Here is a 57,671-nt window from a genome sequence, read left to right as displayed (position 1 = left end):
CCCGAAGAATCCGAATGGACCGGAGAGCGACCGTTTCGTTCTTTCCAAGGGACACGCGGCACCGCTGCTTTATGCCGCACTGGCGGAAGCGGGCGTGTTTCCCGATTCGCGCGTGATGACGCTGCGGCAATTTTCAAGCGAACTGGAAGGCCATCCGACGCCGCGGATTCCGGGCGTTGACGCCGCAACAGGCTCGCTGGGCCAGGGGCTCTCGGTCGGCGCAGGTCTGGCGATTGGCGCAAGGATGGATAAGCTTGACACGCGCGTCTACGTCCTGCTGGGCGACGGCGAGCTGGCGGAAGGAAGCGTATGGGAAGGCGCGGCATTCGCAGGACACTACGCGATCGATCATTTGATTGCCATTGCGGACATCAATGCCCTGGGCCAGAGCGATCGGACGATGTACAAGCACGACACGGAAATCTATCGCAGAAAATTCGAATCTGAAGGCTGGGACGCCCAAGTGATCAACGGACATGACATCGCCGCGATTCTGGCTGCTCTGGATCGCGCGAAAGCGGCGAAAGGCCGCCCGCAGGCAATCATTGCGCGCACGCTCAAAGGTCATGGCGTCAGCTTCCTAGCTGACAAAGACGGCTGGCATGGCAAGGCGCTTTCGAAGGAGCAGCTTGCGAAGGCCATCGAAGAAATGGGCGGGCCAATTGACGTGTCCGCCGATTCCGGCCGCTCCTACGAGAGAACCAATTTGCCCCAGCCGCCGGATTTCGCCGAACTGCCTGCGCCGAGCTACAAGTCGGATGATTTGGTGGCGACGCGCGAAGCATACGGAGCCGCCCTGAAGCGAATTGGAGCGATCAATCCACACGTGGTGGCTGTGGATGGCGATGTAAAGAACTCCACTTTCGCCGAGATTTTTGGCAACGCGTATCCGGAGCGTTTCTATCAGGGGTACATCGCGGAACAAAATATGGTCAGCGTTGGCGTGGGCCTGGCGGCGCGCGGCAAAGTGCCATTCCTTTCATCCTTTGCGTGTTTCCTCGCGCGCGCGTACGACCAGGTGCGCATGGCGGCAATCAGCCGCAGTCCCATCAAACTTTGCGGATCGCACTGCGGCGTTTCGATTGGCGAAGATGGGCCGTCGCAGATGGCGCTGGAAGACATCGCCGCATTCCGGGCAATTCACAGCTCCGTGGTTTTATATCCTTCAGATGCGTATTCGGCGGAACGGCTTACGGAAGAAGCCGCGCGTCTTCCGGGAATTACCTACATTCGCACATCGCGGCCGAAGACGGCCTTGCTCTATTCCGCGGCGGACAAGTTCCCTGTGCCGGGATTCAAGGTCTTGCGGCAAAGCGAAAACGATCGTGCTTTGGTGATTGGGGCAGGGATTACCGTTCATGAAGCGTTGAAGGCGTGTGAGGAACTGAAGAATCATGGCGTGAGCATTCGTGTTTTGGATTTGTATTGCGTCAAGCCGATTGATGGAAAAGAAATTGCCAGGCAATTGAATGCCGCAGGCGGCTGCCTTGTCACCGTGGAGGATCATTATCCGGAGGGCGGTTTGGGAGAAGCAGTGATTCCGGCATTAGTGGAGGCCGGAACAGCACCCAAGAAATATACGAAACTTGCCGTAAATGGAATGCCGCACTCAGGCAAACCCGAAGAGCTGATCGATGCGTTCGGCATATCGGCGCGACATATAACCGAGGCGATTCTGGGTCAGTCCTGATGCGGGTGGCAGAGAACGCAAAGCGAAATCGCCTTGGGTGAACCCAGCTCAAGAAACTAATGCCGTGGCTGTGCCATAGCGGTGCACCTATTTCCCATTCGGGCCAAATCCGAACTAGCGCCTCGTTAGGCCTCCGCAAGTACAAGAGCCTTCAGCGGCGATTCATTTTCCTTTGGCATGCAATGTGCGACGCATCAAGACATGGCTCCACGTGTCCCTACCCCTCAGCCTTCCTCAGATGACCTGCGGCCTCGTCTAACTCCGAAACCAACGTTGATGCAGAGCCGGTTCATCCTGATGGAAGGCGCTGCCGTCATTCTCGCACTGATTCTCATGACTGCTGTTATGGGGGCGACAATATTAATGAGGTCCGCGGTAGGCTCTACTCTCACAACGCTTCACCGGCGGATCGAGCTTCACTCTAAATACCGGGCGGCGTTCGATCTAACGATCCTAAGCTTTTGGCGTTGTTATGGCACATGTACGCCAGATTTGCTCGTCGAATACCGAAATTCTGCCATCGAGCTTCGCACCATAGAAAAACAATTGGAAGATCCATCTTCGCCAGCGGAAAGCCAGCAAGAAGCGAAAACGATTGCACCGTGGCAAAACCGCCTATTGCGGATCACGGATCACCTCGCGTCGATACAAAACGTTTCGAAAGCGGACGACGCTGCCTCCGAACAGATTCCAATCGAGGAGGGGAATATCCAAGATGCCCTTCGCCTGATTCAGGAAAAGCAATTCGAGGACTTGACGAATGCTACGAGCCGCATGGACCACTACAACGAGCTAGTACGCACATTCGTGCTGATTCTTGGTTTTTTCCCTGTGCTGATTCTTTTGTATTTTCACCATGTGCGGCGCCGGCACATTTGGAACCCCCTCGACCAATTGCGGCGCATGGTGATGGAAGTAAAAAGCGGAAATCTGGACGTCAAAGGCGAGGTGCCAGACACCATCGAGCTTGGGTCGGTGACCACGGCGTTCTTGTCCATGGCCGCGGAGCTTCGCGACATGCGCGACTCACTGGAAGAAAAAGTCCGCCATCGCGCGACGCAGCTCGAAGCGGCCCACAAAGATCTTTTGCGGGCGGCAAAGCTGGCCTCGCTGGGACAATTGGTCTCCGGCGTTGCGCACGAGATCAATAACCCGCTGACCTCCATTCTAGGGTTCAGTGAGGTAGTCCTATCGCACCCCAAGCTCGAATCTGCAACGCGCGAGCATGTCCAGACCATTCGCGTCGAAGCGCTGAGATTGCGGCGCGTAGTCGCGAGCCTGAATCAATTTTCCCGCCGTGCGCCGCAAAAGCTGCACCGTATGGACCTACGGGTCATTCCGGATCGTCTGCTCGAGGTGCGTTCTTATCAGCTGGCCGCGAATAACGTCCAGATTCGCTATACGCGTGGGGAAAATCCAATCTGGATTAATGGCGATGCGGATTCCCTGCTGCAGGTGATGTTGCAACTGGCCTTGAATGCGGAACAAGCGATTCGAGACTCACGGGAGCGAGGCGAGATTTGCCTGGAGTGCGGGATCGTTTGCGGCAAGGCGCGAATCTCCTTGGAGGATGACGGATGCGGCATGCCCGCAGAAATTCGCGATCATATTTTCGATCCATTTTTTACGAGTCGACAAAGCGGAAAAGGAACAGGGCTCGGGCTGAGCATTTGCCACGGCATCGTTGAACAACATCAGGGAGAAATCACTGTCGAAAGCGAACCGGGCAAGGGCACAAAAATGTGCGTGCTGCTGCCGCTTCTCGGTGACGGACAGGCAGCGGTCTCCGAGGAGAAAAACTGGCAGAGAGAGGAAAAGCTGGTGGCCGCGGACCCGGGCGCATCGCAGCGATTTCTTGTGATTGACGATGAGTCTGACATTCTCAATTTGGTTTCGACGGTCCTCGGCAAATCCGGAGCGACGGTCGTCACGTTGCAAGATTCCACGCAACTGGAGAAGCACTTGGAGGGCGTCGACTTTGATGCTGTTCTGTGCGACTTGAAGATGCCGGGGCTCGACGGCCTTTCCGTGCTGCGCAAACTCCGCGAGAGAAGGCCTGAGCTTGCGCGGCGGTTTTTGCTCATGACCGGCAACCTGGCGGATTCAGACAAAGCCCAGGTCGAACTCGAGGGTGTCCCGATCCTTCCGAAGCCATTTACGCTGGCGCGCCTGCGGGAGATACTCGGTCAGCTCGCGATTTATAGCAACTGAGCGATGCGGACTTTGCCTGGGGGCAAGCACAAAGCGTGTAAATCGCAAGACGGTATGCTATGTTTCGAGGCTCGCACCGGAAGAATTATTGCCGGCGCGCGAAAATATGACCGAAAAACTCGTGTTCGTTGGAGCCTTGCCGGAAGTCGTGGTCGTCGAGAGCGGCGACCAGGTCGCATGGTTTGCGGCTGGCGGAAAACTGCGCGTGGAATTCGATCCGCAGCGATGCCCCTTTTCTTCGAACGTCTTCGAGGCGCCCGCCGGGATGCGATTGATGAGCGGGGCGCCTCGCGCGGGGATTGTCGCAGGATCCTACAAATATCAACTATCCATCAATGACCATGTGGTCGCGCACGGCGAAGTGATTATCCGTTCGAAATAGCCAAGGGAGCGGACGGACACCCGAAGGCTCAAATCCTGCGCGAAAACTGCGCGGCTAGACGGTCGTCAACGCACCAGGATCAGTCGCTTGCCAGGGCCGTTCTGCCCGAACTGATGGACTCCGCCAGTATGTGGCGCGCCTGTGCCAAACGAAATGCCGAGACCGGCCGGCGGGCCGGGACCACGAAACTCGCAGCGCGGCGCGGAAAATCGCGGCGGCGGTCAAAATGCAAGCCAAGCTCGGCGAGCATTTCGCCCGTGAGCTTGGGGTCGTCACTGCGCTCGACGCCCCAAAACCAAAGGCGATCCTCGTTCTTCTGCAAGAGCTGAAGGGCCTCTTCCAGCTTCTTCATCGCAACGTCAAACGACGACACAAGAAAGAAGACAGGCAAAGACCACGTTTCGCGCCCAAAGGCGGCCTGAATGCGAACGGAATATCTTCCGTTCTGATTGACTTCTATGCAGCAACGGTACTCGTTGCGGTGAATGATCGTCTTTTGATTCTGGCTCATAATGGTCCTCAGTTCTGGGGAAGCCGTCTGATCGTTTGATTCTCTAGTCTTGAATGTCACTTTTTGTAACCGAAGGAGAGACCTGATGACTCGTCGGAATCGGCAACTCTCATCATTCCATCCGTAGGTCGTACAAACGGGCAGGACGAGGTATCTCGGTCGACCGCGCCCCGTTGGCTACAGGGCCTTGCGCTGCAGAAGAAATATGCTAGACGACGGGAATGGGGGAAGCAAGCACAAAATCACAGCGAGGGCTCCGATTATAAAGCTAATAATTTGTTATAGTTAGCTAGATGCTGGAGTTGTGAGAACCTTCAAATTTGCTTCGTTGAAGACGAGCTTTCCTTGCTCTTGATAGCGCTTCATTAGAGCATCGTGGAAGGCCTCGAAGGCGACATTTTGCTTATCGGTGAGAATTTGCTGCTCGAGATCGGCCTTGGCCTTCGCAAAATCGTCGGGATTCACCTCTTGCTTCGACTTTACTTGATACACGATCCAGTTTCCTGCAACCTGCACAGGCTCGCTGGATTGACCCACGGACATACTAAACGCCGTTTCTAGGTCCTTCGCGGGTCCGAGATCCGTGACCTGGCTCGTGCGCGTGATGGGATCGGTGGTCTTGACGTCGAAACCAAGCGATTTGGCAACTTTGTCGAGCGGCTCGCCCGCTTTGACGCGCTTGGCCAGGTCCGTGGCCTTCTGTAAGGCAAGGTCTTGAGCCTTTTCCTGCCGGTAGTCGGCGAGTACGCGATCGTGAACCTCAGCCAGCGTCCCCTGATGCGCGGAGACAGTCTTATCGACCGTGATGATGACATAGCCACGATCAATCGAAATCGGCTGGCTCAATTCCCCCTGATGCAATGAGAACAGGGCTTCCTTGAGGTCTTGCGAATTGCCTAAATCGCCGACGGAACCATTCAGGTCCGCAAGCGGCGTTTCACCCGTTTCGAGATTAAATTCTTTTGCAATGGCGTCGATCGGCTGATGATTGGATTGCCGGATGGCTGCGGCCATCTTGTCGGAGATGGCCGTTTCCTCGTCGTTCACTTTCTCTTGCGTCAGGGTCTGGATAATGGAATCGCGGACCTCGGCAAGAGCTTTGGTATGCGCGTCTTCGCGATCGACGACCTTTATAATGTCAAAGCTATAGGGCGTCTGGACGACATCTGAAACGCCCCCCTTCTGCAGACCGAAAGCGGCCTTCTCGAAGGCAGGCGCGGTCTGGCCGGCGACGATCCAGCCAATGTCTCCGCCCTTGGCTTTGCTGTTCGTATCTTCCGAGTACTTTTTGGCAAGATCCTCGAAATTCGTGCCGTGCTTCGCTTGATCGTCAATCTTTTGTGCTTGCTGCTTGGCGAGCGCGACTTCGGCGTCCGTCTTGCCGAGAGTATTAAAGCTGATGTGCTCGACGTGAATACGATTTTCAACTTTGTATTCGCCGATATTCTGCTGGTAGTAGGTCTGGATGTCCGCGTCGCTAATTTTAATGGATTGCTTCAATTGGTTCAGATCGAGAAGGGCATACTTGGCAGAGCGCCGTTCAGGCACCTGGTATTTGGATTGATTCTTGGCAAAGTAAGCTGAGAGCTCGGCATCGGTAGGACTAATTGCGGATTCGAGCGCTGATGGTTGGATCTCGGCATACTCGAGCTGAACCTTTTCATTGAGCCAGCGATAGCGCTCCTGCAATTCCCCGGGAGAAACGGTTATGCCATCTGTAACCAAATCCTTGAACTTCTCCATGAGCAGCGCCGTGCGCACGTAATCCTCGAATTGCGGCACGGACATGCCCGTGCGCATTTGCACTTCCTGCGCATAGCGGTCGGCGCCGACCCAAGTGTCGCCGATAAAGGCCGTGGGAAGAAGCTGTTTGATGCGCTGGGTGATCTCGTCATTGGTAACCTGGATGCCCAAGCGGTCGGCTTCCATGGCCAGGACGCGCTTGAAAATCATCTGGTCCAGCACCTGGCGCAGATAAATCCCCTGAAGAACCGGAGGCACGTTCTGACCACGCGTCTGCTGGGCAAATTCCTGCTGAACGTCAACGGCGGTTATGTTTTCTCCGCCGATGGTGGCCACGGCATCAGGGCTGCCGACTGTGCCGAGAGGCGAAGTGGGAGCGAGAGTGATGACCATCGCGCCGCAAATCAAGAGCAAAACTCCGCCCAGGACGATTTTGACTGCTGTCTTGCTCTGGCTCAGATTCTTCAGCACTGACTGTCATCTCCCACAACAAATCAAACAATTATAGAAGAGGCTGGCAAATCCCTCAACTTGAATCGCGTGTGGCGGATCCGTGAACGCCGGGCAAGCAGACGCCTGGCCAGAACTTGGCGGAGAAAAATGGCAGAGGGAAGCTCTGCAACGTCCATACCATATATGGTGTTCTTTCTTCTTGACACACAAGTCCGGTGCGCGCAGAATCCACGGCGATTCTTCGATGGCGCGACCGACGCGTGTGGTCCGTGGGGGAATCGCGGCGCCGGACGCTTTGACTTCGAGATCGGGGGAGAGTCAAATGGCGTATTTGCCCGGCCGCACGGTACAGTGCGTAAACCCGGAGTGCGCAGCGCGCGGGCACTGGCTGCGCGTCGATCTGGCGTTTGCGGAGCGATGTTCGAATTGCGGTTCACCGCTGCGAAACGTGCCTCCGCCATTGACACCGCACCTGCGCATGCGGCCGAGACTGCAATTGAGCTACCGGCCGCGGGCGCGCTGAGAGATTTTCGTGGAAAGTTTGGTTGCGGCGAACGTCCCCGCAGCCGCAGGTACGAGAAGCTCTGTCACATGAATCTGTGGAAGGCCCCGAGAAATCGGGGCCTTACCTGCTTTGGATGTCGTCCTGGCCGATACCGCGAATTTTGAGCCGCCACGCGATCAACATGCACTAAAGAAAATAAAGAGGCGGCCGGTGGGGGTGCCGGCCGCCGTGGGCATGGGGTGATGGAGGTGCAGACAATTTCGAAACCCAAATGACGCGGGGGGCGCATCGCAGGGCCTCGAACAGTTGTGATTCTGCCTTGACGTCCCGGGAGCGTCGATAGACCAGAAGGTTCAATCGGTTCTGGTACCAACGTACCGGTCGTTTTCCGTCGCTCATCCTCCAGATAATTCGCGGTTTGACGCTCTTGCTATTCGCCGCGCCTTCTTTGCGGTTGCACCGTTTCAATCGTGATGTGCGGGACGCCCGCATTGTTCAGAGCCTTGTTCAAGTTCGCGAGGTCCGTATTCACGAGACCATGAACAACGTCCATCGCCTGGCTCAGCCCCTGCGTGACGGCGGCGGCCTCATCTTTTTCCGGCTGTGTCGGCGCAGCGGAATAGCCTTCGAGCTGGAACATCAGCCGACCAATGCGCATCGGGAGAGGCGGAGCCGTATAGTGCAAAGGACCGCCGGCGCTGCCGAATCCCGCCGCAGAAATGAATTTGTCGCTGATATCGTTGACCTTCTTGGAAAGCGCTTCCGCTTGCTTCTGGATGTCGTCCGGAATCTTCGGAGCGCCGGGCTTTTTCCAGGCAGCCAGCGTGTCGGTGAGGGACTTCTTCAGGCCCGCGACAGTTTTTTGACCTTCATCCGCGGTCTTGTAGAGAGCGTAGAGCTGCATGACCAAGTCATGGCGCGCAGCGCGATCTGCGTCGCTGATCTGAATGCGGGGATCTTCCATAACCCGCACGGTTTGTGTCTGAGAATCGTCCCCGAGGGAAACCTTTACTGTGTAAGTTCCAGGGTCGACCATGGGGCCGCGTGGCCCGCCGGCGAAGAAACCCTGCGACTGCGCGGCAAGCTGCTCGGGAGTCGGTTTCACCGGCGGATCGTAGGCCAAATCCCAATTGACGCGATTGATGCCCGCCTCCGCCTTTGTATCGTCGATCTCGCGAATCTCTTTGCCGAAAGAATCGAGCACGGTGATTTTTAGGTTTGTTCCCTTCGCGGGCTTCGCCTTCAGGTAAAAGTCGATGAGCGCGCCATCCGGAGGGTTCGGTCCGAGGAAGACCTGCTGCGCCTCGAACCAGCGATTCTGATAGATATGCCAGGCGATGGTGTTGCGAACAGGAAAGAGATGCAGATTTTCCCCGAGTACTTGCGAGTTCAGTTTCTGCAGCGGGGTCATGTCGTCGAGAATGTAAATCGAACGGCCATGCGTCGCGAGGATAAGATCGTTTTCGCGAGGCTGGACTTGAATATCATCCACGGGCACAGTGGGCAGGCCCATGCCAATCTTGTTCCAGTGTTCGCCGCCATCCACGGAGAAATACGCGCCGAACTCCATTCCGGCGAAGAGAACGTTGGGATCGCTCGGATGCTCGCGAATCACGTGCAGAGTACCCGTGTCCTCCGGGATGCCGGAGGAAATGGACTTCCAGGATTCGCCGTAATTCGTGGTCTTGAAGAGATAGACGTGAAAATCGTTCTTGCGATGCCCATCGAAGGCTACATAAGCCGTGCCTTCATTGAATTTCGAGGCCACGACACGCCCAACGTAGGTGCCTTGAGGCACGCCGGGGACGCGGCTCGCTATGTTTTTCCAATTCTGTCCGCCGTCGCGTGAAACTTGCAGATTGCCATCGTCGGTGCCAACCCAGAGAACAGAGGCGTTCACCGGCGATTCATCGAGCGTGGTGATTGTGGGATACCATTCGACGCCGTCGTAGAGCGAAAGCGTGTCTTTCGTCGGAAGCTGACCCAGAATCGGCAGCGTGTTGCGGTCCACGCCGGTGGTTAAGTCGCCGCCGAGCTTCGTCCAACTGTTGCCGCGATCGGTGGACTTGAAGAGAAAATTCCCGCCGTAATAAATCGTGTTGTGGTCGTGCATGGAAATGAGCAGAGGTGAATTCCAGTTGAAGCGATACGGCGGGTCGCCTTCCTTCGGCACTGGTCGAATGTTTAGCGCTTCGTTGGTGCGAAGATCACGGCGCTGGACATTGCCATCCTGTGATTCGGTATAAACTGTCTGCGGGTCCTCAGCATCCGGCTTCACATAAAAACCGTCACCACCGCCAACCATGAACCAGTCACTATTGGGAATGCCTCCGGCAAACCACGTGCGACTCGGACCACACCATTCGGCGTTGTCCTGATAACCGGCGCAGACGTGATACGGCTGCTGATTGTCGTAGCCCACTTCATACGCCTGGCCGAGTGGCATAACGTTCAGGTGATCCCAGTCGCGCCCGGCGTCGCGGCTTTCGTAAATTCCACCGTCGCAGCCGACCAGCATGTAACTCGAATCTTCCGGGTCAATCCAGATGGCGTGAAAATCGCTGTGCACGTCCTTGACGCGCTGCGTGGTGAAGCTCTTTCCGCCATCCTCGGAGTAGGAAATCTCGACGCCACCCATCCAGATGCGCAGGTCGTTATTAGGATCGACGCGAATCTGGCTGAAATATGACGGGCGCGGGTCGTCAGAACTCATTTTCGTCCACGTCGCGCCTTTATCCTCGCTGCGGAAGACGCCGCCATTGGCGTTTTGAATCAGAGCGTAGACGATATTGGGATTCTTGCGGTAAACGGCGAGGCCGATCCTGCCGTCATCGCCAGTCGGCAGACCATTGGTCAGCTTGGTCCAGGTCGCGCCGGAATCGGTGGTCTTGTAGACTCCACTTCCCGGGCCGCCTCCATTGAATCCCCAAGTTGTGCGGCGGCGCTCGTAAGCAGCGGCATAGAGAGTCGTGGGGCTCTGTGGATCGATGGCCACGTCGGTGACGCCGGTGTCCACATTGAGGTAAAGAACTTTGTTCCAGGTCTTGCCGCCGTCCGTGGTCTTGAAAAGCCCGCGCTCCTCATTCGAGCCCCAGAGATGGCCGACGGCGGCCACGTACACGACATCGGCGTTCGCGGGGTCAATTACGATGCGGCCAATTGCCTGAGTGTCGTCGAGACCCATGTGTGTCCAGGTGCTACCGCCATCGGTCGACTTGTAAACGCCGTCGCCCCAGGATGCGCTCTGCCGATTGTTGGCCTCGCCTGTTCCTACCCAGACGGTGGAGGGGTTCGAAGGCGCAACGGCGAGCGCGCCAATCGAGGGATTCGGTTCGTTGTTCCACGTGGAACTCCACGTCGCTCCGCCGTCGGTGGATTTCCAAACACCGCCCGCCGCGGCGCCGAGATAAATTGTCTCGGGATCAGTGGGGTCCACGGCGAGATCGTCAATCCGGCCACCCATAATTGCTGGACCGATGGCGCGCATTTTCAGGCCCGCGGTTGCGGACTCCACCGTCTGCGGTGCGGCTTGACCCTGTGCATTCGCTACTGGCAGACAAATCCATACGAACGCCAGCAGCAACGCGGCGGAAAAAAACGGAGCAAAACGAATGGAACGAACGTGGAATCGCTTCATCGAACTCACCCTCCCGAATTCCTCGCTGATTGGGCCCGCGAAAAACGGCGGACACCACACCAGAGGCTATCACAGCACGCACTCACACGCCGCTACAGACGGCCACGAAAGCCGGCGCGTTTCAGAGGAGATTTTTGAGGAGAGATTTAGGCAGGCCTCGCTTGTTGAAGCCGCGTCGGCGGAGTGATAGCCTCGTCCCAGCCAGCAAGCGGAATACTGCGCGACGTTCGGCGCAGCGAAGATTTCTTGTGAGCTCCTCTGCAACAAAACTCGAACGCGCCACCGCCGAGCAAGCCATCCGGGAGATTGTCGAGCAGCTTCTGGGAGAACTCGGTAATCCAGGAGCGCTTGAAGAGTTTGCCCGCAAGGAGTCTGGAGCCCATCTCGAACGCGACTTAGGACTGGGCAGCCTGGAGCGCGTCGAACTGATGCTGCGGCTCGACAAATACTTTTCCGTACACCTCCCGGAAACGGTGGTCGCGGAGGCAGACACGGTTTCGGATCTGGCTCAAGCTGTGCTGCAGCAAACCGGCCGCGCACAAAGTGACAGCCATTATGATGCCGTCAGCGCGGCGCCGAACGTCGTGCGGCAAGCTGGCTGCCAAGGAATCGCTGAAGAGTTGCGCGAAAAACTTGCCCGCGCGGAAACGCTGACGGAAATCATCGGCATCCGCGGTCGCGCAGATGCCGATGCAGCGCATATTTACCTCTGCGAAGAAGACGGCGGCGCGCGCACGATTACCTGCGGTGAGCTCTTCACGCGCGCTACGGCCGTTGCCGCGGAGCTAACTCGCCGCGGAATTGCTCCGGGTCAGACGGTCGCCATCATGCTGCCGACCTCGGCGGAGTTCTTCTGGACGTTCGCCGGCACTCTGCTTGCCGGGGCGATTCCCGTGCCAATTTACCCACCATTTCGCGCCGATCGCATTGAAGAATATGCAGCGCGGCAGGCGGCAATTCTGCGAAATGCCGAGGCGAGGCTGCTCGTCACGTTTCGGCGGGCAGAGAGCGTGGCGAAGCTGCTCGAACCGCAAGTGAAATCGCTGCGCGCAGTGGTGACGGCCGAGCGCCTGGCTTCATCCGGTGGCCCTGTCGCCCCGCCCGAATCGGAGACTCGCCCCGTGGAGATAGCGTCACACCGTGCCCGCGCCGATGAGATTGCACTGCTGCAATACACGTCTGGTTCTACAGGCAATCCGAAGGGTGTTGTCCTGACGCACGTGAATCTGCTTGCGAATATTCGTTCTATGCGGGAAGCCGTCCACATCCACGAGGATGATGTGGCCGTGAGCTGGCTGCCGCTCTACCACGATATGGGACTGATCGGCGCGTGGTTTGTCCCGCTGGCGACCAGGATTCCCGTTGCCATACTTTCGCCTCTTGCGTTTCTGAGCCGGCCGGAGCGATGGCTCTGGGCGATCCACAATCATCGAGGCACGCTAAGTCCCGCGCCAAATTTCGCGTATGAGCTTTGCGTGCGAAAAATTGCAGAGACAGATATCAAAGGACTGGATTTGAGCTCCTGGCGCGCGGCGCTGAATGGCGCCGAGCCTGTTCGCGCCGAAACAATCGATCGCTTTGTCGAGAAATTCTCGCCGTATGGATTTCGTCGCGAGGCTCTATTGCCGGTGTATGGCCTCGCCGAGGCCTCGCTTGGCGTGGCAGCGCCGGCAGTGGGCAGCGGAGCGCGAGTGGACCAGATCAATCGAACGCGATTTGAGAATGAGGGACGCGCAATTTCGGTGGCGGATGATACGGCGAGTGTCATCGAATTTGTCTCCGCCGGCAAACCCTTGCCGCAAATGGAAGTGCGCATTGTGAACGCTGCAGGGCAAGACGCCGGCGAGAGGGTTGAAGGCCGGTTGTTTTTTCGCGGGCCTTCGGCTACCTCCGGCTATTACAGAAATCCTGAAGCAACGCGCGAACTGGTGCGCGAAGATGGCTGGCTCGATTCCGGCGACCTCGCCTACCTTGCCGATGACGAGGTTTACATCACGGGCCGCGCCAAAGACATCATCATCAAGGGCGGACATAACCTTTATCCCCAGGAGATCGAAGAAATCGCCGGACGCGTCAAGGGTGTTCGCACCGGATGCGTGGTCGCGTTCGGCGTACCCGACAAAACGAGCGGCACCGAACGACTTGCCGTCGCGGCCGAAGCGCGCGACCTAAGGGAGCAGGAACGAATTGCGCAAGACATTACGCGGGAAGTCAGCGAGGCGCTGGGGCTTCCGCCCGATATCGTTGTGATTATTCCCGCCCATTCCATCCCAAAGACCTCGAGCGGAAAGCTCCGCCGCAGCGAGACGCGCAAGCTGTATCTCGAGGGAAAGCTCACTAAGGCGCCGGCGCCCGCGTGGTTGCAAATCGGCAAACTGCTGGCGCATGGCGCCTTCCCGCGAGCCGTTTCCGCGGCGAAGAAGGTAGGCCGCCGCGGCACTGAAATTCTCTATGGCGTTTACGCGCTCGCCCTTTTTGGCATCGCAACATTCCTGGTCTGGGCATTTTTGATTCCGACGCGGAGCCGCAATTTCTCCGCAGGAGTCGTTCATAGAGCGTCGCGCATTCTGCTTCGGCTCGCGGCGATTCGCGTTCAGATCGAAGGATCAAAAGTGCTCAGCGAATGGACGCACTCTGCGCCGTGGATTTTTGCACCCAATCATTCGAGCTATCTGGATATTCTGACGCTGCTCGCGATTCTCCCCGCTCGTGCGCGCTACGTGGCCAAGGGAGAAATCGCGTCTATGCCGCTTGTCAATTTAATTGCCAGACGCAGCGGACATTTTGCCTTTGAGCGCGCAAGCGCCCAGGCGCGCATCGCGCAGGCGGAGGAAGTGAACGAAGCGCTGCGCCAGGGCGACTCCGTGGTCATCTATCCCGAAGGAACATTTACCGAGATTCCCGGCATCCGGCCCTTTCAACTGGGAGCCTTCAAAGCCGCGGTGGACACGGGACGGCCAATCTGCCCGATTGCGCTGCGCGGCGCACGCGAACTGCTGCGCGACAAAACATATCTGCCGAAGCCCGGACGCGTCACCATAACCTTCGGACCGCTCATTTATCCTCGCGCAGGAGAAAGCGACTGGCACGAAATCGTCCGCTTGCGTGATGAAACGCGTGAAGTCATCGCCCAAGGCGCAGGCGAATCGCTCCTCTGAGTAACCTGTTGCACCTGCTCACGCTATCTTCGATTTCTACATCGAGAACTCCGTCCTGATCGGTTGCACGTCTGCGCACATGCGCAAGCAAGGCCGCTCTTGCGCTGGAATTCTGCGTTAGTCTGATTCTGGGGTCAGAACCGCAGGCGAATCCGCCGCGCGCATCCACGCGAAAAAGAGCCATTCCTTGCCTGGCTGTGACTCGCGCACAACGGAGGCAAGCACAATGCGCAAGATTGCTCTCATCTTTGGGTTATTTTTGGCGGCGCCACTGGCAACACAGGCTCAGAGAATTGACGTGTTCACGGGCTACTCTTTACTACGCGTTGACGAAAATCCCTCTAATATTTCCATGAATGGGTGGGAAGGTTCCGTCGAATACAAATTCAGCGATTATTTGGGAGTCAAAGCGGACTTCAGCGCGAATTACGGCACGATCCTCGGAACAAAAAACATGAATATTCATGGATATTATGTGGGGCCGGAGCTGCGCTTGAAGAAACGCATTTCCCCATTCGTGCATGTCCTGCTTGGCGACACGCGACTCAGCATTCCCGGAGAAATTGGCAATCACTTCAGTGTGGTGCTTGGCGGCGGCGCGGACCTCCGCATAAACGACTTGCTCTCGATCCGCCTGATTCAGGCGGATATTCCCACGGGAAATCTGGTATCCACGTCAGTCGATGGACGAATCTCCACAGGACTCGTTTTTCACTTTTAAGCCTCGAAGCGACGAAGGTTAGTCGCGGCGCGCTACCACGACAGCATGGTTTCCACCGGCGCGGAATAGTCCACTCCATCCACTTCGAATCCGAAGAGCGAGCGGAAGTTTCTTTGAAATCCGGCAAAATCGCTCAGTTCGCGCAAATTCTCCGTCGTCACTCTCGGCCATAGCGAACTGACTTCCGTCTGCACGTCGGGGCGCATCTCGCGGTCGTCCAGGCGAATGCGATCCTCGCCGTCGTACTTAGGAGTCGCATCTTCCGCGAGAAAATCGAAATAGAGGCGGCGCATCTGCTCGAGTGCGCCTTCGTCAAGTTCCTTCTGCTTCATCACGCGAAAAAGCAAACTCATGTAAAGCGGAACGACGGGAATCGCAGCGGAAGCCTGAGTGACAATCGCTTTGTTCACGGCAATGCGCGCCTCGCCGCCCAGCTGGTTTCGCAAACGTGAGTCCAGTTCGTGCGCGACGCGTTCAAGGTCTTTCTTCGCTCGCCCGATTGTGCCGTCGCGATAAATCGGCCAGGTCATTTGCGGCCCGATGTAGGAATACGCCAGTGTGCGAGTGCGCTCGCCAAGCAGTTCATGCTCCATGAGCATGTCGATCCACATCTTCCAATCTTCGCCGCCCATCACCGCAACTGTGTCGGCAATTTCCTGCTCCGTCGCAGGCGGGATCTTCACTTCGCTGACCTTTTCAGAATCTAGCTCTACCGTTTTATTCGAAAATGCTTGGGCGATCGGCTTCAGAACCGAGCTATACGACGCGCCCGTACGCGGATGAATGCGCTTCGGCGCAGCCAGACTGTAAATAATCAAGTCGAATTTTTGTATGTCCCTGCGCGCAATGTCGCCGACTGCACGCTTTGCCTCATCCGAAAAAGCGTCGGCGTTCACGCTGGCGGCGAAAAGCCCGTCTTTGCGGGCCATTTCATGAAAAGCGGCTGTGTTGTAAAAGCCGGCTGTCGCCGTCTTGTTTCCTTCCGGCGCACGCTCAAGGCAAACACCCAAAGTCTTTGCTCCGAACCCCCACGCGGCAGCGATACGCGAGGCTAGCCCGTAGCCCGTCGAGGCACCGATGACAAGCACATTTTGAGGCCCGCGCCGCGGAGGCCGCCCCTGAGAACCGATTGCCGCGATTTGCCGATCGACATTGCGGCGACAGCCCTCCGGATGCGCATTCACGCAGATGAAGCCGCGGGAGCGTCGCTGGACAACTTGCTGAGGCATGCCATTCCTTTCCGAAGCTGAACGCTTAAGTCAGCAGCAAGCAAAACCCATTCGGCGACGCACTGTCAAGTTTCAGGAAAACGGCTTGCCGTGGTGTACCCGCGATACGCGCCAATTCATCTAACTAAATAAAGACAGAGGAGGCACTATGCGCCGCATCATCTTGTTCGCCACTGTGGTTCTCCTGAGCGCTCTCGCTCCAGCCGCTTTGAACGCGCAGGCGCAAAAACGGCCCGAATTCGAACCGCCGCAGATTCTCATGACTGCGGATGTGGTGTATCCGATCACGAGCGTTTCCTGGGGCACCGTCGTGCTCGAAGTGAATATCAGCGCGAACGGAAACGTCGAGTCCGTGAAAGTGATTCGTGGAATTCCGTCGCTCACGGAAACGGCTCTCACGGCGGTCAAGAAATGGAAGTTCCGTCCGGCGAAATTCGATGGCCGTGCAGTTCCGTCGAAGCTTCCCGTGGCGTTCGCGTTTGTTCCGCCGAATGTCGGACCACGGCCTTAAACGTCCGTTTCCTCCGAGGACATCGCCCGGATGAACTCCTGCATTTCTGTGTTGACACGCCCTTCCTGCTCTCGTATAAATATGCATGAGCATGCATATTCAAACAGCTGGCCAAATGGCGATGAGTACGCACAAGCGATTCCGCCAGGGGCAGATTCTGAAGCTCGTCGGCGCGGAGCCGGTGGCCAACCAAGACGACCTGCGCCGCAAGCTCAATCAGATGGGCATGCGCGTGACGCAGGCTACGCTTTCGCGCGATTTGCGCGAGCTGCGGCTGGTAAAAACCGCGGAAGGTTACCGTCCCTTGAGCGCCGCCGCGGAAGAATCTGCGCCTGTGCCGCAGCTTGCGCGGGCGCTGCGGGATTTTCTCCTCGACGTGCGACCGGCGCAGAACATGCTTGTTCTGAAAACTCCGCCCGGCGGCGCGCAGCCTCTTGCCGCTGCCGTGGATGGCGAGCACTGGAAGGAAGTCGCCGGCACGCTCGCGGGTGACGATACGGTTCTGATCATCACGCCTTCGCGCACGGCGCGCGCGGCAATCCAAAAGCGTATGGAGGAATTGTTCCGATGAATGACCCCTCGCGGGTCGCAGTGGTCGGAGCAACCGGCTACGCTGGATTCGAACTGGCGCGACTTCTGCTGCGGCATCCGAAAATCGAAAAGCCGACCTTTTATCTTCGCGGCGATGGCGCGACGGCGCGCTGCCTTACGGAGATTTTCCCGCAATTGCGCGGATGGGGCGAGGCTTCGTGCCGCCCGCTATCAGTGGACGCCATTGTGAAGAGCGGTACGGCGACCGTGTTTCTCGCCACGCCTCACGAGGCTTCGCTCGAGCTTGTTCCCGAACTTGTGAGCGCGGGCGTCCGCGTTGTCGATCTGAGTGGCGCATTCCGCTTTCGCGAAGCGCAGATTTTCTCGCGTTGGTACAAGCTACCTGCGCCAGATGGTGCGGCATTGAATCAGGCTGTCTATGGGCTGCCGGAGCTTTATGCCAGTCACCTCCCGGGCGCGAAGTTGGTTGCGAATCCGGGCTGCTATCCAACGTCCGTGATTTTGGGCCTGCGGCCGCTGGCCGAAGCGAATTGGACTCACGCTGGCCGCGGCGTCGTATGCGACTGCAAATCCGGGGTCAGCGGCACGGGCAAAGAGCCGAAGCGCGATACGCATTTCGTCGAAGTGAATGAAAATTTCCGCGCCTATGGCGTCTTCACGCATCGCCACACGCCGGAAGTGATCGAGCATTCCGGCATTCCGGGCGAGCAGCTGATTTTCACCACGCATCTGCTTCCTCTCGAGCGCGGAATTCTCTCGACGCTGTACGTCTGGCTCAACGAGCCGCGGCGCGCGGATGAAGTCGAAGCTCTCTACCGCAAGTTCTATGCCGGGCGGCCGATGGTTCGCGTCTGGGCGGCAGGAAAACTGCCGGAATTGCAGCACGTCTCGCGGACGAATTTCTGCGACATCGGTTTCGTGCTCGATGAATCGGGCGAGCGCCTGGTGGTCGTTGCGTGCCTGGACAATCTCGGCAAAGGCGCGGCGGGGCAGGCGGTACAAAATTTTAATCTCATGCATGACCACTCTGAATCGCTGGGGCTGATATGAGACTTGTGATCAAGATCGCGGGAGCGCTGCTTGACGACGAAGCGGCGGTGAAGTCGCTGGCGCGGCAGATTGCCGACCTCGCCAAGGCCGGCCACGAATTGCTGGTGATTCATGGCGGCGGCAAGATCTTTACAGCCACACTGGCGCGCATGGGAATCACAAGCCGTTTCGTCGGCGGACTGCGCGTCACGGACCGCGAAACGCGCGATGCCGCGGTGATGGTCTTCGCCGGCCTGCTCAATAAACGCCTGGCGGGAGCTATTTCGCTTGCGGGGCAGACGGCGGTAGGCATTTGCGCCTCTGATGCGGCGTGCTTCACGGCCGAGCCGATGATTCACGAAGGCGATGCGGGCGGCTTGGGCTACGTCGGCTATTTGACCGGCGTGAACGTCGATTTTTTTAGCTCGCTCTGGCGTGCGGCGATCGTTCCTGTAGCGTGCTGCCTCGGCCTGGGCTCGGATGGAGAGCTCTACAACATCAATGCGGACCACATGGCCGCGGCAGCGGCGGAGTATTGCCAGGCGGACCGGCTGATTTACCTCACGGACGTCGCAGGAGTTCTCGACGGCGAAAAAGTGCTGGATAAAGTCACGGCCGGAGATGTCGAAGACTTGATCCGACACAGCAAAGTTTCTGGCGGCATGATTCTGAAGCTTGAAGCGGCAAAAAGAGCGCTTGCAGGCGGAGTGAGCCAGGTGCGCATCGTTGGTGGCACACGCCAGCACGCGCTTCTCTCCGCCACGAAAGGGGCTAAAGGCCCTGGGACACGCATTCTGGGGATGCCTCCTCTCGTGGAAACCAAACTCGCGGCCCGCGCGGCTCGATAGGAAAGACGATGACGCGGAAGACAGCCAAGGCATCTCCAAAAACGCCAAAATTCAACGCGACGCGTGCGCTGCGCCAAGCCGATCAGCATCTCGTCGGCACCTATCGCCGGCCGGAAATCGTATTTGTGCGCGGCAAAGGCTGCTGCCTCTACGATGCGCGCGGCAAGGCCTATCTCGATTTTCTCGGAGGTATTGCGGTCAACGCGCTCGGGTATTCGCATCCGGCGTTGGTGCGTGTGATTCGCCGAGAAGCGGCCCGCGCGATTCATCTTTCGAATTTGTTTCACAATCCTTTTCAGGGGCCACTGGCGAGCAAACTCGCGGAGTGGTCCGGCTTGGATCGTGTTTTCTTTACGAACAGCGGCACGGAGGCCATCGAAGGCGCGCTGAAGCTGGCGCGCGCATACGCAAAGAAAAACGGTGTGGCGGGAGCAAGACCCAAGACGCGGTTTCTGGCGTTGGAGAATTCTTTCCATGGCCGGACGTTCGGAGCCGTTTCCATTACGTATCCGGCGAAATATCGCGAGCCTTTCGAGCCGCTCGTGCCCGGCGCGGAGTTTGTGCGGTTCGACGATTTGGCAGATCTCGAGAGCAAATTCGACGACATGGTTTGTGCCATCGTCATTGAGACGATTCAGGGCGAGGGCGGGATTTATCCGGTCAGCGAAGCTTTTTGGCAGCGCGCCCGCCAGCTCGCGACGCAACAAGGCGCTGTAATGATTGCCGACGAAATTCAATGCGGGCTCGGGCGGACGGGCCTGAAATTCGCATATCAGCGCTTCTCCGCCAAGCCCGACGTCGTGACGGTCGCCAAGCCGCTGGCCGGCGGACTGCCGCTGGGCGCGTTTATCGCAGGCGAAGAATTTGCCGCCGCGCTGACTCCCGGGATTCATGGCACGACATTCGGCGGCGGACCGCTGGTCTGTGCTGCTGCACTGGAATTTCTGGGGGTCATCGAGAAAGAGAAACTGCTCGAAAACATCAGAGCGCGCAGCGAGGAATTGCAGGCCGGCTTCAAGAAACTTCGGTTGCGCTTCGATTTCATTCGCGAAATTCGCGGCGAAGGCCTCATCCTCGGTTTGGATTTGGCCATCGAAGGCGCACCAGTTGCCGAAGAGGCCTTGCGGCGCGGCCTGATCATTAATTGCACGCACGAACACATTCTGCGTTTTCTGCCGCCGTTCAATATCCGCTCGCAGGATGTGCGCGAATTCTTGAAGAAACTGGAAGTGGCGCTCGAAAAAGCTCCAAAGAAGGCATGGAAGCCGGCCGAAACCGGACACACGCAGCAAAATTTCAAATTCGAAGAGGCGGCGCACGCGAAGGCGAGCGCCGCAGCGAGGTAATCATGGCCGTCGCCGCTGCTCCAACCGTTGCGCCTCTAACGCACGATCTTTTGACCGGCTCCGAATGGGTCCCGGCTCAGATTCGCGAACTTTTTCATCTCGCGGCGGACATCAAAGCGCGTCCGGAACGATATCGCAGCGCGCTTGCAGGACGCTTCCTCGCCATGATTTTCGAAAAGCCGTCGCTGCGCACGCGCGTGACGTTTGAAGTCGGCATCGCCAGCATGGGTGGCGGCGCGGTGTTTCTCGATCACACGCAATCGCGCCTCGGTGAACGTGAATCGGTTGCCGACGTTGCGAAAAATCTCGACCGCTGGGTGCAGGGCATCGTCGCGCGGGTCTTCGAACAAAGCGTCCTCGAGGAACTGGCGCAAAATGCTTCGATTCCGGTCATCAACGCGCTTTCCAATCGCTATCATCCCTGCCAGGCGCTCGCTGATTTTTTTACGCTCGAGGAGCGCTTCGGCAGCGCGCGCGGCATGAAGTTCGCCTACGTGGGCGATGGAAATAATGTGTGCCATTCGCTGATGATGCTCGGCGCGCGGCTGGGAGCGCATGTGCGCGTCGCAACGCCGGAGGGCTACGAACCGGATGCGGCCATCGTCGCCGATGCGCGGCGTGCGGCACGCGAAACGCGTGGAAAAATCGAGATCCTTCGCTCGCCGGAGGAGGCCGTCGCCGGCGCACAGGCCATTTATACCGACGTCTGGGCCAGCATGGGCCAGGAGAACGAAGCGGCCGCGCGCGAGAAAGTCTTTGCGCCCTACCAGATAAGCGAATCCCTGATGGAGCACGCTGATCCAAACGCCGTTTTCATGCACTGCCTGCCCGCGCACCGCGGTTCGGAGGTCATGGGGGGCGTCATTGATTCCCCGCGTTCCATCGTCTTTGATCAGTCGGAAAACCGTTTGCACATTCAGAAAGCAATTTTGCTCACCCTGCTTGGCTAAGGAGAAACCGTTGGCGAAAAAAGTTGTCCTGGCATATTCCGGAGGGCTCGATACCTCCATCATCATTCCGTGGCTGAAGGAAAATTATCATTGTGAAGTCGTCGCCATGATCGGCGACCTCGGACAGAAAGAAGATTTGGAAGCGGCACGCCGCAAGGCACTTGCCACCGGCGCAAGCGCGGCTTACGTCGAAGACCTGCGCGAAGAATTCATCACGCGCTACATCTGGCCGACACTGCGCGCCGGCGCGGTCTACGAGCACAAGTATCTGCTGGGCACTTCCTTCGCACGGCCGATCCTAGGACGGCGCCAGGCGGAACTCGCCCGCAAAGTCGGCGCCGACGCCGTGGCCCACGGCTGCACGGGCAAAGGCAACGACCAGGTGCGCTTCGAACTCGCCGTGAAAGCCATCGCGCCGGAAATGAAAATCATTGCGCCATGGCGCGAATGGAAAATCAATTCGCGCGAGGACGCCATCGCCTACGCGCGCGAACACAATATTCCCATCGAGCAAACTACGAAAAACATTTATAGCCGCGACCGCAACATCTGGCATTTGAGCCACGAGGGCGGACGCCTGGAAGATCCCGCGAACGCGCCCGAAGAAGCCATGTGGCAGTGGGTGGTTTCGCCAGCGGCTGCGCCGAACGCGCCTGCGGAAGTCGAAATCGGCTTCGAAAGTGGTGTTCCGGTTTCGGTGAATGGGAAAAAACTCGGCGCGCTGGCCTTGCTCGAAGAGCTAAACGACATCGCCGCGAAAAATGGCGTGGGACGCATGGACATTGTGGAGAATCGCCTGGTGGGCATGAAATCGCGCGGCGCATACGAAACGCCGGCGGGCACTTTGCTCGTCATCGCGCATCGCGAGCTCGAATCCCTTTGTCTCGACCGCGAGACGCTGCATTACCAGCAGCATTTGGCGCTGCGCTATGCCGAAATGGTTTATTACGGAATGTGGTTCACTCCGTTGCGCGAGGCGCTCGACGCATTCTTTGCATCCTCGCAGAGCCGCGTCACGGGCTCGGTTGGGCTGAGCCTGTTCAAGGGCAATGTCGATGTCACGTCGCGCAAGTCGCCCTATTCACTCTATCGCACGAATTTGGCGAGCTTCACAATGACTGGCTACAACCCGAAGGACGCCGAAGGATTCATCAATCTTTTCGCGTTGCCGATCACGGTTCCCATGGAGAGCGAGGCGCGTTGAGCGAAGCGGCACAGAAGAAAATGTGGGGCGGGCGGTTCGACCGCGCTCCAGACCAGGCATTCTACGATTTCGAAGCCTCCTTTCGCTTCGATCGCCGGCTGCTTCCCTTCGAGCTGCAGCTCGACCGCGCCTGGGCGCGCGGCCTGGAAAAAGTCGGCATTCTGAGCGACGATGAAACCAGGCAAATCCTGGCTGCGCTCGACCAGATTGAAAGGCGCTCCCTTGCTGAGCCAAAGTGGCTCGATGCGTCGAACGCGGAAGATGTGCATCATTTCGTTGAATCCACGCTGACGGAAATGCTTGGGCCTCTGGGACAGAAGCTCCACACGGGACGCAGCCGCAACGAAATGGTGGTCACGGAATTTCGCATGTTCGTCAAATTCGCTGCCAGAGAAACGCGCGCCGCAGTGGCCGCGCTCATCGAGGCCTTTCTCGCTCAGGCAGAGGCCAATTTCGGCGTGCCCATGCCCGGCATGACGCATATGCAACTGGCGCAGCCGATTCTGCTTTCGCATTTCCTGCTTGCGCATGCGGAGGGGTTCTTCCACGATCTCAATCGCCTGGCGTTTGCCGTGAACACTTCCGATGCATGCCCGCTCGGCTCGGGCGCGCTGGCGGGCTGCGCTTTCCCGGTGGATCGCCGCGCCATGGCCAATGAGCTGGGATTTGCGCGCGTCACGCGAAACAGTCTCGACTCCGTCAGCCGCCGTGATTTTCCGCTCGACTATCTTTACGCGCTTGTGGTTCTCGCCAGCCATCTTTCGCGCCTCGCGGAAGACATGATTCTTTTCGCGTCGCCCGGTTTCGGCTTCGTCATTTTGCTGGACGAATATTCGACGGGCAGCAGCCTGATGCCGCAGAAGAAAAATCCAGACGCATGGGAGCTGATTCGCGGAAAATCCGGCCGCGTCACGGCAGCGCTCATCGCTTTGCTGGTCACGATGAAAGGATTACCGACGAGCTATCAGCGCGATTTGCAGGAAGACAAAGAGCCATTATTCGGCGCGCACGATGAAGCACTGGCGATGACGCGCATTGCGGCAGGAGCCATCGCCGCGGCAAAATTCGATGCTGCGAAACTCCGCGCCGCAGCCCAGGACCCGGCATTGACGGCGACGGAAGCCGCCGATTACCTCGTCGCGCGGGGAGTTCCATTCCGGCAGGCGCACGAAATCATCGGCAAGCTTGTTCGCGACGCGGAAGGCGATGCGCGGGGTTTCGGCCACTGGCCAGTCGAAAAGCTGAAAAAATATTCGCCGGCTTTCGGCGCGGATTTTGCGCAGGCGCTGACGGTCGATGGCTCGCTGGCGCGCCGCAGCGCCTCAGGAGGGACGGCGCCAAATGCCGTTCGCGCGGCTCTTGACGAAGCGAAAATTCGCCTCGCCGCGCAGGAGAAATTGGTATGAGGTCGCGGCGCGCGCGTCCCGGCGATGCTGCAGCGATTCACGCGCTCATCGCGTACTATGCCGCGCAGGGCATTTTGCTGCCGCGCACGGAAGAAAACGTGCGTGAGCGCGTTTCCAGCTTCCTTGTCCTCGAAGAAAAATCTCAAATCGTCGGCTGCGTGTCACTGGAAAGCTACGGGCCGGATCTCGCGGAAATCCGCTCGCTGGCCGTGAGCCCGGATATTCGCGGGCGGGGCCTCGGCGCGCGTCTTGTGCAGTTCGCCCTTCTGGATGCGCGGCGCAGAAGGATTGCCCGCGTCTTTGCTGTCACGCATGCGCCTGCATTTTTCGAGCATCAAGGTTTCGCAGCCTCCTCGCGCCGGACGCTGCCGGAAAAAATCGAGCGCGACTGTTCGGTTTGCCCAAAGGCTCGTCGTTGCCGTCTGATCGCTGTCATCGCCAATGTTCTGCCCGAGCGCTCCGCATTGTCCATTCTTGATAACGTCGCGTCGCCCGTTCCGGCCGCATGAAATCGCGAATCTCCACGTTGCTCCTGCCTCGCGGCTTCTCGTTTTCCGCTGTCGGCTGCGGACTGAAAAAATCAGGACTTGATCTGGGCCTGATCGTCAGCGAAACGCCAGCCGCGGCCGCTTGCGTGTTTACGACCAACCTCGTCAAGGCCGCACCGGTGGTCGTGTCGCAGGCGCATTTGCGTAAATCGGCTGGCAAGATGCGCGCGATCATAGTCAATTCCGGAAACGCCAATTGCGTCACCGGAACCGCGGGATTGCAAGCTTCGCGCAGGACCGCAGTTGTGACCGCGAAAAGACTCGGGTGCCAGCCGGAACAAATCCTTGTCTGTTCGACAGGCGTGATCGGCTTGCCCATTCGCGTGGAGCGAATCCTCCGGACAATTCCCGTGCTTAGTACAAATCGTTCCGAGCATCCTGCTTCCTTCGCCCTACTTACGCGCGCCATCATGACCACGGACACGCGTCCCAAATGGGCTGCAGCGAATTGCCGAATTGGCGGCAAGACTGTGCGCGTCCTCGGCTGCGCCAAGGGCGCGGGAATGATTCATCCGAATATGGCCACGATGCTTTCCTTCATCGTGACGGACGCTGCTGCGGTGCCTGCTGTTCTCTCTCGCGCGCTGCGCGAAGCCGTCGCGGGAACCTTCAATTCCATCACCGTCGATGGCGATACATCGACAAACGACACGCTCGCGCTGCTTGCCAACGGCGCTTCCGGCGCTCCCGCGATTCGCGCGGGCACTGCCACTTACAAGAAATTTCGTGCAGCGGTCGAATCCGTTTGCCACTCGCTGGCGCTGCAAATCGTCGCGGATGGCGAAGGCGCCCATCGCGTGGTCGAAATCGAGGTTCGCGGCGCGCCATCCGATCGCGTGGCGGATCAGATCGCCCGAACCATCGCTAATTCGCCTCTCGTCAAGACCGCGCTCGCCGGCGGAGATCCAAACTGGGGGCGAATCCTGGCTGCAGCGGGGCGCGCTGGAGTGCATTTCGATCCTCAGCGGGTAGAAGTTCGCATGGCCGGCATCCTGATGTGCCGCAATGGCGTTGCGCATCCGTTTGGCGAACGTGCTGCGCATCGCAAATTGCTCGCGAAGCATGTCCCGATTGTCGTGGATTTGCACGCTGGCCGCGGCCACGCGCGCGTCTGGACGTGCGATTTCACCGGCGACTATGTGCGCATCAACGCCAGTTACCGCAGCTAGAATCCCGCAGGAAAATAGATTGGAATCGCAGCGTGCGGCTTACGCGATTGCCGCATCTTGCTTCAGCTTCTGTGAACGCGGCGGGACTTCCTTGCGTTCCACGCGCCCGGCGGCATAGCGATAATGTTCCAGCATCGCCGAACTCACGCCTTGCTGCACAAGCTGCGGCACGTCAAGTTTCGTTTCCGCGGCATCCAACTCGGCGGCGCTCGCGTGCAGCACAGGGCTGCGCGGCAGGAAAATCGGACAGCAATCGTGGAATGGTTCGGAAGAGATATCGTACGTCCCGATTTTTCGCGCGATCTCCAGGATTTCCATTTTGTCTGTTCCCACCAGCGGGCGAAAAACGGGCAGCTTCGCCGCTGCTTCCACGGCGATCATGTTGCGCAGCGTTTGCGACGCCACCTGCGCCAGACTGTCGCCTGTGATCAGTGCCAGCGCCTGATCGTGCTTCGCCAAGACTTCGGCGATTCGCAGCATCATTCGCCGATAGAGCAGCACGCGGCAATTCTCCGGCGCATAGCGAACAATTTCGCGCTGAATGGCCTCGAACGGCACCCGATAGAGCTTCGCCGTAAATTGCCAAGGCACAAGCTTCTCCACGAGCCCGCGCGCCACGTGCACGGACGATTCGCCGGGCCGCGCGCCCGTTCCGTAAAAATGAGCGAACGAAAGATGCGCGCCGCGCTTCATCATCTGGTATGCAGCCACGGCGGAGTCGAATCCTCCGGAAAGCAGGCACATCATCTTTCCCGCCGTGTTTGCTGGCAGTCCGCCTGGACCGGGAATTTTCCGCGCGTAGACCAGCGCGGGACCCGAGGTGATCTCGATTCGGCAGGTGACGTCTGGATCGTTCAATTTCACGCGCGCACGGCGGCCAGCAGCGGCAAGCTGGTCTTCCACGTAGCGCCCCACAACTCTCTCGATTTCCGAGCTAGGATGGGGAAAGGATTTATCGCTGCGGCGCGCGCGAATGGCGAATGTCGAAAACTGCAGCGGCTCGATTTCCTTCCACGCCGCGCGGCACAGCGCACCGAGGTCCAGTTCGACCGGCTGGGCAACTGCGTAGTAGGCCAAGCCGGTAATTCTCGCCACGCGCGCAAGCACCTCTTCGAGCGACGCCCCTTTCCCGAGGCGCACGACGATGCGGTCGTTCGGCCGTTCCACTTTTTCAATCGGGATTCCTTCCAAACCTGCGCGCACAGCCCGGGAAAGCTGCGAGGCAAAATATCGCCGGTTGCGGCCCTTCAGCCACAGTTCATGATAATGAATGACAACCGCAGGTTGCGTCATGCCCCACAATTCCCTTGCAATGCGTTGGTTTCAGTATACCAGCCACGGCGGCGACCGGTTAGATCCGCGTGCCGTTCGGAGGACAAAATGGCCCAAAATTCGTGTGTCGGAATGGTTCCTAACCATATCGAAACACGACCTCACGCTGAACGACTTTTCTTGACAGCGGGGGTTACAATTCACGGCACTAGCACGCGCAGTCCACAGGACATGAGGACATGGCGCCTGCGACGCTGTATCGAAAAACCGCATCTAAGAACTGCGACGGTAAGGGGGAGGATCCAATGTGGGTCCGCCGAGATTGGGACGATTTTTTCAACCGCATCCGCAAGCGCGGCACGGCGGTGCAGCCGCCTCGGCCCGTGGACCGATCGGCGCGGAATCGCTTGATTCCCGCCGAAGGCTATAGTCTAGCGGAACTTGACGATGCTGGATTGAGCCTGGAACAGGCCGAAGTCCTTGGTTTACCGGTGGATGCCCTCCGTGTAGGTAGCGATCAGGCCAATGTCACCGCACTCCAGATGTTCCTGCGCGCCAGCCGGACCCGCTACTAGGCAGCTTTCTTCTTACGCTCAATATAGGTACCCGTACTCTTGACGTTGTGACCGAAATCGGTAAACTGCCCTTTCGCTCTATGGCGACACAGCTCAATCCGGCAGCGATCCAAGTGGTCCTGGACCACCCTCTGCGCGAGCTCGAATTCCCGCAGCGCGAGGCGGCCTTCTTCTACGGCCTCTTCCTCCGTGGCCATTCCGCCGAAGAGCTTCGCCGCGACATTGAAGTCCCTGCCGCCGTGCTGGCGAAGTGGGATCGTGAGGCCACGCGCCAGCCGGAACAGCGCGTCGTTTTCCAGCGTATGCTCGAATATCGCCGCCACGTGCTGGCGATCTTCGATTCGCTCGTCGGCTTCGACGCCAAAACGCAGCGTCTGCAGTAACTCCCGCTTTATTTCAAATTCCGTTCACACCGGCCAGGATTCCTTGACCCATTTTGGAGGGTCGCATACACTACCTATTTGGGTCATCGAAATTGCAGTGAGCAGAGCGTGCGCTCCTGCGAATAAACTGAGCCAGGCGCGGGAAAGCGCCATGTAAGGAGAGAATCGTTGCCGAAGCGCACTTTTCAACCGCATGTTCGCCGCCGCCACAAGAAGCACGGATTCCGCGCGCGAATGAAAACCAAGAGTGGACAACAAGTTCTTGCCCGACGCAGAAAAAAGGGACGCCACAGCCTTACCCGCGTCTGAGCGCCCGAAAGCCAATCGAGAGAGCGGCGATGCAGTGCCCAAGCGCCTGCGCCGGAATTTGCCGCGCGAATGGCGGCTGGTACGGCGAGCGGAGTACGAAGCTGTTTACCGTGGAGGCCGCCGGCGGTCGAATCAGACCTTTGTGATTTTCGTGCGACCCAATGGGCTCGCGCGCGACCGTTTCGGCATGAGCGTGAAGAAAGCGCTGGGCAATGCCGTGTTGCGCAATCGAATCCGAAGGCGCATTCGAGAGATTTTGCGGTTGCATCGCGAGGAGATGCCCGCCGGGTGGGATATCGTGATTCATCCAAGCAAAACCGTGGCCACGCTGAAGTTCGCGAAAATCGAAGCGGAACTGCTTTCGCTGATTCCTCGCGAGAAGCGAGCGGCAGAGTGAATCCGAAACGCGCCGCGCGGTGGCTCGCGCTCTTTCTCGTGCGCGTATATCAGGTTTTCCTGGGGCCTTTCTTTGGCGGCAACTGCAAGTTCGAACCCTCCTGCTCTCACTACACGCATCAAGCCATCGAGCGATTTGGCGCGGCGCGTGGAATCTGGCTGGGGGCGAAAAGGCTGCTGCGCTGCCGTCCTTTTTCCACTGGCGGATACGATCCGTTGCCGGAAATTTGGCCTGGCGAGAGCCTGAATGAAGATTCGAACCACGCATCCGTAACCGCCCATTCGTTGGAACAGCACACCTCAGGAGTTGCGCGTTGAGCATGAGCGACGAGCAACGAATGGGCCTGGCCATCATTTTGATGGCCGCCGTTTTGATCCTCTGGTCGCGTTTTTTCAAGCCGCCCGTCCCGCAGAAGCCGCCTGAAACCAATCCTCCCACTAATGTGCAGCAGCCAGCGCCCGGACAGCCTTCGCGGCCCGTTATAGCGTCTTCTTCAGCACCGGCTACGCAGCAGACGACAATTCCTGTGCAGCAAGCGAATGGCGAAGAAACTGTCGCCGTCGAGAGCGGACTTTACCGCGTCGAATTGTCGAACGTAGGCGGCGTGGTCCGCAGTTGGAAGCTCAAGAAATACCGCAACAATGAAACTCCACCGAAGCCGCTTGAATTGGTGAATTCCGCGGCGGCAAAGCAGCTCAACGCATGGCCGCTCTCCGTTTGGCTTGACGACCCGAAACTCGACGCGGTGGCAAACTCCGGGTCCTATGTTGTCACGCAGCGTGTCACTGCCCCGGTTTCCGGATCGTCAAAAGCGGCCGTTGAAACACCGGTTCCAAACGGCGCCACACTGCAAGCGCCCGTGGAAATCGTTTTCGAGTGGAGCAATGGCCATCTCCATATCGTGAAGGCATTGAAATTCGCCGCGAATTACGAGGTCGAGCTGGACGTTTCCGCTTCGTTTGACAAGCAACCCATCCCGTTTGGCATTTCCTGGCGCGGCGGATTCGGTGACCAGTCGGTCCCCAATGCGGCCGCGCTCACGCAGGTTTTTTACAGCGAAAATCAGAAAGTCGTGCCGCTGACATACAAGAAACTCGGCGTGAAAGATCATCCCGAAATTCCTGTGCAAGTCTCAGGCTATATGGACGCCGCGGGCATCGAGGATACGTTCTTCACCGCGGCCTTTCTGTCGCCTCAGCCGGGAATCGCTCTGTGGGATTGGACGCAATATCAAAACCTCACGGAAGACGGCAAAACTTCGCAACAGCCTGTCGTGGAAATGGCCGCTGGGCCGCAGGCACCCGGCGCATGGAATACGCGCCTGTACGTCGGCCCGAAGGAATTTTCGCAACTCGACCATCTGAATCCGCCGCTGACAGGTCTGGTGCAATACGGCTATATGAGCTTTATCGCCAAGCCACTGCTGTGGACTCTGAATTGGATTTACAAGTACGTGCCGAACTACGGCTGGGCCATCGTTCTGCTCACCATCGTCATCAACATGGCCCTCTTTCCACTCAAAATAAAGGGCTGGCAATCCACCAAGCGCATGCAGAAAGCCATGCCGCGCATCAAGGCCCTCCAGGAAAAATACAAGAAGTATTCGTTGCGCGATCCACGGCGGCGCGAAATGCAAGAGGAGATGTCCGCGATCTATAAGGAAGAAGGCGCGAATCCGATTTCCGGCTGTTTGCCGCAATTGGTTCAATTCCCGATCTGGTTTGCTCTTTATCGCATGTTGCAGTATTCGATCGAGCTCCGCCACGCGCCCTGGATCGGATGGATTCACGATCTTTCGGCCCGTGATCCTTATTACATTCTGCCAATCCTGATGACTGCGGCGATGTACTTCATGACCAAGATGACGCCAACGCCGACCGTCGATCCTGCACAGCAGAAAATGATGGCGCTGATGCCACTGGCCTTCGGATTTCTCTTCTTTTTTTACTCCAGCGGACTGGTTCTTTATATTTTCACCAGCAGCGTCGTCGGCATCCTGCAGCAATTGTATTTGAACAAAAGCGATCCGCTTCCCTCACGCAGTCCCTTCAAAAATAAGCCGCTCAAAGCGTAGCCCTGCGCGCCCGCGCTATCCGTCTGTTCAATTGCGGGCGCAATCTTTGTGTCTTAGGCCAGTTCGAGAAGATAGCCCGCTTTGCCGACGTTGAAGCAGCGCGTGCGGCCAATCTGGTCACTCTTTCCTGCGCATTCGTGGATGTGTCCGCAGAAAAGCATCTCAGGCTGCTCGCGTTCGATCCATCCGCGCAGCGCCGTGCTTCCAGCATGTTTGCCTGGCGCAAATTCGTCGAGCTTCGAGCCGTGCGGCGGCACATGCGCGACCAGGTAAAGCGGCGTAAGGTCGCGAAACTTTTCGAGTGTCTCGGCGATTTGCTCTTCGGTGTATTCCCCGGGCGTATTGAACGGTGTGATGTTACTATAGCCGAGCCCCGCCCAGTGCATTGGGCCAAGCTGTCGCGCCTTATGGTGAAAATTGACAAGTCCAAAGCGCGCGCAAAATTTCTCGATGTCCTCAGCGTTTTCGTGGTTGCCGGGAATCACCCACACTCGCTCGCCATATTTTTGGAGCAGCGGTCCGCAGCGCTCCAATCCGTGCCCGAATGTAGCCAGATCTCCCGCGACAATGTAAACGTCCGCGGAGTTCGCCAGGCATTTTTCCAGCGCGTTCAAATCACCATGAATGTCGCTGAAAATTTGGATTTTCATTGTGTCTTGTCCGCCTTTGACCCGCCACGTGGAAAGTTTGGCCCGCGCTGAATCCAGCCGTAATGCAGCAATTTACCTTGTGCGTCGAAAATCACTCCAAAGGTGAAAGGCGTCGGCCCGCGCTCACTGCCTTCGAAAAAACGAGGGTCCGCGTATTCAACTATATTCCTGTCGCCGACGGCGAAATAACGAACCACCGGGAAGCGTGCAAACCAAAGATAAGTCTGCACCGGCTCGAGCCGCGCTGCCTCAGCAATGAATTGGTTCGACGGCGAATCAGCGACAAAATGAAAATTCGCATCATGTGAATTCAGCAACGAAAAACTCGATTGATAAACTCCCGTCGGCGTCAGAATCATCCCATTCCAATCCAGCATCGACGGCGGAAGCGGAAGCGCGCCAATCCTTTCGATATCCACATGATGGCTATCGGCAAACGCCCGCACGCGGTCCATCGCGACGTGATGCGCCACGCCGCAGGCAATCACGTAAGCGCATGCGACCGCAAATCCAGCCTGGCACCACCTCGCGCGGCCGATACGGCTTCCCCAGTGTCCGCGCGCCGGCAGAAAGCAGAGCGCCATGAAAATTGCCACCGCAATCGCGACTACCCCCAGTGAAAATGGAAATCCGGCTGCCCCCGCAAGCGCCCATGCGCCGAGCGCCAGAATTGCAAAAAAAACAAACATCGCGCCGCCACGCTTACGGCTTACAGAAGGATCGTCGTGCACCCACGCGATGAGCTGCGGGACAAGCAGAAGCGCGGTGAAAACAAAATCGATGATAAAAAGCCAGTCCCAAGCGACGCGATCCGTTGAAAACGGATTGAGCAAGCGCGTCCCGAAAGACGTAAACCCGTCGAGAATAATGTGGCTCGCGATGCCCGCGGCATAAATCACAAAGAGCATCGCGAAGGATGGGCAGCGTATCTCGCGGCGCGTCCGCTTCGCATACCAGATAACGCCGGCGCGCGTGAGCCATGCGAGCGCCGCGGCGAAAATCGGCAGTCCCACAAACGAATGCGCGAATCCGCGGTGGTACCGTGCAATCGCCAACGGATCGTGCGAAGCAGCATCAACGAAAATGTCGACGTCCGGAAAAACCGCGCCGAGCGTCGCCGCAAAAATCGCCACGCGTGCGTTGCGCTTCGAAAAAAATGATTTGCCGATTAGCGCGCCGGCAATGCCGTGTGTAACAGGATCCATAACCGAATCGAAAATAGTTTACACGAAGTGCCTGCGCGGCATTCGATCGGCCGCGAGATGCCCACGCACGCGCTATACGACTTCGATGAGCGGCGATCGTTTCGCGACGACCTCGCCGATTTCTGCGCCGCGCACGGCGTGGCGTTCGAGCGCTGCACAGGCCGCCGCGGCGTGCTCGCGTCCAATGGCGAAGAGAAACCCACCCGATGTTTGCGGGTCAAACAGCAAAGCACGAATTTCCTCCGACACATTGCCCGCGAAGCCGACGCACGACTCAATGAACTCACGGTTGCTTTTCAGTCCGCCGGCGAAAAAACCGCCGCCTGCCGCCTCGCGTGCACCCGGCAGAAAAGGAATTTTCGCTGAATCGATCCGGAACGATGCATTGCTCCCCGCCGCCATTTCTCTCGCATGGCCAAGCAGCCCGAAGCCGGTAATATCCGTCACGGCATGAACCGCAGAGCCGTCCGCTGTCGTCGCTTCGATTTCGTGCAGTGCATCCGCTGTGCCGCAATTCAGCCGCGCCATCGACGCATTCGCCGCGTCCACAGCCTCCGCTCCTGCCTTCCCAGCCTTGAGCGCCGTAGCGACGACTCCCGTGCCGATCGGCTTCGTCAGAATCAAGACATCACCGGGCCGCGCGCCGACGTTGCGCCAGATTTTCTTCGGATCGATGATTCCCGTCACTGCGTATCCGAATTTCAAATCCTCGTCGCGCACGGAGTGTCCGCCCAGAATCGTGCAGCGCGCTTCATCCATCTTCGATAACCCACCGCGCAAAATCTGTTCCAGCACAGCTGCGTCGCCATCTGGCGGAAATCCCACAATCGAAAGCGCCGAAACTGGCTTGCCGCCCATGGCGTAAATATCGCTCAGTGAATTGGCCGCGGCGATTTGACCGAACGTAAACGGATCGTCGGCGATCGGCGTCAAAAAATCGACGGTTTGAACCAGCGCGAGGTCATCCCTCAGTCGATACACGCCTGCGTCGTCGTTGGTTTCAAAACCAACAAGAAGATTCGCATCAGTCGGCCGTGGTAAGCGGCGCAGCACGGAGTCCAAAAGACCTGGACTCAGCTTGGCCGCTCAACCCGCAGCCTTGGCCGCCGACGTCAATCGCACGGGGTTCGCCAAGGACGCTTTTCTCCTCATTCCAAAAATCGAAAGCGAACAATTATACGCCGCGCCGGCACAAATCAGGCACAAACGCAACGGCCACCATTTATTTGCTATCGCGCGAAGTGTAAAATCATTGTATGACTTCGTCTCGCACGCGAAACACGAAAATGGCAGCTGCTTTTGCACTTTTTGCCGTTGCCGTGTTCCTTCCCGAAGTCGTCTCTGCAGCCTGGCATGTTGCGCATGGAGAGACTGTCACTTTTCGCGGCTGGAAGGTCAATGTTCCCTTTGAATGGTTTGCGCGCAGCCAGGGTGAAGATATGACTGTCGAGCGAATGACGCGGCTTTCCTGGCTGCCGCATCCGGTGGTCGTTTTCGAACCTTCTCACTTTACGCGCCAGTATCATTTTCAGTCCGATGTATACGCAAAGTCCGAAGCCCTGGTAATGAAGGGAAAGGGATACCTGCCCAGCGGTCAGCGAACTCTCGAGATTGCCGGCGCGGACGGGCTGTGCTGGACGTTCGACTCCTCTGCTAGTCCCAATAACGTGTGGATTTCTTGCATCGTTCCGAAGGAGCTGACTTCAGCGGACTACAGCGGGCCAAAAGACTACGCTGCGAGTTTCTTCTCTCTGCTACAGCAGATCAAGCCTGCGAAGCCCTAACAGCGCCGTGCGTCTTTCAGCTTTGTACCGCCGACCGGATGGGAATAGCAATGGTGTGAGCCTCTTCGGCTTGCGTCGCTGCGGAAAGCATGTGGCACTGACCGTCGAGTACACCGCCGGAATGAATCACCAGGCAGGGAGCGTGAATTTCGCCCGTCACTACGCCTTTCGGCTGAATTTCGACGCGCTGCTTCGCGAAAATCTGCCCGTCGAATCGCCCGGCAATCGTCACATCGTTCGCGTGGATCTGGCCTTCAACCTTCGCGTTTTCCCCGAGCAGCAATCCATGCTCGGACGTGATGTCGCCTTTCACTTGCCCGTCGACGCGAAACATTCCGCCGACCCTGAGCTTGCCTTCAAAGCTCACGCTGTGATCAATAAATCCGGCCCATTCGGAAGAGCCGTTGGAACGCCCGCCCAGCCACTTCGAAGCCATCGGATGCCTCCCGCTCAAAGAGGAAACATCCGTAATTATCTCTCAGCAATGAGCCTGTAAATACGGTCCAAATCGGTGTCGTTGTAGTATTCGATAACAAGCTCTCCTGGGCGCAACGCGGTGCGCGGGCGAACGGAAACACGCGTTCCCAGGACGCGCTGCAGCTCCTCAATCGCCGCCCGCGTGTTTGCATCGATCTGCCCGCCCAGCGGCTGAGTCGCGCCACGCTGCCGTCGGCGCGTCGCCAAGCGCTCAATCGCTCGCACGGTCAAATTGCCGCGGGCCGCGCGCTTGGCAGTTTCTAGCCGCAGCCTCGCATCTTCGATCCCCAGCAATGCACGAGCGTGCCCTGCGCTCAACCGGCCGTCCTCCACGAGTTCCCTGACGGGTGCTTCAAGCCGCAGGAGTCGCAGCGCATTCGCCACTGTCACGCGATCCTTCCCCGTTCGCATCGCTGCTTCTTCTTGCGTCAGGTGAAACTCCTGGATCAGCCGGTCATAAGCGGTCGCCTGCTCGATAGGGTTGAGGTCCTCGCGCTGGAGATTTTCAACCAGCGTGATTTCCATCGCCTTCTCATCCGTTACGTCTCGAACCACCGCCGGAACTTTGTGCATTCCGGCAAGTTGCGCGGCGCGCCAGCGCCGCTCGCCCGCGAGAAGCTGGAAACGCGCCCCGTTTCTGCGCACGACAATGGGCTGGATAATTCCAGTCCGCGCAATGGACTGGGCCAATTCATCAAGCGCGGATTGCGAAAAGCGCGTGCGCGGTTGGTATGGGCTCGGCTCAATCACGTCGATGTCGATTTGCAAGACAGAATCGCCATCAGTTCGCTCAGGAACCCGCGCAGGGGCTACCGCCGCTCCAGCCACTGCACTGGTCGCCTGTGCCCCAGTCGTCCCGCCGACCTTGCCAACAGGAGTTGCCGGAGCCCCAGCTTCAGGCTCCCGAATGAGCGCGCTGAGCCCTTTCCCCAGAGCGTTTCTGGTCATTTGTGATAACCTCCTTCGCGAGTTGGATATAACTCTCGGCACCTTTACTATGTATGTCGTAGAATATGATTGGCTTTCCGTAACTTGGTGCTTCAGCTAGCCTTACGTTTCTTGGGATCGCGGTTTCAAATACCTGCGCCCCGAAGAAACTCCTGAGATCCGCAGCAACCTGTTTTGAGAGCGTCGTCCGGTCGTCGTACATCGTCAGAAGAATTCCCTCGACTGCCAGTGCCGGATTGATCGTTCGGCGCAGCCGCATGAGCGTATCGAGCAACTCTGCAACTCCCTCCATAGCATAGTATTCGCATTGGATCGGAACCAATACCGCGTCGCTCGCGGCCAAGGCATTGATGGTCAGGAGGTCGAGCGCCGGGGGACAGTCAATGAGAATGAAATCGTAGCGGTCGCGAATGGATTCCGCAAATCTCTTGAGTCGGAACTCCCTTTCTTCGGAGTTGACGAGTTCCACCGCTGCGCCCGCGAGATTCTTATCCGATGGGATGACATCGAGACCAGAAACCTGTGATGGAATGATGACGCGCTCGGCGGGTTCATCGAGAATGATTGCGTTATAGAGAGTCCGTCGCGTCGGGTCCTTCGGAAATCCCAAACCGCCCGTCGTGTTTGCCTGCGGATCAGAATCTATGACCAGTGTACGCCTCTCTTGCGCGGCGAGCGACGCACTGAGATTTACTGCTGTCGTTGTCTTCCCAACGCCACCCTTCTGATTGGCGATCGCGATAATGCGGCCCACGGCTCAACCTCGCACGTCGTGAGCGAATTTAGCAGAACGATATTTCGCGTTGCAATATGTTTCACGTGGAACAATGCAGTTTGATCAAAACTAAGAGGAGAATCTGGTAGAAATGTTCCACGTGGAACATTCAGTGGGGATTTTTCGGTGTCCCAGCTAGAATCATCCTGTTCGACGTACCAGGAATGAGCGTCGGCTCGCCCCAACTCCACTCAGAGACCGCGAGCAGGTCGCGGCAATCGTCTTTGCCGATCCACAGCAAGATTCGCCCTGCCGCGTCAAGTTTGCTCCTGGACCAGCTCAGGAACTTCGGCGTCACTCCCAAGGCGCGAGATGTGACGCAGGAAAGCGCCCCAGCCTCAATCGAAACGGCCTCAAAACTGGTGGGCTGAATCTCCACATCGCGAAACTCAAGAACGCGAACCACTTCGTGCAGAAAGGCGCACTTCTTTTTATTGGGATCGATAACCGTCACTCTGAGTTCCGGTCTCACGATTTTGAGCGCCAGACCCGGAAAACCAGCTCCCGTACCAACGTCGGCTAGCCGACCTTTTTCTATGGACCACTTTTTCAGGGCAAACAGGCTCTCGCCAAAGTGAAATCTCAGAATCTCATCTTCCGATTTCACGGCCGTAAGAGCGATCTTGCGATTCCAGGCCGTCAATAACTCAATATAGGCGCGGATTTTTGCGGATTCCGACTCGGAGACGGAGGTCCCGTATGGCTCCAAGATTCTGCGCATTTCCTCAAAGTTCATAATCTGCCTAACTCGCGCGATATCATCGCGATAAAGGCTAGCTAACGCTCGACCCGGCCCACATAGAAATCCCCATCCCTCTGGCCACGACAATTCCAGCCGAAATGTCCACGATAAAGTGGACGATGATGCATGGAACCAAACTGTCAGAGAAAATCCGCACGGCGGAAAAGACAATACCAACTATAAATGTAGTTATTAGTCCCCTCTTTCCTTGATACAGATGCGCTACGGCGAAAAATGCAGCTGAAACGATCGCTCCGGCAACCACCGAGTCATGCAGGACGCGCTGAAAGATAGTCTCGACAAAGCCGCGGAAAATAATTTCCTCGCAGATTGCCACCGTGGCCGCCAGAAACACCGCAAGGATGGCTTCGCGGGGCTCGCGGGGCAAGAGTTTTTCCGCAAGCCTCCATATCAAGCCGCGTTTTTCGGGAGGAAAAGAAATAAGCCGGCGAATTCCGTAAATTTGATTGAAGACGAGAGCGATCGAAAGTCCAGCGCTGATCCACAAGGCGCGAAGCGGCTCTGGGAAGGCAAAGCCGAGCGCCAATCGCGAAGTGCCGTGCACATAGCACCGCCAGAGAATCACGGCGGTCAAAGTCCATTGAAATAAGATCGTCGATGCGTAGAGCAAAACGCGTTCGGAGGAGGCCAGTGCTGGCTGGCCCAGCAATTCCCGCACGCGCACAGTGCTGCGCCACGGAACCGCAACACCCAGAACGCCGAGAATGAGAACGTAATCCCAGTGCATTGGAGCGGCGCGCTATTATGCCGTTTTTCGCCTGCGCGGGCGATGGGAAACGCAGTGTTGACACGCCGCAGACGCGCGCTTTATCGTGGCTTGCTGACTTTAAGCGAATGAAGATTCTTGTGATTGGCGGAGGCGGACGCGAGCACGCGCTCGTCTGGAAATTGCGCCAGAGCGCAAGCGTGGAGCGCATTTGGTGCGCGCCCGGAAACGATGGCATCGCACAAGACGCGGAATGCGTCGTGGCAAAAACCTCTGACGTAGACGCTCTCGCTGCGCTTGCTGAAAGCCTTCGCGCGGACTTGACTGTTGTCGGGCCTGAGCAGCCGCTTGTTCTGGGCATTGCGGACGAATTTGCCCGGCACGACCTGCTTCTCCTCGGTCCGTCGGGCGGCGCCGCGCGACTGGAGGGCAGCAAGATTTTCGCCAAGGAGTTCATGCGCCGGCATGGAATTCCCACAGCTTCGACCTACGGCACGTTCGATTCCGCGGCGAAAGCTCGCGAAGCGCTGGTCAATGCAGACATGCCCGTGGTCGTGAAAGCAGACGGCCTATGCGCAGGGAAGGGTGTCTTGGTGACGTCGTCCGCCGGCGAAGCGGCGACGTTCATCACTCGCCTCATGGAAAGCGACGACTTCGGAGCCGCCGGCAATCACGTGATTATCGAAGAATGTCTCCAGGGTCCCGAACTTTCGTATATTGTTTTGACCGATGGCGACCGCTTCGCCCCGCTAGCAGCGTCGCGGGACTATAAACGCGTTGGCGACGGAAACGCCGGGCCAAACACAGGAGGCATGGGCGCCATTTCGAGCGACGAGCTGCTGTCCGCGGAAATGGAGCGTGTAATCCAGGAAAAGATCGTTCGTCCAGCCATTGAAGGCATGGCCAACGACGGCACACCCTACCGCGGATTTTTGTACTTCGGGCTGATGATGACTCCGGCGGGCCCCAAAGTCCTGGAATTCAATTGCCGCCTTGGCGACCCGGAGACCGAAGCGCTGGTGATGCGCATGAATTTTGATCTGGCGGAGGCGCTTTTCGCAGCCGCCAAGGGACGCTTGGCAAGCGCGGAAATGTCGTGGGAGCCAAAAGCGAGTTGCTGCGTTGTCCTGGCCGCCGAAGGATATCCGCAAAAGCCGAAAATGGGCGCAGAAATTTCCGGCCTGCCGAGCCGGGAAAAATCATCCTCTGCAACCGTTTTTCACGCCGGGACGCGGAAACTCGATGGCCAATATCGCGTCAATGGCGGCCGCGTACTCACCGTCGCGGCGGCTGGCGAAAGCCTCGCGCAAGCGCGTCTGCGCGCCTATGCCGAGGCAAAAAAGATTTCGTTTGAAGGAATGCAGTATCGCGGGGACATCGGCGGCGAAATGGACCGCGCGGAGGGTGAAGTGGCTCGCCGTTGAGCAGAGGGCGCAAAAAGAATCCTGAATCCACTGTAACGCAGCACGCAGAAGCAAAATTCCATCCTTAAAGGAGGCGAGGTGGCGGCAAAGCAAAATGCAAAAGCACTTGTAGGCGTAATCATGGGCTCGGATTCCGATTATCCGGTGATGGCCGAGGCCGGCCGCATGCTGGAAAAATTCGGCATCGGATTTGAAGTCGAAGTTGTCTCCGCGCATCGTTCGCCCGCGCGTGCTGCGGAATATGCCGAAACAGCGGCCAGGCGCGGTTTGAAAGCCATCATTGTCGGCGCAGGCGGCGCAGCGCATTTGGCCGGAGTGGTCGCGGCGCTAACCACGCTGCCGGTCATCGGCGTGCCGATGCCCTCCACTTCGCTGAATGGCATGGATTCTTTGCTTTCCACCGTGCAAATGCCAGGCGGCGTATCCGTGGCAACGATGGCCATCGGAAAGCCAGGCGCAACGAACGCCGGAATTTTCGCCGCGCAGATTCTCGCTCTGTCGGACGCGGAAATCGCCCGCAGGCTCGCGGACTATAAGAAAGAACTCGACGCCGGCGTCGCGGAGAAGAGTGCGCGGTTGAAGCGTGAAATCGCCGAGAAAAAATAGTTCTGCTTTTGCAGGTTATTCGCCGAATTTCAGAATTCGCCCGGGCCTGTTGGCTTACCAGGATGCACCAGGCTCGGCGCGTTCGCGGGGCGCGCCGATTCGCTTCCCGGCAGCGGAACTTCGGGCGGCGGGGCAATGAACCAGCCGACTCCCATATCCTTGTTCACTTCCGCTTCGATCATTCGCGCATTCGGAGGGGCACTCGCTTGCAGCGAAGTGCGGAGAAATGCGGCAACGTCCACCGCCTGCAACTTTTCGATCTTGCCATCCAGAATTTGCTCTGAAATGGCGCGCATGCCCGGAGCCGCGGAAATCGCCGCGTTGATGCGCGAATCGCCGGCAGCCACGAGCGTTTCGAGCGTGTCGTTCGTCGGCACAGTCGGATAACTCACTTCCACGAGTCCTTGCGCCGCGCCCTTTTCCGGTGGCCACAACTGGGTATATTGCGGCTGAAGCGCGCGCGTCTGCCAAAAATCTCCTTGCTCGGGTTCCTGCTTCAGCGAATAGGAAATGAGCCAGACCTCCGGGCCGTAATCCTGCGCGTAGTCCGCCAGAACAATTTCGAGAATCGGCTCGTCCTCGCCGAGATGCAGGTCCCCATGAATATGGCGCGCAATTTGGTCCAGCCGGACGCGCACGCGGTCCGCGAGCCTCTCGATGTCTGTCGCCTCTCCTGTGTCTTCCCCCGCGCCCGTCGTCAGATGCGGCGCCTCAACCCCTCCTCCTATGGCAGGGAGCCGGGGCAGTTCCTGGTCCAGCCGCGCAAGTTCTTTTTGTTCGTCGGGCAGCCACCAATCGCCCGCGCCTAGAACGACGGCAATGCCTTCGCTGGCCAGAGAAACAATCATCGGCGGCCGCGTTCCAGGCTCAATCGGGTTTTCGAGCGTAGCGACCACGATTCCGTCCTTCGCCACGCCCACGACGACTCGCCCAGCGTAAAGATTCGCGACGATCTCTTCGGAGTTTTCCTGATCCTGTTGGGCCAGCGAGAGGTGCGGCATAACAACTCCCGCGGCCAAAATTCCCGCCGTAGTCGTGAAGACGACCGCAAGTAAAACCCATCTCATGGAAATCAGCGCACGCGCGCGAAGCCCGGAGATTACATCGCAAACCGCATGCCGGAAGGAAACCGCCGCAAGCCGCAAGGCCCAACCTCGATGGACGCGCTGACTACTACAACCAACTTACCACAGAAATCGCGGTAGGGATAAATCGCAAGGTAAAGAAGCGGCCCAATTTCTAGTAAAATACGGGGGCACAGAAACCTGCTAAGAGAGAAGGAGGCAGATCTGAAATCTCCGAAAAGTGTTCGTCATAATGGCAAGCGAGTCTCGGAAATTATCGAATCGCACGTGAAATTCACGAAGGGGCAGGAAGGCGGAGTACGCGCGGATTTTTCCGGCGCGGATCTGGCGGATATCAACCTTCAAGGCGCGAACCTCGCCTACGCGCTTTTCCACGGCGCCAATCTTGCCGGAGCCGACCTCCGCGACGCCAGATTGGGTGCCGCCGATTTCAGCAAAGCAAATATGAAGCGCGCCGATTTGCGGGGCTGCGATTTGACGGAAACGATTTTCGCCGGCGCGGATCTCACCGAAGCGCAGCTCGGCGGCGTGGAATTGTTCCGCGCGGACCTGAGCGGCGCGATTCTGCGCCGTGCCAATCTTCGCGCGGCCAATTTCCGCTACGCGAATATCCGCGGCGCGCAGTTGCAAGGCGCGGATGTGACCACCACCATCCTGCGCGAGACGGATTTGACCGGCGTCGATTTGTCCGGCCTGGATTTGACTACGACGCTTATGCCGCGCGGCTGGAAAGCGGCCGGGACGGCGAAGTAACTCGCGCAGATTCAGACTACAAGGGAGATTTACTTCGAGGCGGTGTAATTCGCGGCATCGGAATACTGCGAACCGGCCGCCGCGGCACCGCGCGCGGGATTGTTGCGCCGCCGCGTTTCGATGCCCAGGCGCTTGATTTTCTGGTTGAGCGTTGAGAGGGGAATCTGAAAGCGCTCCGCGGCCTCGGTCTGGTTCCAATTGGAATGTTCCAGCATGTCGAGGATGATTCGCCGCTCGACTTCTTCCAGGATCTCAAAGAGCGAGCGCGTGCTGGGACGCGATCCTGATTCGCCGGGCATCGGCGGCAAAAATTCCGCGAGCTGCAGCCGTACGCCCTTCGCCACCTCGCGGCTGCGCACGTTTTCCGGAAGCAAATCCAGATCCATCGTATCCTGCGTGGATAAGACAATCGCGCGCTCCACCACGTTTTCCAGCTCGCGCACGTTTCCCGGCCAGTCGTAATCCACCAGAACGCGCATCGCGGAATGCGAAAAATGCCGCAGCGGCTTCTCGTTGTCCTTCGAGAAGTGCTCGATGAACCGGTGCACAAGCAGCGGAATATCTTCCTTGCGTTCGCGCAGTGGCGGCAGGGCAATTTTGATGACGTTCAAGCGATGGTAAAGGTCCTCGCGAAAACGCCCCGCATGCACAAGCGAAAGCAAATCCTCATTCGACGCGGCGATGATGCGCACATCCACCTTGATCGTGTCCGTCGCGCCCAGACGCATGAATTCGCGCTCTTGAATCACGCGCAGAAGCTTGGCTTGCGTCTCCGGGCTGATCGTGCTGATTTCGTCGAAGAAAATCGTTCCCTGATCCGCCACTTCGAAAAGCCCCTTCTTGGAGCTCACCGCGCTCGTGAACGCGCCTCGCACGTGGCCAAAAAGCTGCGATTCGAGCAGGTCGACAGGAATCGAACCGGTATTCACGGGTACAAAGGGTTTTTCCGCGCGCGTCGAAGCCGCGTGAATCGCTTTGGCGATCAGCTCTTTTCCCGTGCCGCTTTCCCCGCTGATCAGCACAGTCGAGCGCGAAGGAGCCACCTGCGTCACCAGATCGAGCACCGCCAGCATCTTTTCGCTTTTGCCGACGATATTCGGGAAGTTATACCGTTCCTTGAGCGCGCGCTTGAGCTGCACATTCTCTTCGCGCAAGCGGCTGCCTTCGATGGCAATCGACACCTGTGCGAGCAATTCGTCATTGGACCACGGCTTCGTAATGTAGTCCTGCGCGCCATTTTTGAAGGCCGCGCGCGCCATGTCGATGGAGCCAAACGCGGTAATCAAAATGATGGAAAGATGCGGGTCGCGGCTGTGAATTTCGCGCAGCAGGTCGAGCCCGTTGCGGTCCGGCAGGCTGACGTCGAGCAGCAGCAAATCGAACGGACGGTCTTCCAGGCGCGCTAGGCCCGCTTCGCCTGTCTCTGCTTCGGTCACAATATAATCTTCCGAGCTGAGAAGAGCCTGCAGCCCTTCGCGAATCTCCACTTCGTCGTCAATGACAAGTATCGATCCTCTAGGCATGCACAGCCCTCTTTGCTACGGGGAACTCGAGCCGGAACGAAGTCCCTTTTTCCGGCGTCGACCGTACTTCCAGTTTTCCCGCATGCTCTTTGATAATGCCGTAGCTGACGGAAAGTCCCAATCCTGTGCCCCGACCCGAAGATTTTGTCGTGAAAAATGGATCAAAAACGCGGTGCAAATGCTCCGGACGGATGCCGATTCCCGTATCCGTCACTTCCACCTCAACCGAGCCATTCTGCGCAAACGTGCGCACTTCCAGCATTCCTCCATCCGGCATGGCGTCGCGCGCGTTCATGAAAAGATTCAGGAAAACCTGCTGAAGCCGCGTCGTCGATCCCAGGACAAGCGGTAATTGCTCTCCGAAATTGCGAATCACGTTGACTCGCGCCGTCTTGAAGGGGTGCTGTACCAGCGTGAGAGTTTCATCGATGATCGTGTTCAGGCTCACTTCCACGAACTCCGCGCCGCCCGTGCGCGAGAAGTTCAGCAAATTATTCACGATCTCGCTGGCCCGGAAAGTCTGCTTCACGATCTTGTCAATCGTCTTCTGCCGCAAATCTTCGGCGGGAATCTGCTTGGCCAGCATCTGCGTATAGTTCGAAATCACGGCAAGCGGCGTATTCACTTCATGCGCCACGCCCGCCGCCAGCAAGCCGAGCGATGTCAGTTTCTCGTTTTGCACCATCTGCTCTTCCAGCCGCACGCGCTGCGTGATGTCGTCCAGCAGGATGAGCCGCCCCAGCCGTTCGCCGTTCTTGCCGATCAGCGGTGCGAACGACGCATTGACGACGTAGCGCCGGCCATCGCGGTTATACAGGCGGAATTTGTAGATGCTCGCCACGCGTTCGTCGCTCGAGCGCGAAGCCATCTCCGCCACCAAATCCGCCGGCAATATCTCGTCGAGCGTATGCGTCACCGCTTCATTGCGAGAAATGCCCAGCATCCTCTCCATTTGCGGATTCCACGATTCGATGCGGTCTTCGAGGTCCACGGTCAGCACGCCGATGTAGAGCGATTCGATGATGTTCTCGTGGAATTCCTTCAGCCGCTCGATCTGCGTCGCCTTTTGCTCGAGCGAGTTGTACAGTTGCGCGTTTTCGATCGCGATGGCCACATAGCTCCCGATCGTATCCAGCAGTTCGATGTCGTCGCTGCTCAGGTAATCGCCGTCGACGGTTTTGCCCAGCCCCAGCACGGCCACAATGCGGTCGCGGAAGCGGCAGGAGATGAAGTAATTCAGCCCAAGAATTTCCAGCGTCCGCCGCACGGATTCCGATTCGCTCGAGCTTCGCGCCGATTCGAAGAACAAGCACGTCTGCGCCAGCGCCGGCCGCTCCGCCAGATTCAAGAAACTCAAATCCAAGCGTGATTCGGCGTGGAACCCAAGCGAGCGCGAAAAGAGGAACGTCCCGGGCTTAGCGGGATCTTCCAGGAAAATCGCCAGCCGGTCCACAAGCAGAGTTTGCGAGATGCGGTCCAGCACGGAACCCAGCAGGGGATCGATGCGCACTTCGTTTGTCAATGTGCGGCCAAATTCGATCAGCGTACGACGGTAATTCAGCCGGTCGCGATAAAAGAAATGATCCAGCCGCGCCTGCATCCAGTCGCGCACGGGCTGGAAGAGAATTGCGGCCACAACGATAGCGATGAGCGTTCCCACCGTGCCCACCGAACCCGTCGAATGAAACAGCAAGCCGATCATCGCCACCACGGCGAAATACACCGCGACAACAGCCGCAGTGGCTAGCGTATAGGCAAGCCCGCGCTTGAAGATGATGTCCACATCCATCAAGCGATAGCGAATGATGGCGTAGCCAAAACACAGAGGGATGAGGACAAGCGAGAAAGCCGAAGCCGTCATCCAGCCCGAGGGCACGATGCCCATGAGGAAGGGAACGATGTAACACGCCAGAAATGGCACGACGCCTGCGAATGTGCCGAAGGTGACCCACTTCAATTGTTGCCGCACCAGCCCGCTCGGCGCCCGCCGATAGCTATCGAGGAAAATGAACGCCGCAACCAGAAAGTACGCGGCCCAATACGCGAATTCTGCCTGGTCGAGAAAGAAGCGGCTCTCGATCGAAGGCATCAGGTCCAGCGTGCCAGACGCTACGCTGACATGCAGCGCGAGAAATGCCAGCGGAACAGCGTAAACCCCCGCGAGCCAGAGCTTGAGATTCCGCACGCGCCTCTGCGGAAAGACCAGCGCGAAATGCACCAGCAGCGCAGCCTGCAGCAGAAGAGCGGCAACATTCGACCAGTAAATCGTCCAATCAAAAGAATTCAGCTTTCCGCTGTAGTGGAACGCGTAAAAAATGAAGGAAACCAGACAAAATAGATAGAAATGAATCGCGCGCGGCGCCGACCAGCGGCGAATGAAAATAAAAAGACCAATGAAAAGATACAGTAACGACAGGATGCCGAAGCTATTCCAGATCAGGCTGGGGCGTTCCGCTGGCGCCGTGACAAGGTTCGCTTCGAATGCTATGCCATTGCGCGTCAGTCGGTACTCAACTCGCGACCATACGCCGGCACGCCACAATTGCTGCGTCACCTGCGGCGCGCGTTCTATGTGGACGCCATTGACGGATTGAACTGTATCTCCGGCGTGAATTCCAGCACGCACGGCCGGAGAATTGGCCTCCACACGCCACGCCTGAACGCCAGAGGAAGTGTCCAGCCAGGTTACGCCGTCGTCCGGCATGGCAAATTGCGATCGCTGTCGGTAGTTCAAAACGCCGAAAACGACCGCCGCGACAGTCAGAAATGCCAGAACTGCCGCTACCAGACGCGTTCGTATGCTGTCATTCATCCAGAGCGCCTAAGAACAACGACACTAATCCCCCAAATACTCAGCACGTCATATTCCAAAAGATGGTAACTCAGCCAAGACATAATGTCTTCTAAATCTTTGGCTTAAGCCGATGTCGCAGGGCGCACACCGAAGACTTCCAGGATTCTGTAGATCGTATTCCACAATCGGTATACCAAATTCAGGGACTAGAACTGCAGACTCACACCACCGCGAAATGTCCGATACGCCGCCACCATCACCAGATTGCCATCCCGCGTCGTCATCGGAACGTACCCTTGCGCCAAAAGATTCCCGAAGTCGGCTACTGCCTCCATATGATGCAGGCACGGAATCGGCTGGCGGACCACCAGGTTGAAGTATGGGTCCAATTGGAAGAGCGCTTCGCCATACTCATCCTGCCGGGAAACCACCGTTCCGCCAATCCATTTGTATCCTGTCGTCACCTCTGTGCCGAGCACCGGAACCTTCGAGGAAACCGATCCTGCGATGCTGCTGTGATACGTCGTCGCCAGCAAAGTCCGTAATTCCTGATTCGTGGAAGGATCCGCGGTGGGAGAGAGCGCGCCGGAATATGCATATACAAGAGTCGTCGATAAATCCTTCGAAAATTTCTGCTGGTAGGCCGCCCGCATTCCCCAGGAGCTCGAATTTCCCGCGTCGTATGCAAAGCCATTCGTGAAGAAGTCCTGCAGGAAATTGGGGTTGCCGCTCACGGACGCGCCCTGGCCGAAGACGGCCGTGTCTTTTGATTGGTCATGGAAGGCCGAGAGCATCACGCGGCTGTGCCGGCGGAAAATATGCTCGACGGCGAGCTCTTCGTGCCAGCCGTCCTCAAGGACCGGACGGTCATTGCGGAAAAGCATGGTTGGAAACTCGTCGATCGAATCCAGCGCCGACTCCATCGGAGCTGTCGCTTCCGGACTGGATTCCGGCCACGGTCTGGAAGCAACCACAGCCGAAGCTTCCCAGCCACCGCCGAGTCTCGCGGCAATCTCCGCGCGCGGACGCAAACCCGCAGTATTGTCACTCCCAAGTCCGGTCAGGAGATATTCGGCGCCGTATCGCAGCGTCACGTTGTCGGTCAGCGCTAGCGTGCCCTCTTGATCCAGCCGCAACCCGCGGAAGACAGGGCCGTTGGGGCCGAGGCGCGATTGCCGCACCGCCAAACTCGTTCGCGGTCCAAATTTGGCATCGCCCTGCGGCAGCCAAACCGTGGCGAAGCCGCCATTCGACGTGTCGCTTTCATAGCTGAACTGGCCGGCAATCAGCAGTTGGCCTGTCGCTCCCACGCTCTCGTCATAAGCAACCGTAGTCGCCGGCGAATCAGAAAAACTGGTGGCTGCTCCTGGCCGAACGCCGGAAGTCACGTCCACACGGCTTCGCAGCCGATGATTTTCTTCCAGGTTCTCCGCGCTGCTTGATTCTCCGGCGCCCGAAAGCAGGATACCGTCATCGCGCCAGCGAAGGATCGGCCGCGTCCCGGGCGACGTCCGCAGGACCCATCCCCACTCGCCTTCCTGTGGATGCTGATTCGGGCGGCGTCGCAGGTCCGTGAGACCGCTCAACATCGAGCCAAGTTCGATTTCAACGCTCGTCGTCCGGCTGCTGCTCACGCGGACATTCGAAGCAAGCGTCGGCAGGAAACCCGCGAGCGTCACGCGCAGCGTATACAGCCCTGGCTCGAGCGCCGGCGTGGCGAAGTGTCCGCGTTCATTGGTGAGCAATTGAACCGGGTCGCCGGTCAGCAGCGATTCGGCCGTGATCACGACCGTCGCTCCCATCTGCGGCACACCCGAACCATCCAGCACGACTCCCGCAATTCGCCCGTCGCGAGATTCGGCCGACGTGGGCGAAATGCCCACGGCGATTAACCCAAAAACCAGGGCCGCCAGACCGATGATGCGCGCATTTGCCAAGCGTCTACCTCCCGTCCTTTCAATTCGTCGCGGCCTTCACCGTAAAGTCCGCCGAGGGAGTAATGATCTGATTGTCGCCGTTATCCGTTATCTGCACTTTGAGTTTGTATTGTCCGGGTGCCAGCGATTTGAGGTCCAGAACTTTCTCGATCCACATTTCTTCGCCGTGCTGATTGTATTGCTGCGAACTCTCCGAGAAGTTCAGGACTGTACGGTTATCCAAATTGTTGACCACCGCATACTGAATAATCGCATTCGCCTTGTTGGTTTTCGGGTCGACCTTGAGATTGTAAATCTGCAAGAACAAACCCATCTGCCCGTTTTGTTTAAACGTTGTGTCGAGCTTGGGCCGAATCTTCAAATCGCCAATAACAAACTCTCCCAGGCCGATGTCGCGTGACGAAACTCTCTGCATTTCATCCGCCAGAATCATCGAACTGGCTGCCAATTGGTCATCCTGGAATCGCGGCACATGCAAGCCAGTGTTGATCACGCCCAGGTTGCCGCTGTTGATGTCTTTCACCACCACGTCCAGCCGGTAGAGCCCGGGGCTCAGCGGAACTTCCTTCTGATAGATATTGAATCCCTTCAAATACTGCTGCATCAGCGAATCCGGCGTATCCGCGGAGATCGAGTCTTCGAACGTTTCCACGACTCGCCCGCTCACGCTCGTGATGCGCGCAAACAGATGCAGCGTCGCCGTCTGCACTCCGTTCTTATCCTGAAAACTCAAGTCTTTGTTGGGAATTTGAATCGTAATCGGAACCAGATCCGCATCATCCGTGACACGCAGGAAATCCGTGTGGCAGTCAAAGTGAATCTGGTTCGTCGTCAAGTGCGTGTCCACATCCTCTTCAAGGTCCTTGTATTTCACCGGCGGCGGCGTCCAGATCTTCGAGTACAAATCCAGCCGCGTGAACTCGTTCATATACTCCGGGGCTGAGCCCGGCCCGCCCATCGGAACAGGATCATGCGTGCCATCGGTATTCTTAAAGCGGTCGAGCTTCGACGATTCGCCCATGGCTTCCAGATCCGTCAAGCCCGCGCCCGGCACATACAGCAAAGCGTCTTTTTCGCTTGGGTCCGTCGTCAGGTGATACTCGCCCGTGCCTGAAGGATCCACGAATTCCAGAATCACGTTTTCACCGATTCCCGGCAAGTATCGATAGCGCCAGTCTTCAAACGGATAGGTCGTCGTTTCGCCGCCGCCCTCTTCTGCGGGTCTCGTATAAGGGCCGCCCGCCGGGTTCGAGTCCACCTCATCCGGCTTGCCCCACATCAGGTAGATGCGCCCGCGATCCGTCTTCCAACCCGGCACGCCCGAGGAGTACCTCTCGTTGACGTACGCAATCCGCTCGTAATAATCCTCTTTGTACGTGTTATCCGCGGAGTCCTGGTCCGGATTCCGCCGCTGCCAGAAATTCTCGATAAAGTTATCGCGCTCCTGGTTGGTTTCCAGTTGCAGGAAGGCAGCGCGCTCCTCCGCTGTAATGATGTAGGAAACCGGCCCGTTGAGCCATTCCTTGTAGACGGGCAGGAGTTCTCGTTCCAGATCCTTTTCCCGTTTCTTTTGCGCTTTTGCCTTGGCCTTGGCGTCGATTTCCTGCTGTGTTTCTTGCTGATCCTGATCCTGGGCATGTACGATGGCGGGAATAAGAAGGGCACAGCAGAAGGAGAAAATAGCAAAGATAGATAGCCCGCGACCGCGTTTCATTAGGGAACTCCCCCGGATGTCAAATTCTAGTCCCCCTCAGGACACCCGTCAAGCTAACCTTCACCGCTACTGACGCTTACCCGGTTCAGATTCCCGTGCCATATATGTGGGTTGCCTGCCATTCTCAAAATCTGCCGCCTGCAGGTCAATGGGTAACCCGTCGAAAAATATTTTAGATTTTGTGCAAACCAAAACTATCTTCTTCGTGTCTATATAGATGGGAAATCCCTCGGAACAACAATTTGTTTTGTGAGCCAGGCTCGATTACCATGATAGAGAAGCCATCGCTCCGCACGCGGACAGGTAAATCGATGGTTCGGCTCGCTGGGCAAGCTGGGGTGCTCGCGGTCGCTTGCGTGTCTAAGCCTCGGAGGACCTGGCCAGAAACTTTTTGACCCCCCGCATCGTATTAATGTTCAGGGGTGGGAACACCTCTCTTGTGGACTAAGGAATTCATAGGAAAAGGCGATGAAGAAGTCTAAAAGAACAGTTCTTATTGTCGTCGGCGTTGTCGCGCTCCTCCTCATAGTTGTTATCAGTGTCAAGCAGGCGGGCAGAGACACCGTCACCGTGCAATCCGGCGTTGCTGCGAAGCAAGACATCACCTCGCTTGTGACCGCATCCGGCGAAATCCGGCCGCAGAACTACACCAACGTGCTTGGCCAGGGCTTCGGCAAGATCACCGACATTGACGTGAACGAAGGCGATGTCGTCAAGAAAGGCACCGTCCTCCTGCGCGTCGAGCGCGTTCAGCCCGCCGCGGACGTCAAGGCGCAGCAAGCCACTATTGACTCCATGCAGGCCGCCGTGCAGTCCGCTCAGTCGGCTGACGTTGCCGCCCAGGCCGATGTGCAGCAGTCCGAGGCCAATCTCGAAAAGGCTCGTAACGACTGGGACCGCGGCCAGGGCTTGTATAAGGAAGGTTTGATCGCCAAGTCCGATTACGACACCTACAAGTCCGCCTACGGAGCCGCGGCCGCCACTCTCGCCGGAAATCAGGCTCGCGCAAAGCAAGCTCACGATCAGCTTGCCGTCGCTCAATACAATCAGGCGCAGGCTGCTGCCACCGAAGTTCACCTGCGTGACGTTCTCGACAAAACGACTTACGAAGCGCCGATTAGCGGCGTGGTCACGTTTATTCCCGTCAAGGTCGGCGAAAACGTCGTCCCCGGCATTCAAAATTCCGAGGGCAGCTACCTCCTCACCATCTCAGATATGTCCGAAGTCGACGCTGAAGTCATGGTCGACGAAACCGACATCCCCAACGTCAAGGTCGGCCAGGCTGCGGACGTCACGATTGATGCGTATCCGAACCAGACCTTCAAAGGCCACGTCGCCGACGTCGGTGAAGAGGCCATTTTGCGCACCTCCGGTTTGGCCACCACGCAGGAAACTTCCGCCAATAGCCAGGAAGCGCGCGATTTCAAAGTCCATGTGCGCCTCGATGCGCCTCCCAAGCTGATTCGCCCGGGCCTTTCCTGCACCGCGAAAATCAAGACCGCGCATCGCACCGATGTGCTCACCATTCCGATTCAGGCTCTCGCCGTGCGCTCGCGCGCGGAGCTCAAGGCCGAAGAGGAGCAGCAAAAATCCGGTGGCAATGTCACTCTGGCGGCTGCAAAGCCGGCGCCGAATCCGGACGGAACCACGGGCAATGATGATGTTCAGGGCGTTTTTGTCATTCGCAACAACAAAGCCATTTTCGTTCCCGTGCAGACAGGCATCACCGGCATCACGAACATCGAAGTGACCAGCGGCCTCAAAGTCGGCGACCAGATTGTCACCGGCAGCTACAAAGCGCTGCGTACCCTTCGTTCCGGCGCGACGGTTAAAATCGACAACTCCGCTCCGGTCATCACGGATCAATCGAGTTCCTAGTATCCTCTGCGTACGCGAAGGCTGGCTGGCGCGAACGCAGCGCGTTGTTCGCCTGAGCGCGAGAATCTCGAGGAGCAACATTCGCATGGCAGTTGAAGAAGCGACATCTTCCCTGGCGTTCCGGCAGGATCTCGTTGATGCCGGCATTGTCATCTGCACCGAAGACCTGTGGAAGACCTATACGATGGGCACGGAGGAAGTGCATGCGCTTCGCGGCACGAACCTTCAGATTCGCAAGGGCGAATACGCCGCCATCATGGGCCCTTCCGGCTCCGGCAAATCCACGCTAATGAATTTGATCGGCTGCCTCGATTCCCCGACCAAGGGCCACTACTGGCTCGCCGGGCGCCTTGTCAGCGAACTCGACGACGACGAGCTTGCCTACATTCGCAACAAAGAAATCGGCTTCGTCTTTCAAACTTTCAATCTCCTCGCGCGCGCCACCGCGCTTCACAATGTCGAACTGCCCATGATTTACAACGGCACGCCAGCCGAAGAGCGCCGCGTACGCGCCACGCAAACTCTCAAGCAGGTCGAACTCGGCGAACGCATGATGCACAAACCCAATGAACTTTCCGGCGGCCAGCGCCAGCGCGTGGCCATCGCTCGCGCGCTCGTGAATCATCCTTCGATTCTGCTCGCCGATGAACCAACGGGAAACCTCGATTCCCAAACCGGCGAGGAAATCATGGCTCTGTTCGCGCGCCTGCATCAGAGCGGCAACACCATTATTCTCGTCACACACGAACCCGACATCGCACGGCACGCGCATCGCGTCATCCGTCTGCGCGACGGCAAAATCGAAAAAGACGAAAAAATCAAGTAAGCTTCATGCTGTCGCGCAGGCCGCATCCGCACTTCTCTCGATGCGGAATCGAATCCAACGGATTTCAAGAGGCAACCCTGCGGCAAAATCCTGGTTCATCTCTAAAATTACGATGGCGATTCGCGCGTGCGGCTGGAAAATCGGCGCAGGGATTAAGGAGCGGAAAAATGAATCGGACAATGCGGCAAACACTTTCGAGAATCGCTGTCACTCTGGCCATTCTGGCCATAGCCACAGCAGCCAATGCGCAGTCCGCGCAAAATCCGCCGCAATCCTCGCAGCAGGAACAGGACGCCGTGCAACAGGCGCTCATCGCCGCTGCGACTCCCGGCCCGATTCATGCGCAATTGATGAAGCGCGCCGGCGAATATACGACGGTCACTACGCTCTATGCCACCGGCGCTCAGCCGCAGCAATCCACCGGAACCGCCACGCTCAAAAGCATTCTCGATGGCCGCTTCCTCGAAGAGACCAATTCCGGCGACTCCCTCGGCCAGCCTTATTCCGGCTTGCGACTTTATGGCTATAACAACGGCTCCAAGCAGTACGAAGCCGCCTGGATTTACACCGGCTCAACCGCGTTCCTCGTGCTGGATGGCTCCACCGACGATAGCGGCAAGATCGTGCGTTATTCCGGCGCGTTCCTCGGCCCGAATGGCGCAAGGCAAACGCTCCGCGTCACCGTCACGCAATCCGATGACGATCATTTCAGCGTGAAACTACTCGGCGAAGGCCCGGACAACACGCTCACCACGCTCGAAACCGTTTACACGCGCGTCAAGAAAATTCCGCCTCCGCCTGCCCATCGCTGATTGAAAACTGGCGCGCTCAGTTTCCGGACGACAGCGCCTTGATGTACCTATAAAAGAAATCCACGCCTTCATAGAACGAACTCTGCAAAATACGTTCGTCGCGGCCGTGCGCGCGAACGTCGTTCATGTCAATGAAGACTCCCGATATGCCGTACGTGGGAATTCCCGCGTCGCGCAGCAGATAACCGTCCGTAGCGCCGGTTTCCATCGTCGGAATCACCGGCGTGCCCGGCCACATTTCTCCCACGACTTTCTCATCCGCTTCCAGCACGTCCTTTCGAAGCGGCGATGCGGGGCTCGTATGCGGCGGCGCGATCGCCGAGACTTTGATCTGCGGATCGTCCAGCACTTTCACCAATGTTTTTTCTGTCTCTTCTTGCGTGCCGCCCGGGAAAATGCGGCAATTCACAATCGCGCTGGCGTCCTGCGGCAGCGCGTTGTTCGCGTGACCCCCGCTCAGTCGCGTGGCCACGCAAGTCGTGCGCAGCAGCGCGTTGTAATAGGGCGACTCCGAAAGCGTCTGGATGGCCGCGGCATCGGGTGGATTCTTGGCGGCTCCGGCCAGTTCGGAAGCCAGCGTTCCTTGCTCGATCTTCGACATGCGCTCGAAAAATGTGCGCGTCGTTTCGTTGAACTCCGTCGGAAATTGATAGTGCGAAAGCCGCATCAGGCCGCCTGCCAGATGGTAGATGGCATTGTCAGGGGAGGGCAGTGAGCTGTGCCCGCCCTTGTTGAAGACCTTTAGTTCGTAATCGGCATATAGCTTTTCGCTGGTTTGAATCGAAGTCAGCAGCGGCTTGCCGTCCTTGAGCTGGAAATCGCCGCCGTCGGTGTTGATACAGTATTCCGCGTCAATCAAATTGCGATGCTTTTCGAGCAGCCACGTAATTCCGTTGAAGTCTCCGCCCTCTTCGTCCGAAGTCAGCGCCAGAATCAGATCGCGATCGGGTTTGTAACCCTCCTCCTTCAGCCGGATGAAGTTCGCGGTCAGAATCGCGTCGCCGTCTTTTATGTCGCTCGTTCCGCGTCCGTAAAAGAAGCCGTCTTGTTCCGTCAGCTTGAATGGATCGAGCGACCAATCGGCGCGATTCGCTTCCACCACATCCAGATGCGCGATAAAGAGAATCGGCTTGCGCGCACCGCTGCCGTGAATTCTGGCAACCACATTGCCATGCCGCGCGTCTGGCCCCAGGACGGTCACGTCGCTCGCGGGAAATCCCGCTGCGCGCAGCCGCTCGGCAATTTCATTCGCGGCGGTGGTCATGTTGCCCACCGATTCCGTCGTGTTCGTTTCGATCAGTTGCTTGTAAATATCATGCGCCACCTTGTGCTCGTCCTGCGTCTGCTGTTGGGCGCCAGCCGTGGCGGCAATCGAGCCAGCGAGCACAAAGATCAAAAGCGATTGGTAAAGTTTCATGGCTTCTCCTGGACGCGCATGCAAATCTGTGCGACGTGCGAGGCTAACAGAATCGGCTGCGCGCGCCAATTGCAGACTCGCCTTGCCCCTGGCACTTGCTTTCGCCATTCGCTGGGAATATAGTCCAGCGCCAATCGGAGGTTGCCTGCCATGACGAAGAAAATTCTCTTGGGAGCCCTTGTTGGTGGCATCGTCGTCTTTATCGTCGGCTCTCTCTTGCACACCGTGCTGGGATTGGGACAGGTTGGCGTCAAGGCCCTTCCCCAGGAAAACTTACTGCTTCCGGCCATGCGCGTCTTGATTCATGAGCCCGGCTTCTACTATTTCCCAGCGCCCAATATGACGCCCGGCCGCACCAAGGAGCAAATGAATGCAGACGATACCGCCTACGCCGCGAAATACCAGCAGGGCCCCACGGGGATTGTGGTCTATTCGCCCGGCGGCACGGCGCTGAATTACAGCAAGCTGCTCGGCGGCGAATTCGCCATCGATGTCGTCAGCGCATTCTTTCTTGCATGCATTCTCGCCATGGGCGCGGGCGGAGTCAGTTCGTATTGGAAACGCGTCTTCGCCGTCACACTCGCCGGACTTTTCGCCGTCGTGTTTCTCGGCCTCGAATATTGGAACTGGTACAACTTCCCGGCGAACTATACCTGCGCGTACATCGCCAATGGCCTTCTCGATTGGTTTTTCGCCGGCCTCGCCATGGCGGCGATTGTGCGCTAGAGGATCGCCGCTTAGGGTTTTTGATAGAAACCTTTGAGACAATATCTCCGCGAATCGTGCAGATCGATGTTCGATCGGTTATCAATGCGTACGAAAAGCGTGAGACACATGCCGGCGTGTCTCACAAAATTCGGAGGTCTGAATGCCGCGTAGAAAAACAAAGTCCTTTCAATGCCGGAGCGGTGCGGCTGCATTATTTCTCATCACATTGTTTGCTAGCGCTGTCGCTGCGCAGAGCAAGCCCCAATCCTCGCCATCCTATGACGACCTCGTGCAGGAATCCAGAAACGGCGATCCGAACGTCAACTATGGCCAACTGCGAATGGCTTATGCTGCTAGCCCCAAATACTCTTCTGACGTCGACATGGATTCAGTGAAGAAAATGAATTCAAAACTACAGTCCAAAGACTACAAAGGAGCGCTAAAAGCTGCGAATGTGCTGTTGAACGAGGATTATGTCAGTATTGATGCGCATATCGTGGCGTATCTGGCGTATCAGGCACAGCACGATGCCGGGCACGCCCAACAGCAACACGATATTGCCATTGGATTGATTCAATCAATACTCGGCTCGGGAGACGGCAAGAGTATCGCTTCGGCATATAAGGTAATCTGTGTGCGAGAAGAATACAATGTATTGAATGCTCTCGGTCTCAGACCCCAGTCACAGGCTTTGTCGAAGCAAAACGACCGGGACTATGACGTTCTTACGGTTATGAATCCAAAAGATGGCACGACGTCCAAGCTCTATTTCGATACGACGATTTCGATGACCTATATGGACAAGCTGTTCAAGCAATAAGTCCACGCTGGGCCGTCAATTTCAAAAACAAAAGGGCTCCGAACGAAGTCTTCGGAGCCCTCATTAGAAATTTAATCCTGTCGGCGACCAATGTTCCCACGCGGTATCATCGGCCTCACTAAGCAAACACCAGACGGCCTTTGGGTGCGGGAATCTCACGGCCAAGTTCTTTCGCTGTTTCAATCCATTCTCTGATAATGATCTCGACGTTCGTGAGGGCCTCTCGGTAGGTTTTTCCGTCAGCGGCACAGCCAGCGAGTTCAGGCACTTCCGCGATGAACGCCTCGTCTTCCTGGCTCCAGTAAATAATAACTTCGTACTTAGGCATGCCGCCCCTCCACGAGCTTATACTTAATTATAACAGACCGGACCTGCTTCATCTGGTACGGTTTGCACTTGGATCCCTTCGGCTGCAAATTCAGGATTTCTTCCACGCCCTCGTGCGTGAAAATGTGGTGGCTTCCACGGATGCGCTCTTCAAAACCTAAATTCGAGAGCAGCTGACGCACTGCAGCAAACGCAATGTTTGCGTCAGATGTGCCGCGAAGAATTTGTTCCAGCGTTTTTTCGCTTCGGCTCATGTACGTCCGTGAAAGAATAGTCGAAGCCGAATACAGTCGCAAAACAAAAAGGCTCCGAGTTGTTCAAACTCGGAGCCTTCATCAAAAATTTAATCCTGGCGGCGACCTACGTTCCCGCACAGTTACCCGTGCAGTATCATCGGCCCTGCGGAGCTTAACTTCCGTGTTCGGGATGGGAACGGGTGTGACCCCCGCGGTTAGACCACCAGGAAAATCAGAGGCTGGAAGCTAGAGGTTCGAGGCTGGAAAAACTCGAACCAAAAGCGCAGCCGAAATTTTCAGTTCGCACGAATACTGCGAACTTTGCAACCGAAGGAAGCTGGCAAATCCACAACTCTGTTTCGAGTAGTGCGAGTGATGTTGCCGAACTTTCGCTAACGCGTCTGCGCGAAACGCAGCGGGTTGGGAAAGTTTTATGGTCAAGCCGAACGGCCGATTAGTACGGGTAAGCTGCACGCATTGCTGCGCTTCCACCTCCCGCCTATCAAGGTCGTAGTCTACGACCGGCCTTCTTAGGTGGCCGCAGCCACCTTGGGAAACCTTATCTCGAGGCGAGCTTCTCGCTTAGATGCTTTCAGCGATTATCTCTTCCGAACTTCGCTACCGAGCGATGCCACTGGCGTGACAGCTCGATCACAAGAGGTTCGTCCATCCCGGTCCTCTCGTACTAGG

General features: G+C 57.8%; 51 protein-coding genes and 2 rRNA genes (1 of these 53 running past the window's edge). 30 read left to right on the top strand and 23 right to left on the bottom strand.

Going from position 1 to position 57,671, the window contains the following annotated elements; translation table 11 throughout:
* From VGR81_04500 to VGR81_04490, 3 genes are all read left to right on the top strand, one after another.
* On the top strand, positions 1 to 1,690 hold the 3' portion of the coding sequence (locus VGR81_04500) for a transketolase (protein HEV2288194.1). It extends 182 nt beyond the left edge of the window; only the last 1,690 of its 1,872 coding nucleotides appear in the window; the start codon falls outside the window, past its left edge; it ends in the stop codon at positions 1,688 to 1,690.
* Between the two features lie 546 nt (positions 1,691 to 2,236).
* Entirely contained in the window at positions 2,237 to 3,901 is a 1,665-nt protein-coding gene (locus tag VGR81_04495) for an ATP-binding protein (GenBank protein HEV2288193.1), read from the top strand.
* Positions 3,902 to 4,007: 106 nt separating this feature from the next.
* Positions 4,008 to 4,283, top strand: coding sequence for a hypothetical protein (locus VGR81_04490; protein HEV2288192.1), 276 nt, complete (start codon positions 4,008 to 4,010; stop codon positions 4,281 to 4,283).
* Positions 4,284 to 4,362: 79 nt separating this feature from the next.
* On the opposite strand, the gene VGR81_04485 is transcribed toward VGR81_04490, so the two are convergent.
* The 3 genes from VGR81_04485 to VGR81_04475 all read right to left on the bottom strand — a co-directional run bounded on the left by VGR81_04485 (position 4,363) and on the right by VGR81_04475 (position 11,132).
* Positions 4,363 to 4,794 (bottom strand): hypothetical protein, encoded by a 432-nt coding sequence (locus tag VGR81_04485; GenBank protein ID HEV2288191.1) that lies wholly within the window; start codon positions 4,792 to 4,794, stop codon positions 4,363 to 4,365.
* Positions 4,795 to 5,079: 285 nt separating this feature from the next.
* Entirely contained in the window at positions 5,080 to 7,008 is a 1,929-nt protein-coding gene (locus tag VGR81_04480; GenBank protein HEV2288190.1) for a peptidyl-prolyl cis-trans isomerase, read from the bottom strand.
* Between the two features lie 917 nt (positions 7,009 to 7,925).
* Positions 7,926 to 11,132 carry a hypothetical protein gene (locus VGR81_04475; GenBank protein ID HEV2288189.1) on the bottom strand — a complete coding sequence of 1,069 codons (3,207 nt, stop codon included), beginning with the start codon at positions 11,130 to 11,132 and terminating at the stop codon, positions 7,926 to 7,928.
* A 248-nt stretch (positions 11,133 to 11,380) separates the two neighbouring features.
* On the opposite strand from VGR81_04475, the gene VGR81_04470 reads away from it, so the two are divergent.
* Both VGR81_04470 and VGR81_04465 read left to right on the top strand, forming a co-directional pair.
* Positions 11,381 to 14,290, top strand: a complete 2,910-nt coding sequence (locus VGR81_04470) for an AMP-binding protein (protein ID HEV2288188.1) — start codon at positions 11,381 to 11,383, stop codon at positions 14,288 to 14,290.
* Between the two features lie 226 nt (positions 14,291 to 14,516).
* Positions 14,517 to 15,011: an outer membrane beta-barrel protein gene (locus VGR81_04465; protein HEV2288187.1), complete on the top strand. Its 495-nt coding sequence runs from the start codon at positions 14,517 to 14,519 to the stop codon at positions 15,009 to 15,011.
* Positions 15,012 to 15,043: 32 nt separating this feature from the next.
* On the opposite strand, the gene fabV is transcribed toward VGR81_04465, so the two are convergent.
* Positions 15,044 to 16,240 carry an enoyl-ACP reductase FabV gene (gene fabV, locus VGR81_04460; GenBank protein ID HEV2288186.1) on the bottom strand — a complete coding sequence of 399 codons (1,197 nt, stop codon included), beginning with the start codon at positions 16,238 to 16,240 and terminating at the stop codon, positions 15,044 to 15,046.
* A 148-nt stretch (positions 16,241 to 16,388) separates the two neighbouring features.
* On the opposite strand from fabV, the gene VGR81_04455 reads away from it, so the two are divergent.
* From VGR81_04455 to argJ, 10 genes are all read left to right on the top strand, one after another.
* Positions 16,389 to 16,751 carry an energy transducer TonB gene (locus tag VGR81_04455; protein HEV2288185.1) on the top strand — a complete coding sequence of 121 codons (363 nt, stop codon included), beginning with the start codon at positions 16,389 to 16,391 and terminating at the stop codon, positions 16,749 to 16,751.
* A gap of 85 nt (positions 16,752 to 16,836) precedes the next feature.
* Positions 16,837 to 17,322 (top strand): hypothetical protein, encoded by a 486-nt coding sequence (locus VGR81_04450; protein ID HEV2288184.1) that lies wholly within the window; start codon positions 16,837 to 16,839, stop codon positions 17,320 to 17,322.
* Positions 17,319 to 18,353 (top strand): N-acetyl-gamma-glutamyl-phosphate reductase, encoded by a 1,035-nt coding sequence (argC, locus tag VGR81_04445; GenBank protein HEV2288183.1) that lies wholly within the window; start codon positions 17,319 to 17,321, stop codon positions 18,351 to 18,353. Before VGR81_04450 ends, argC begins: the two co-directional genes overlap by 4 nt.
* Positions 18,350 to 19,180, top strand: coding sequence for an acetylglutamate kinase (argB, locus tag VGR81_04440; protein ID HEV2288182.1), 831 nt, complete (start codon positions 18,350 to 18,352; stop codon positions 19,178 to 19,180). The genes argC and argB overlap by 4 nt, the downstream gene beginning before the upstream one ends.
* An 8-nt stretch (positions 19,181 to 19,188) precedes the next feature.
* Positions 19,189 to 20,526: an aspartate aminotransferase family protein gene (locus VGR81_04435; protein ID HEV2288181.1), complete on the top strand. Its 1,338-nt coding sequence runs from the start codon at positions 19,189 to 19,191 to the stop codon at positions 20,524 to 20,526.
* Between the two features lie 2 nt (positions 20,527 to 20,528).
* Complete coding sequence (gene argF / locus VGR81_04430; GenBank protein ID HEV2288180.1) at positions 20,529 to 21,476, top strand: ornithine carbamoyltransferase; 948 nt, start codon at positions 20,529 to 20,531, stop codon at positions 21,474 to 21,476.
* Between the two features lie 10 nt (positions 21,477 to 21,486).
* Positions 21,487 to 22,680: an argininosuccinate synthase gene (locus VGR81_04425; protein HEV2288179.1), complete on the top strand. Its 1,194-nt coding sequence runs from the start codon at positions 21,487 to 21,489 to the stop codon at positions 22,678 to 22,680.
* Positions 22,677 to 24,086 (top strand): argininosuccinate lyase, encoded by a 1,410-nt coding sequence (gene argH, locus VGR81_04420; GenBank protein ID HEV2288178.1) that lies wholly within the window; start codon positions 22,677 to 22,679, stop codon positions 24,084 to 24,086. The genes VGR81_04425 and argH overlap by 4 nt, the downstream gene beginning before the upstream one ends.
* Entirely contained in the window at positions 24,083 to 24,595 is a 513-nt protein-coding gene (locus VGR81_04415; protein HEV2288177.1) for a GNAT family N-acetyltransferase, read from the top strand. The genes argH and VGR81_04415 overlap by 4 nt, the downstream gene beginning before the upstream one ends.
* On the top strand, positions 24,592 to 25,803 hold the full coding sequence (gene argJ, locus VGR81_04410; protein ID HEV2288176.1) for a bifunctional glutamate N-acetyltransferase/amino-acid acetyltransferase ArgJ: 1,212 nt from the start codon (positions 24,592 to 24,594) through the stop codon (positions 25,801 to 25,803). Before VGR81_04415 ends, argJ begins: the two co-directional genes overlap by 4 nt.
* 39 nt (positions 25,804 to 25,842) lie before the next feature.
* On the opposite strand, the gene thiI is transcribed toward argJ, so the two are convergent.
* Positions 25,843 to 27,096, bottom strand: a complete 1,254-nt coding sequence (gene thiI, locus VGR81_04405) for a tRNA uracil 4-sulfurtransferase ThiI (GenBank protein ID HEV2288175.1) — start codon at positions 27,094 to 27,096, stop codon at positions 25,843 to 25,845.
* Positions 27,097 to 27,380: 284 nt separating this feature from the next.
* Between thiI and VGR81_04400 the strand changes: the two genes are divergently transcribed.
* The 6 genes from VGR81_04400 to yidC all read left to right on the top strand — a co-directional run bounded on the left by VGR81_04400 (position 27,381) and on the right by yidC (position 30,813).
* The gene (locus tag VGR81_04400) at positions 27,381 to 27,650 is read left to right on the top strand and encodes a hypothetical protein (GenBank protein ID HEV2288174.1); all 270 of its coding nucleotides are present in this window, start codon (positions 27,381 to 27,383) and stop codon (positions 27,648 to 27,650) included.
* Between the two features lie 80 nt (positions 27,651 to 27,730).
* A complete protein-coding gene (locus VGR81_04395; protein HEV2288173.1) occupies positions 27,731 to 28,033 on the top strand; it encodes a hypothetical protein in 303 nt (100 codons plus the stop codon).
* 168 nt (positions 28,034 to 28,201) lie between these two features.
* Positions 28,202 to 28,342: a 50S ribosomal protein L34 gene (rpmH, locus tag VGR81_04390; GenBank protein ID HEV2288172.1), complete on the top strand. Its 141-nt coding sequence runs from the start codon at positions 28,202 to 28,204 to the stop codon at positions 28,340 to 28,342.
* A gap of 34 nt (positions 28,343 to 28,376) precedes the next feature.
* A complete protein-coding gene (rnpA, locus tag VGR81_04385; protein HEV2288171.1) occupies positions 28,377 to 28,739 on the top strand; it encodes a ribonuclease P protein component in 363 nt (120 codons plus the stop codon).
* Positions 28,736 to 29,056 (top strand): membrane protein insertion efficiency factor YidD, encoded by a 321-nt coding sequence (gene yidD / locus VGR81_04380; protein HEV2288170.1) that lies wholly within the window; start codon positions 28,736 to 28,738, stop codon positions 29,054 to 29,056. The genes rnpA and yidD overlap by 4 nt, the downstream gene beginning before the upstream one ends.
* 2 nt (positions 29,057 to 29,058) lie before the next feature.
* Positions 29,059 to 30,813, top strand: coding sequence for a membrane protein insertase YidC (gene yidC, locus VGR81_04375; GenBank protein ID HEV2288169.1), 1,755 nt, complete (start codon positions 29,059 to 29,061; stop codon positions 30,811 to 30,813).
* A 53-nt stretch (positions 30,814 to 30,866) separates the two neighbouring features.
* Here the strand turns inward: yidC and VGR81_04370 are convergent, their stop codons facing one another.
* The 3 genes from VGR81_04370 to selD all read right to left on the bottom strand — a co-directional run bounded on the left by VGR81_04370 (position 30,867) and on the right by selD (position 33,820).
* Complete coding sequence (locus VGR81_04370) at positions 30,867 to 31,463, bottom strand: metallophosphoesterase (GenBank protein HEV2288168.1); 597 nt, start codon at positions 31,461 to 31,463, stop codon at positions 30,867 to 30,869.
* Complete coding sequence (locus VGR81_04365; GenBank protein HEV2288167.1) at positions 31,460 to 32,668, bottom strand: metal-dependent hydrolase; 1,209 nt, start codon at positions 32,666 to 32,668, stop codon at positions 31,460 to 31,462. The genes VGR81_04370 and VGR81_04365 overlap by 4 nt, the downstream gene beginning before the upstream one ends.
* A gap of 72 nt (positions 32,669 to 32,740) precedes the next feature.
* On the bottom strand, positions 32,741 to 33,820 hold the full coding sequence (gene selD / locus VGR81_04360) for a selenide, water dikinase SelD (protein HEV2288166.1): 1,080 nt from the start codon (positions 33,818 to 33,820) through the stop codon (positions 32,741 to 32,743).
* Between the two features lie 134 nt (positions 33,821 to 33,954).
* Between selD and VGR81_04355 the strand changes: the two genes are divergently transcribed.
* Entirely contained in the window at positions 33,955 to 34,452 is a 498-nt protein-coding gene (locus tag VGR81_04355) for a hypothetical protein (protein ID HEV2288165.1), read from the top strand.
* 16 nt (positions 34,453 to 34,468) lie between these two features.
* Here VGR81_04355 and VGR81_04350 read toward each other — a convergent pair whose 3' ends face one another.
* From VGR81_04350 to VGR81_04330, 5 genes are all read right to left on the bottom strand, one after another.
* The gene (locus VGR81_04350; protein HEV2288164.1) at positions 34,469 to 34,888 is read right to left on the bottom strand and encodes a polymer-forming cytoskeletal protein; all 420 of its coding nucleotides are present in this window, start codon (positions 34,886 to 34,888) and stop codon (positions 34,469 to 34,471) included.
* Between the two features lie 35 nt (positions 34,889 to 34,923).
* Positions 34,924 to 35,877, bottom strand: coding sequence for a ParB/RepB/Spo0J family partition protein (locus VGR81_04345; GenBank protein ID HEV2288163.1), 954 nt, complete (start codon positions 35,875 to 35,877; stop codon positions 34,924 to 34,926).
* Complete coding sequence (locus tag VGR81_04340; protein HEV2288162.1) at positions 35,825 to 36,631, bottom strand: AAA family ATPase; 807 nt, start codon at positions 36,629 to 36,631, stop codon at positions 35,825 to 35,827. The genes VGR81_04345 and VGR81_04340 overlap by 53 nt, the downstream gene beginning before the upstream one ends.
* A gap of 130 nt (positions 36,632 to 36,761) precedes the next feature.
* Positions 36,762 to 37,373: a 16S rRNA (guanine(527)-N(7))-methyltransferase RsmG gene (rsmG, locus tag VGR81_04335; protein HEV2288161.1), complete on the bottom strand. Its 612-nt coding sequence runs from the start codon at positions 37,371 to 37,373 to the stop codon at positions 36,762 to 36,764.
* 52 nt (positions 37,374 to 37,425) lie between these two features.
* Entirely contained in the window at positions 37,426 to 38,142 is a 717-nt protein-coding gene (locus VGR81_04330) for a CPBP family intramembrane glutamic endopeptidase (protein ID HEV2288160.1), read from the bottom strand.
* Between the two features lie 17 nt (positions 38,143 to 38,159).
* Between VGR81_04330 and purD the strand changes: the two genes are divergently transcribed.
* Together purD and purE are read left to right on the top strand one after the other, a co-directional pair.
* Entirely contained in the window at positions 38,160 to 39,545 is a 1,386-nt protein-coding gene (gene purD, locus VGR81_04325) for a phosphoribosylamine--glycine ligase (protein HEV2288159.1), read from the top strand.
* A 78-nt stretch (positions 39,546 to 39,623) separates the two neighbouring features.
* Entirely contained in the window at positions 39,624 to 40,151 is a 528-nt protein-coding gene (purE, locus tag VGR81_04320) for a 5-(carboxyamino)imidazole ribonucleotide mutase (GenBank protein ID HEV2288158.1), read from the top strand.
* Between the two features lie 29 nt (positions 40,152 to 40,180).
* On the opposite strand, the gene VGR81_04315 is transcribed toward purE, so the two are convergent.
* On the bottom strand, positions 40,181 to 41,218 hold the full coding sequence (locus tag VGR81_04315; protein ID HEV2288157.1) for a hypothetical protein: 1,038 nt from the start codon (positions 41,216 to 41,218) through the stop codon (positions 40,181 to 40,183).
* 285 nt (positions 41,219 to 41,503) lie between these two features.
* Here VGR81_04315 and VGR81_04310 point away from each other — a divergent pair, with 285 nt between their 5' ends.
* Positions 41,504 to 41,989 (top strand): pentapeptide repeat-containing protein, encoded by a 486-nt coding sequence (locus tag VGR81_04310; protein ID HEV2288156.1) that lies wholly within the window; start codon positions 41,504 to 41,506, stop codon positions 41,987 to 41,989.
* Between the two features lie 29 nt (positions 41,990 to 42,018).
* Here VGR81_04310 and VGR81_04305 read toward each other — a convergent pair whose 3' ends face one another.
* The 4 genes from VGR81_04305 to VGR81_04290 form a co-directional block, all read right to left on the bottom strand.
* The gene (locus VGR81_04305) at positions 42,019 to 43,512 is read right to left on the bottom strand and encodes a sigma-54 dependent transcriptional regulator (protein HEV2288155.1); all 1,494 of its coding nucleotides are present in this window, start codon (positions 43,510 to 43,512) and stop codon (positions 42,019 to 42,021) included.
* On the bottom strand, positions 43,505 to 46,324 hold the full coding sequence (locus tag VGR81_04300; GenBank protein ID HEV2288154.1) for an ATP-binding protein: 2,820 nt from the start codon (positions 46,322 to 46,324) through the stop codon (positions 43,505 to 43,507). Before VGR81_04300 ends, VGR81_04305 begins: the two co-directional genes overlap by 8 nt.
* A gap of 188 nt (positions 46,325 to 46,512) precedes the next feature.
* Positions 46,513 to 48,243 (bottom strand): carboxypeptidase-like regulatory domain-containing protein, encoded by a 1,731-nt coding sequence (locus VGR81_04295; protein ID HEV2288153.1) that lies wholly within the window; start codon positions 48,241 to 48,243, stop codon positions 46,513 to 46,515.
* Positions 48,244 to 48,262: 19 nt separating this feature from the next.
* Positions 48,263 to 49,957 carry a GWxTD domain-containing protein gene (locus VGR81_04290; protein HEV2288152.1) on the bottom strand — a complete coding sequence of 565 codons (1,695 nt, stop codon included), beginning with the start codon at positions 49,955 to 49,957 and terminating at the stop codon, positions 48,263 to 48,265.
* 468 nt (positions 49,958 to 50,425) lie between these two features.
* Between VGR81_04290 and VGR81_04285 the strand changes: the two genes are divergently transcribed.
* The 3 genes from VGR81_04285 (at position 50,426) to VGR81_04275 (ending at position 53,473) form a co-directional block, all read left to right on the top strand.
* Positions 50,426 to 51,835 carry an efflux RND transporter periplasmic adaptor subunit gene (locus VGR81_04285; GenBank protein ID HEV2288151.1) on the top strand — a complete coding sequence of 470 codons (1,410 nt, stop codon included), beginning with the start codon at positions 50,426 to 50,428 and terminating at the stop codon, positions 51,833 to 51,835.
* A gap of 85 nt (positions 51,836 to 51,920) precedes the next feature.
* Positions 51,921 to 52,661 carry an ABC transporter ATP-binding protein gene (locus VGR81_04280; protein ID HEV2288150.1) on the top strand — a complete coding sequence of 247 codons (741 nt, stop codon included), beginning with the start codon at positions 51,921 to 51,923 and terminating at the stop codon, positions 52,659 to 52,661.
* 167 nt (positions 52,662 to 52,828) lie between these two features.
* A complete protein-coding gene (locus VGR81_04275) occupies positions 52,829 to 53,473 on the top strand; it encodes a DUF1579 family protein (GenBank protein HEV2288149.1) in 645 nt (214 codons plus the stop codon).
* 16 nt (positions 53,474 to 53,489) lie between these two features.
* On the opposite strand, the gene VGR81_04270 is transcribed toward VGR81_04275, so the two are convergent.
* On the bottom strand, positions 53,490 to 54,890 hold the full coding sequence (locus tag VGR81_04270) for a M20/M25/M40 family metallo-hydrolase (GenBank protein HEV2288148.1): 1,401 nt from the start codon (positions 54,888 to 54,890) through the stop codon (positions 53,490 to 53,492).
* 150 nt (positions 54,891 to 55,040) lie between these two features.
* On the opposite strand from VGR81_04270, the gene VGR81_04265 reads away from it, so the two are divergent.
* Both VGR81_04265 and VGR81_04260 read left to right on the top strand, forming a co-directional pair.
* Positions 55,041 to 55,616 (top strand): hypothetical protein, encoded by a 576-nt coding sequence (locus VGR81_04265; GenBank protein ID HEV2288147.1) that lies wholly within the window; start codon positions 55,041 to 55,043, stop codon positions 55,614 to 55,616.
* 142 nt (positions 55,617 to 55,758) lie between these two features.
* Positions 55,759 to 56,418, top strand: coding sequence for a DUF4919 domain-containing protein (locus VGR81_04260; GenBank protein ID HEV2288146.1), 660 nt, complete (start codon positions 55,759 to 55,761; stop codon positions 56,416 to 56,418).
* A 118-nt stretch (positions 56,419 to 56,536) separates the two neighbouring features.
* Here the strand turns inward: VGR81_04260 and VGR81_04255 are convergent, their stop codons facing one another.
* From VGR81_04255 to VGR81_04240, 4 genes are all read right to left on the bottom strand, one after another.
* On the bottom strand, positions 56,537 to 56,746 hold the full coding sequence (locus VGR81_04255) for a type II toxin-antitoxin system HicB family antitoxin (GenBank protein ID HEV2288145.1): 210 nt from the start codon (positions 56,744 to 56,746) through the stop codon (positions 56,537 to 56,539).
* Positions 56,739 to 56,999 carry a type II toxin-antitoxin system HicA family toxin gene (locus tag VGR81_04250; GenBank protein HEV2288144.1) on the bottom strand — a complete coding sequence of 87 codons (261 nt, stop codon included), beginning with the start codon at positions 56,997 to 56,999 and terminating at the stop codon, positions 56,739 to 56,741. Before VGR81_04250 ends, VGR81_04255 begins: the two co-directional genes overlap by 8 nt.
* Before the next feature lie 93 nt (positions 57,000 to 57,092).
* A 5S ribosomal RNA gene (gene rrf, locus VGR81_04245) occupies positions 57,093 to 57,209 on the bottom strand.
* A 205-nt stretch (positions 57,210 to 57,414) separates the two neighbouring features.
* Positions 57,415 to 57,671 (bottom strand): 23S ribosomal RNA (locus VGR81_04240); the annotation flags it as partial.

It is taken from the genome of Candidatus Acidiferrales bacterium (assembly GCA_035934015.1).
Classification (GTDB): domain Bacteria; phylum Acidobacteriota; class Terriglobia; order Acidiferrales; family UBA7541; genus DAHUXN01.
This window is presented reverse-complemented; position numbering and strand designations above follow the sequence as displayed.

Excerpts from the sequence above, each read along its gene's own strand:
- VGR81_04490 (HEV2288192.1), top strand. The coding sequence starts at position 4,008 with ATGACCGAAAAACTCGTGTTCGTTGGAGCCTTGCCGGAAGTCGTGGTC.
- VGR81_04485 (HEV2288191.1), bottom strand. The coding sequence starts at position 4,794 with ATGAGCCAGAATCAAAAGACGATCATTCACCGCAACGAGTACCGTTGC.
- VGR81_04475 (HEV2288189.1), bottom strand. The coding sequence starts at position 11,132 with ATGAAGCGATTCCACGTTCGTTCCATTCGTTTTGCTCCGTTTTTTTCC.
- VGR81_04465 (HEV2288187.1), top strand. The coding sequence starts at position 14,517 with ATGCGCAAGATTGCTCTCATCTTTGGGTTATTTTTGGCGGCGCCACTG.
- fabV (HEV2288186.1), bottom strand. The coding sequence starts at position 16,240 with ATGCCTCAGCAAGTTGTCCAGCGACGCTCCCGCGGCTTCATCTGCGTG.
- VGR81_04455 (HEV2288185.1), top strand. The coding sequence starts at position 16,389 with ATGCGCCGCATCATCTTGTTCGCCACTGTGGTTCTCCTGAGCGCTCTC.
- VGR81_04450 (HEV2288184.1), top strand. The coding sequence starts at position 16,837 with ATGAGCATGCATATTCAAACAGCTGGCCAAATGGCGATGAGTACGCAC.
- argC (HEV2288183.1), top strand. The coding sequence starts at position 17,319 with ATGAATGACCCCTCGCGGGTCGCAGTGGTCGGAGCAACCGGCTACGCT.
- argB (HEV2288182.1), top strand. The coding sequence starts at position 18,350 with ATGAGACTTGTGATCAAGATCGCGGGAGCGCTGCTTGACGACGAAGCG.
- VGR81_04435 (HEV2288181.1), top strand. The coding sequence starts at position 19,189 with ATGACGCGGAAGACAGCCAAGGCATCTCCAAAAACGCCAAAATTCAAC.
- argF (HEV2288180.1), top strand. The coding sequence starts at position 20,529 with ATGGCCGTCGCCGCTGCTCCAACCGTTGCGCCTCTAACGCACGATCTT.
- VGR81_04415 (HEV2288177.1), top strand. The coding sequence starts at position 24,083 with ATGAGGTCGCGGCGCGCGCGTCCCGGCGATGCTGCAGCGATTCACGCG.
- argJ (HEV2288176.1), top strand. The coding sequence starts at position 24,592 with ATGAAATCGCGAATCTCCACGTTGCTCCTGCCTCGCGGCTTCTCGTTT.
- thiI (HEV2288175.1), bottom strand. The coding sequence starts at position 27,096 with ATGACGCAACCTGCGGTTGTCATTCATTATCATGAACTGTGGCTGAAG.
- VGR81_04400 (HEV2288174.1), top strand. The coding sequence starts at position 27,381 with ATGTGGGTCCGCCGAGATTGGGACGATTTTTTCAACCGCATCCGCAAG.
- VGR81_04395 (HEV2288173.1), top strand. The coding sequence starts at position 27,731 with ATGGCGACACAGCTCAATCCGGCAGCGATCCAAGTGGTCCTGGACCAC.
- yidC (HEV2288169.1), top strand. The coding sequence starts at position 29,059 with ATGAGCGACGAGCAACGAATGGGCCTGGCCATCATTTTGATGGCCGCC.
- VGR81_04370 (HEV2288168.1), bottom strand. The coding sequence starts at position 31,463 with ATGAAAATCCAAATTTTCAGCGACATTCATGGTGATTTGAACGCGCTG.
- VGR81_04365 (HEV2288167.1), bottom strand. The coding sequence starts at position 32,668 with ATGGATCCTGTTACACACGGCATTGCCGGCGCGCTAATCGGCAAATCA.
- VGR81_04355 (HEV2288165.1), top strand. The coding sequence starts at position 33,955 with ATGGCAGCTGCTTTTGCACTTTTTGCCGTTGCCGTGTTCCTTCCCGAA.
- VGR81_04350 (HEV2288164.1), bottom strand. The coding sequence starts at position 34,888 with ATGGCTTCGAAGTGGCTGGGCGGGCGTTCCAACGGCTCTTCCGAATGG.
- VGR81_04345 (HEV2288163.1), bottom strand. The coding sequence starts at position 35,877 with ATGACCAGAAACGCTCTGGGGAAAGGGCTCAGCGCGCTCATTCGGGAG.
- rsmG (HEV2288161.1), bottom strand. The coding sequence starts at position 37,373 with ATGCGCAGAATCTTGGAGCCATACGGGACCTCCGTCTCCGAGTCGGAA.
- VGR81_04330 (HEV2288160.1), bottom strand. The coding sequence starts at position 38,142 with ATGCACTGGGATTACGTTCTCATTCTCGGCGTTCTGGGTGTTGCGGTT.
- purD (HEV2288159.1), top strand. The coding sequence starts at position 38,160 with ATGCCGTTTTTCGCCTGCGCGGGCGATGGGAAACGCAGTGTTGACACG.
- VGR81_04315 (HEV2288157.1), bottom strand. The coding sequence starts at position 41,218 with ATGAGATGGGTTTTACTTGCGGTCGTCTTCACGACTACGGCGGGAATT.
- VGR81_04305 (HEV2288155.1), bottom strand. The coding sequence starts at position 43,512 with ATGCCTAGAGGATCGATACTTGTCATTGACGACGAAGTGGAGATTCGC.
- VGR81_04300 (HEV2288154.1), bottom strand. The coding sequence starts at position 46,324 with ATGAATGACAGCATACGAACGCGTCTGGTAGCGGCAGTTCTGGCATTT.
- VGR81_04290 (HEV2288152.1), bottom strand. The coding sequence starts at position 49,957 with ATGAAACGCGGTCGCGGGCTATCTATCTTTGCTATTTTCTCCTTCTGC.
- VGR81_04285 (HEV2288151.1), top strand. The coding sequence starts at position 50,426 with ATGAAGAAGTCTAAAAGAACAGTTCTTATTGTCGTCGGCGTTGTCGCG.
- VGR81_04280 (HEV2288150.1), top strand. The coding sequence starts at position 51,921 with ATGGCAGTTGAAGAAGCGACATCTTCCCTGGCGTTCCGGCAGGATCTC.
- VGR81_04275 (HEV2288149.1), top strand. The coding sequence starts at position 52,829 with ATGAATCGGACAATGCGGCAAACACTTTCGAGAATCGCTGTCACTCTG.
- VGR81_04270 (HEV2288148.1), bottom strand. The coding sequence starts at position 54,890 with ATGAAACTTTACCAATCGCTTTTGATCTTTGTGCTCGCTGGCTCGATT.
- VGR81_04265 (HEV2288147.1), top strand. The coding sequence starts at position 55,041 with ATGACGAAGAAAATTCTCTTGGGAGCCCTTGTTGGTGGCATCGTCGTC.
- VGR81_04260 (HEV2288146.1), top strand. The coding sequence starts at position 55,759 with ATGCCGCGTAGAAAAACAAAGTCCTTTCAATGCCGGAGCGGTGCGGCT.
- VGR81_04255 (HEV2288145.1), bottom strand. The coding sequence starts at position 56,746 with ATGCCTAAGTACGAAGTTATTATTTACTGGAGCCAGGAAGACGAGGCG.
- VGR81_04250 (HEV2288144.1), bottom strand. The coding sequence starts at position 56,999 with ATGAGCCGAAGCGAAAAAACGCTGGAACAAATTCTTCGCGGCACATCT.